A 53,534-nucleotide genomic window follows, 5' to 3' on the forward strand; every position below is an offset into this window, starting at 1 on the left:
GCCAGTTTCCGGACATGGCCGGGCCGGTGGGGGAGGGTGCCCCAGTGGCGGACCTCGCCGCCCCGCTCGTCCGCCGCAACGGCCACCGAGATCGTCGCCTTGCGGACATCCAGCCCGATGAAGATGCTGTCCTGCACTTGGTCTCTCCCCCATTCATGATGGCTCGGCGCCAGCCCGTCTGGCGCAACCCTCGAAGGAGAATGACGCGGGAGAGGCCACCGGCCCGGTCGGCTAACCTCGGGATCATGAGGTTTAAGATGCACAGTTGGAACGCGGGCGATGTCCGTGAGGAGATCGCCAATGTGCACAGCATGCGCGACAGGCTGGGCGCAGAGGCCAAGCTGATGCTCGACCCGGCCTGCGTCTTCGACAGCCTCAATGACGCGATCCGCGTCGGGCGCGCCTGCGCCGATGCCGCCTTCCGCTGGTACGAGGACCCGATCCGCCCGATCGGCCTCGGCGCCTTCCGGCACCGCAAGCTGCGCGAGGCGATCGGCATCCCGGTGCTGCAGACCGAGCATGTGCCCGGCCCCGAGGCCAAGGCGGATTTCCTGCTGGCGGGGGGGACGGACCTGCTGCGCGCCGACTGCCACTACGATCTGGGCATCACCGGCTGCCTGAAGACCCTGCGTTTCGGCGAGAGCCTCGGCGTCAGCACCGAGTTCCGCGCGCCCTCGCCGATCCACCGCCACCTGGCCGCCGCGCAGCAGTCCGAGACCATGTACGAGGTCGCCGATGTCTCGCCCGCGATGGACGACCCCTCGCCGCCGATCTATGCCTGCGGCTATTCCGACAACATTGCCGCGATCTCGGCCGCGGGCACGCTGCCGGTGCTGCCTACGACCAGGGCCGGATCGCCGCCGGGCTGCTGCAGGCCGAGGAACTGCGCCTGGAGGCCGCCCTGGCCGGGCCGGTGCTGGAGGAGGCCTGGGCGGAAAATGGGCGCGCCCCTTCCGGGGCGGGGCCTGCCCGCCTATACTCGGCCGTCACCCAGCCGGCCGGAGACGCCCTTGTTCCAGATCAGCCATCTACGCAGCTTCGTCGCGGTGGGAACCGAGCTGAACTTCCGCCGCGCGGCGGAGAAGCTCAACATGACCCAGCCGCCGCTGACCCGGCAGATCCAGCTGCTCGAGCATGTGCTGGGGCTGCAGCTCTTCATCCGCAGCGGCCGCAGCGTGCGCTTCACCGCCGCGGGAGAACGGTTCTTCCTCGAGGCGCAGGACATCCTGCGCCGGGCGGAGGCGGCGGCGCTCTCGACCCGGATGGTCAGCGAGGGGCGCAGCGGCACGGTGATCCTCGGCTGCATCCCGGTGGCGACGGTGACGCACATGCCCGGGGTGATCGGCGCCATCGGCCGCGACCTGCCGGGCCTGACGGTGACGCTGCGCGAGATGCTCAGCACCGACCAGGTCGAAGCGCTTGCGGCCAGGACCATCGACCTGGGCGTGCTGCGCTACCCGCCGCAGGATCGGGCGCTGCGCCTCGAACGCGTGCTCGACGACCGCTTCCGGCTGGCCGTGCACCGGGCGCATCCGCTGGCCGCGAAGGCGCAGCTGTCGCTTGCGGATCTGCATGGCGCGCCCTGCCTGATGCATTCGCCCTCGGTCGGCTGGTACGTGCACGGCATCCTCAACGGGCTTTTCCTGGGATCGAATGTGCGGCCGAGGATCGTGCAGTATCTCGACAACACGCCGACGATCCTGGCCATGGTCAATGCCGGGATCGGGCTGGCGCTGGTGCCGGGCTCGGCGCGGGTGATGGGCTTTGCCGATGTCGTCTGGCGCGAGATCGCGCTGCCCGCCGAGGCGCGGATCGAGGCCTATCTGGCCTGGAGCGACGGCGCGCTCGACACGCCCGCGGTGGCGCGGGTGCACGGCTATCTGCTCGAGGCCGAGGCGCTGGCCGCGGCGGGCGCCGGATAGATGCCCGCCGGGTATCGGTCCTGTCCCTTTCGGCATTGGACGGGCATCGGCCGCCGGGCCTAGCCTCCGGTGACCGGCGGCCGATGCCCCCGGCAGAGGGGGAGGACCCGGACTTGACCCAGATCGAGGCGGCGGACCGCGTGATCCGCATCCATCACGAGGACGATGTCGGCATCGCGCGGCAGCGGATCGAGGCGGGCACGCCGGTTGGCGGCATCGGCCCGGCGCTGGCGGCGATCCCGGCGGGCCACAAGATCGCGCTGCGCGCCCTGGAAGCGGGCAGCCCGGTGCGCCGCTACGGCCAGGTGATCGGCCATGCCACGGCGCCGATCGCGGCGGGGGCGCATGTCCATGTCCACAATCTCGACATTGCCGGGACCGCCCGCGCGGCCGAGATCGGCTCGGCCCGCAAGGGACGCCCGGCCCCGGCGCCCGCGCGGGTCTTCGACGGCATCCTGCGCCCCGACGGACGGGTGGCGACGCGCAACTACATCGGCATCCTGACGACGGTGAACTGTTCGGCCCATGTGGCCGAACTGGTCGCCTCGGTCTTCGCGCGCAATCCGCTGACCGGCGAGGACCCGCTGGCGGACTATCCCAATGTCGACGGGGTGGTGGCGCTGACCCACAAGAGCGGCTGCGGCATGAGCGCGGGCGCGCCGCTGCAGCTTCTGCGCCGCACGCTCGGCGGCTATGCCCGGCACCCCAATTTCAGCCATGTGCTGGTCTTCGGGCTCGGCTGCGAGGTCAACCAGATCGGCGGCTTCGTCGAGGCGGAGCGGCTGGCCGGGCGGCTGGCGAGCCTCGACATCCAGGGCGCGGGCGGCGCGCGCGCCGCGGTGGCGCGCGGCGTGGCGCTGGTCAGCGACTGCCTGGCCGAGAGCAACCGCGCCGCCCGCGTCCCGGTCCCCGCCTCGGCGCTGAAGCTGGCGCTGATCTGCGGCGGATCGGACAGCTATTCCGGCCTGACCGCCAACCCGGCGCTCGGCGCGGCGGCCGACCTGCTGGTCGCGCAGGGCGGCACCGCGATCCTGTCGGAGACGCCCGAGACCTGGGGGGCGGAGCATCTGCTGGCCGCCCGTGCCGCGCGGCCCGAGGTGGGCGAGGCGCTGCTCGAACGGATCCGCTGGTGGGAGGCCTATGCCCGCCGCCATGACGTGTCGCTGAACGCCAACCCGACCCCCGGCAACAAGGCCGGCGGGCTGACGACGATCCTCGAGAAATCCCTCGGCGCGCTGGCCAAGGGCGGCACCACCGACCTGGAGGAGGTCGTGGGCTATGCCGAGCCGGTGACGCGGCCGGGGCTCGTCTTCATGGACGGGCCGGGCTACGACCCGGTGCAGGTGACCGGCCAGATCGCCTCGGGCGCCAATCTCGTCGCCTTCACCACCGGCCGCGGCAGCGTCTTCGGCGCCAAGCCCGCGCCGACGCTGAAGCTGGCCTCGAACAGCGCCATGTACCGCCGCATGCAGGACGACATGGACATCGATTGCGGCACGGTCCTCGAAGGCCGCGAGAGCATTGCCGACTGCGGCGCGCGGATCTTCGAGGCGCTGCTGGCCACCGCCTCGGGCCGTCCGACCGCGAGCGAGACGATGGGCTTCGGCGGCCACGAATTCGCCCCCTGGCAGACCAGCGCGGCGATCTGAGGCGCAGACCGCGCGCCGGGGTGTCGTCCGCGCCCGAGCCTGCATCGTCCGCGCGCGGCGAAACCGGAGACGGGTCGGGAGGAGCGGCCCCCTGCCGCCAGACAGGACAAGGATCCGCATGGGGTCCGGGACGCGCCCCGCCGGACGGGCGCGATCGGGCGGGGCGCGGCCATTGCCGCGGGACCGCGCATGGAACCTGCCCGGCGGGAGGAGAGGCACGGGAACATCCTGGCCAGCCTTGCCGCAGCGATGGCCATGTCCGGCCTTGCCGGCTAGGCCGTGCCGCTGCATCCCGCGGATGCTGAAGAGATGCCGGCGACTGGCCCGGGCGGCCGGTCCAGGTGATCGTGCCCTGCAATCCCGGCGGCGACACCGATGTCAACGCGCGGCTCTGCGCCAGGTACCGGGAACCTCCCTGCCGGTGGTCAATGCCACCGGCGCGGGCGGCTCGATCGCCACGCGCCAGGTCGCGGCGGCGGCGCTGGACGGGCAGATGGTGCTTCTCTTCCACGCCGCCAGGTTCGCCAATGCGGCTTCGGGCATTCCGGATCCGGCCTTGCGCGATTTCAAGCTGGCCGCCGTGGCCGGGACCAAGCCCGCCATGATCGTCACCAAGCGCGCCGATGCGCCCTGGCAGACGCTTGAGGAGCTGGCCGAGGCCGGCAGGGCGGCACCTTCTGCTTGATCGCCAAGCTCTTCGAACTGGCGGGGGTGGAGGTCGACGCCGTCGCGCTCGGCGGCGCCGCGGACCGCCGTCCTTGGCGGCAATGCCGACGTCGCGCAGAACCCGGTCGGCCAGGTGAAGCCCTATCTCCACGCGGGCCGGCTGCGCGGGCTGGCGGCACTGCGCCCCGACCGCAACCCGTGCCGGCCGGACATGGCTTCCGGGGTCGAGCAGGGCTATGACGTCGCCTTCGTCTACGGCTACGTCTTCCCGGAGGCCACGCCGGAGGCGATGGCCGACCGCTTCGGCGCCGCGGCGACGGAGATCGCGACCGGCAGCGAGGCGGATGCAGAGGACGTCGCCCCGACCTATTTCCGGACCCAATCGCGCTGACCGGCGAGCAAGCCGCGGTGCGGCTCGAAACCGTCGAGGCCACGGTCGGCCGGGTGGATTTCCCCCGGCGCTGCAGGGAGTGGCGGGGCCGCCGCTCCCGATCCGGACCGGGAGGAGAGCGACCATGCATCCGGGATCCGGGGACATCATTTCCGGCGCGGGGCTGACCGCGGCTGCCGCCGCCATCTGGCGGACCGGCGGCGCCGTGCCGAAGGACTTCGACAGCGGAGTCGGTTCGGGCTTCATGCCGCGGGCCGCGGGGCCCGCGCTCGGGCTCGCGGCGCGGGCGGGTGCCTGCGGGCTCAACAACCGCGGCTTCGACGTGGCGACGCTCTTCGCGGCCGGGCCGCGCGGCCTCCTGATGCCGGGCTTCGGCTATCCGGTGCCGCGGCCGATCCTCGGCGCCGCGCTGGGGCCGATGGCCGAGAAGAACCTGCGCATCGCGACGATGCCGGGCCATGGCGACCTGACGGCGCTGCCGATCCGGCGGTTCTCGGCCGCGGCGCCGGCGCTGGCCGTGCTCTGTGCCGGCTGGATGCTCCTGGCGCAGCTGCGGCCGGTTCGATCCCGGCACGGCGGCCTCGGGCCCCGGCCCGCGCCTCACTGCAGCGCGCGGGCGATCTGCTGGGCGAATTTCGCCGAGGCGACGGGCAGGGTGCGGCCGCGCATCTGCCCGAGCAGCAGGAGCCCCGGATCGATGTCGCCCGGATGCAGCGGGCGCAGCACCAGCCCCGAGCGGGAGGTCGGCGGGATGCCGATCGGGATCTGGAAGCCGACCACCTCCTCGTAGAGCACGTATTGCCGCATCAGGTCGAAGCTGTCGGCCTCGAGCACCGGGCGCAGCGACATCGAGCGGCCGCGCGTCGCCTTCTCCAGCAGGTGGCGGACGCCGTATTCCTGCGAGGGCACGATATGGCGCTCGGCCAGGCAGTCGCGCAGCCGCAGCACCTCGCGGCGGGCCAGCGGATGGTCCCCGGACAGCACCGCGCAGACCGGCTGCTCGGTCGCCTGGATCACCTCGAAATCGACCAGGTGCACCGGCTCGAAGACCAGCGCGAGGTCGGAGGCGAAGGTGCTCAGCTCCTCCTCGGCGCGGGCGCGGTCGCGGATGCGGATCGAGAAGGTCACGCCGGGATGCTCCCTGCGGTAGAGCGCCACCTCGCGCGGCAGGAAGACCGGGTTCAGCGCCTGCGAGCAGGCGATCGAGACATGGCCGCGGCGCTCGCCGCCGAGATCGGCGATCAGGCTGCGCACCCGCGCGAGATCGCCGAGCTGCGCCTGGATGTGCTGCATCAGCAGCTCGCCCGCCGGGTTCAGCCGCACCCCGCGCGGCAGCCGCTCGAAGATCGGCGCGCCGAACTCCTCCTCGAAATTCTGGATGCGACGGTTCAGCGCGGAACTGGTGATGTTCATGTCCTCGGCGGCGCGGCGGATCGAGCCCGCGCGGGCGGTGTCGCGGATCATCGTCAGGGTCACGAGATGGCGCATGGGATCTCACTGCTGCAAAAAACGCATCGGAATGCTGAAATCATAGCAGTAGAATTCGGCGCTTCACAGCGGCACGATGACCCCGGAACGCGCCTCTGCCGCTGCCGGAGGCGTCGCCCGGCACCCTTCATCCCTTGCGGAGATCCCCTGTCCGATGCGCGACGACGACCCTGTCTGCAACGGCCGTCAACGGGCGGCAGAGGCCGCCCCCGCGATGCCGCGCAGGGCTGTCCGGACGGCCGCAGGCCGCCGCCGGTCCGGGTCAGGGATCGAGGCTGACATGCGCCGAGACGATGCGCCAGCCTTCCGGGCGGCGCATCCAGACCTGGCTCTGCCTGCCGCGGCGGCCGGAGCCGAGGCGCCGGTACTCGCAGGTGGCGGTGCCGAAATCGGCCGAGAAGGCGGTGATCCGCACCTCGCTGAGCTCGCGCGCGGTGTCCGGCACGTCGCGGTTGCGGCGGAAGGCGGCGATCTCGGCATGGCCGTAGAGCCCGCCGCCGGGCGCCAGCCGCACCGCGCGCGGGTCCTCCCAGAAGAACCCCGTCAGCCGCGCGACGTCATTGGCCGCCAGCGCCGCCTCGTAGGCGTCGAACTCGGCCCGGATCTCGGCCTCCGTGGATGCCCTGTCGACCTCTTCCATCCCCTCAGCCTCCGCCTGTGCCGGAGCCTCGCCGGGCCCCCGGTAGAAAGGAATGCAGCAAAATGAGCGATGTGCAACTGGCCGCAGAGCCCGGCCCCCTGGAATTCGACCCCGGGCGCGCCGCGCTGGTGGTGATCGACATGCAGCGCGACTTCCTGGAGCCGGGCGGCTTCGGCGAGACGCTGGGAAATGACGTGTCGCTGCTGCAGGCGGCGGTCGGGCCCTGCCGGGTCGCGCTGGAGGCGGCGCGACGGGCGGGCATGCTGGTGATCCACACCCGCGAGGGCCACCGGCCGGATCTCTCGGACGCGCCGCCCGCTAAGCTCGCGCGCGGCGCGCCGAGCCGGCGGATCGGCGATCCCGGCCCGATGGGGCGCATCCTGGTGCGCGGCGAGCCCGGCCATGACATCGTCGCGGCGCTCTATCCGGAGCCGGGCGAGGTGGTGCTCGACAAGCCCGGCAAGGGCGCCTTCCACCAGACCGACCTGGCGCAGATCCTCGCCAATGGCGGCATCGACACGCTGCTGGTCTGCGGCGTCACCACCGAGGTCTGCGTGCACACGACGATCCGCGAGGGCAATGACCGCGGCTACCGCTGCGTGGCGATCGGCGATGCCTGCGCCTCCTACTTCCCCGAATTCCACCGCGTCGGCCTGGAGATGATCAAGGCGCAGGGCGGGATCTTCGGCTGGGTCAGCGACGCGCAGAGCTTCGCCGCGGCCCTGTCCGCCGCCGAGGCGGCAGCCTGAGACGACCGGGCGGGGCAAGGGCCCTGCCGGGAACCTTCCGATTGGAGAGCGTGCAGATGGACAAGACGACAGTGAAGCTCTGGACACCGGGCGACTGGAATGCCCTGTTCGGGCTCGGAACGAACGTGCTGGTCAACCTCCTGGTGATGACCGGCCTGCTGAAATACGTGGTCGGCCTGCCCGACGAGCTGACCTTCGGGCGCATCCTGCCCGCGGTCGGCATGATGCTGTTCCTGGGCAACATGTACTATGCCTGGATGGGGCTGCGCCTGGCCCGGAAAGAGGGCCGCGCGGATGTCTGCGCGCTGCCCTCGGGCCCGTCGGTGCCGCACATGTTCATCGTGGTCTTCGTCATCATGCTGCCGATCCTCGGCCAGACCGGCGATCCGGTGAAGGCCTGGGAGGCGGGGCTGGCCTGGGTCTTCCTGCAGGGCTTCATCCTGATCGGCGGCTCCTTCCTGGCGCCGGTCATCCGCCGCATCACGCCGCGCGCGGCGCTGCTCGGGACGCTGGCCGGCGTGTCGCTGGCCTTCATCGCCATGCGCCCGGCAACCGAGATCTTCATGACCTCGATCATCGGCCTGACCTGCCTCGCGATCATCCTGGTCAGCTGGTTCGGCGGGGTGAAGTATCCCCGCGGCATCCCGGCGGGGCTCGTCGCCATCGTCGCCGGCATGGTGCTGGCCTGGGGCGCGGCGGCGCTCGGCATGCCCGAGATCGGCGGCATGGATGCCGGCGCCCTGGCGGCGAGCTTCGCGCATTTCGGCTTCTCGATCCCGCTTCCGGCCGTCGACCATGTCTTCTCGGGCTTCGAGTTCCTCGGCTTCATCCTGGTCACCGCCATCCCCTTCGGCGTCTACGACCTGGTCGAGGCGATGGACAACGTGGAATCCGCCGAGGCCGCGGGCGATGTCTATTCGACCACCGAGGCGATCTCGGCCGAGGGCGCGATCTCGCTGATCGGCACGCTTCTCGGCTCGCCCTTCGCCAATGCGGTCTATATCGGCCATCCCGGCTGGAAGGCCATGGGCGGGCGGATCGGCTATTCCGCGGCGACCGGGCTCTTCGTACTGGTGCTGGCCTGGTTCGGGGTGCTGGCGGTCTTCCTGAACCTCGTGCCGGTGGTCGCGATCTCGCCGATCCTGCTCTATATCGGCATGCTGATCGGCGCGCAGGCCTTCCAGACCTCGCCGATGAAGCACGCCCCGGCGGTGATCCTCGGCATCGTGCCGCATCTGGCGGCCTGGGCGAAGACGCTGATCGACGGCGCGCTCGGCGCGGCCGGGGCAGAGGTCACGCCGGATCTGGTCGCGGGCATGGCGCAGAACGGCGTGCTCTACCAGGGGCTCGGCGTGCTCGGCAGCGGCGCGATCCTGACCGGGCTGGTGCTGGCGGCGATCGGGGTCTTCGTGATCGAGCGCAACTTCCCCTGGGCGGCGGCCTTCGCCGCGGCGGGGGCGGTGCTGACCTTCTTCGGCTTCATGCACGGGCCCGAGGTCGGCTTCGGCGTGACGCCGGGCGTGGCGCTGGCCTATGCGGTGGTGGCGGTGTTCCTCTATCTCTGCCCGAAGCTCGCCGTGGCCGATCCCGCGCCCGAGAGCCTCGAACCCGCCGCCGGCGCGCAGCCCGCGGAATGACCGGGATGACCCACGAGGCCTATATCGACGCGATGTCGGAGATGATGCAGCTGCCCGTCGCGGCAGAGCACCGCCCCGGCACCGCCCGGTTCCTCGCGATCGCCGCCGAAATGGCGGCGATCCTCGACGGGGTCGTGCTCGACGATGGCGAGCTGGTGCTGGCGCCGGTCTTCTGCCCGCCGGCCACCGGGGAGGACGGCTATGCGTGACCTGCAATGGGCGATGGCCGCCGAGATCGCCGCGGGCGTCGGCGGGGGCGGTCTCTCCGCCAGGACGGTGGCGGAGGCGGCGCTTCAGCGGATCGCGCGGCTGAACGCCGACGTCAACGCCTTCACCGCCGTGACCGGCGAGCGCGCCCTGGCCGAGGCCGATGCGGTCGACGCCGCCATCGCCGCGGGTCAGGCGCCGGGGCCGCTGGCGGGCGTGCCCTTCGCGGTCAAGAACCTCTTCGATGTCGAGGGGCTGCCCACCCTGGCCGGGTCGCGGATCAACCGCGACCGGGCGCCGGCCCGGGCCGATGCCGCGCTGGTCCGGCGGATGCGCGCGGCCGGCGCCGTGCTGGTCGGCACGCTCGGCATGGGCGAATACGCCTATGACTTCACCGGCGAGAACAGCCATGAAGGCGCCTGCCGCAATCCGCATGACCTGGCGCGGATGACCGGCGGCTCGTCTTCGGGCTGCGGCGCGGCGACGGCGGCGGGGCTGGCGCCGATCTCGCTCGGCTCGGACACCAACGGCTCGCTCAGGGTGCCGGCCTCGCTCTGCGGGGTGTTCAGCCTGAAGCCGACCTACGGGCGGCTGACCCGGGCGGGAACATTCTCCTTTGTCGACAGCCTCGACCATCTCGGTCCCTTCGCGCGCTCGGCCAGGGATCTCGCGCTGGCCTATGATGCGCTGCAGGGGCCCGACCCGGCGGATCACGGCTGCGCCGCCCGCCCGGCAGAGCCCGCCCTGCCGGACATCGGCGCCGGGGCCGAGGGGCTGCGTTTCGCCTGTCCCGGCGGCTGGCTGGCGCGGCAGGCCGGGCCCGAGGCCCGCGCCGCGGCAGAGGCAGTGGCCGCGGCGCTCGAGGCCCTGGGCGGCAGCCTTCGTCCCGGTCTGGCGCTCGACGGGGCCGAGGCCGGGCGGGCGGCGGCCTATCTGATCACCAATTCCGAAAGCGCGGCCTTCCATCTCGACCGGCTGCGCCATCGCGCGGGCGAGTTCGATCCCGACACGCGCGACCGCTTCCTGGCCGGGGCGCTGCTGCCTGCGGCCTGGGTCAGCCGTGCCCAGCGGGTGCGCGCCTGGTGGCTGGCCCGCGCGATGGAGGCCTTTGCCGCGGTCGATGCGCTGATCGTGCCGGCCACCCCGGTGCAGGCGCCGCTCCGGGGCGACAAGGTGCTGACCATCGGCGGCGAGACGCGGCCGCTCCGGCCCAATCTCGGCCTGCTGGCGCAGCCCTTCTCCTGCATCGGCCTGCCGGTCGTGACGGTGCCGGTCTTCCGCCCCGGCACGCTGCCGATCGGGGTGCAGGTCATCGTGCCGCCCTGGAAGGAGGGGCTGGCGCTGCGGATCGCGCATGCGCTGGAAACCGCAGGCACCGCCCACGCCGGGATCCCGGCGCTCTGCCGGGCGGCGTGACCGCCCCGCGGGCGGGGCTGCGGGTGAAGGAGTCCGGGGCGTCATGTCCGGGGCGTCATGGAGAGAGCCGGTCCCGATCTGGTCAGGACCGCTCCCTGAATCGAGAGAGCGCTGCCGCCTCCGGGACCGCCTTCCCGGTTTGCCCCCGAGCGCCGTGGTCGAACGGGTTTCTTCAGCGCCGCGTCAGGCGGCGGGGGGCAGCATGGCGATGCCGTGGCGGTCCATCGCCGCGCCGATCCGGGCGATATCCGGCCGGGCCTCCGGCGCGGGCATGCCGATGTCGCGGAAGAAGGCGGTCATGCCGGGCTCCAGCAGCACCAGCATCCGCACCGGCGCGCCGCTTTCATTGGCATAGCCGTGCGGCTGCCAGGGCGCGATGCGCAGCGTGCAGCCGGGTCCAGCCTGAATCGTCACGGGGGGCTCGTCCCCGGCAGGAAACTGGCGCAGGGTCAGCGCGCCTTCGAGGATGTAGAAGAGTTCCGCCGAGGCGTGGCTGTGCGGTGGCGTGCCCGATCCCGGCGGCACCTCGACCTCGACCAGCTCGGCCCCGGTCCCCGGCAGGCCACCCAGAAAGCGGATGCGGTCCGCCGCGACCCAGACGGCTTCCCCGTCCTGCGGCGCAGTCATGTCAATCTCCATCGCCTGACTCCCTTGGCTGCGATGTTCCGTCCGCGGCAGTCGCGCCGGACGTGACCGCGGACAGGATCACCTCCAGCGCCCAGGAGGCGGTCTCCCCGGCCTGGGCACCGGACAGACCGCCGTAATCCTTCAGGACCTCCCATGCGGAGGCCGAATAGAGCAGATGCGCCAGCGCCTCGACCTTGCGGGCCTCCTCCGGGGGCAGCGCGGCCAGCGCCGGGGCCAGCGCCGCCGCGAAGCGCGCGCGGCGGGTGCCGACCGTCGCGGCGCGCATCTCGCGGCCGGTGCGGCTGTGCAGCGCGGCGCGCATCGCGCCCTCATGCGCGTCGAATTCCGGAAAGGCGCGCCGCGGCCCTTCGAGGATGTCGCCGGGCTCCCGCGGGTCAGGCGAGGTGCCCATCCGCGCGTTCAGCCAGGGCCAGAAGGCGGCCAGGAGGTCGTCCTTGCCGGCGAAATGGCGGAAGAGCGTCCGGCGCTGGATCCCGGCCGCGCGGGCGATCTCCTCCATCGGGATCTCGTCGGGGGCCGCGGCATCGGCCATCAGCCGGTAGAGCGCGTCGAGGATCGCCTCGCGCGTCGCGCGCGCCTTCTTCTCGCGCAGGGGGCTGTTATAGGCTCGCGTCTCGGTCACGCCGCTGCTCCGAATTTGATGGCACCATGAGTGACACGGATTTGCGGCGCCGTCAATTGGAGACACGTTAAGTGACATCATTTCGGCACCCCGGACGGAGCCGGGAAGCCGCAGAGGCTGCGCGCTCCTCAGGCGGCGCCGACCGGATGCTGTGTCAGGTGCCCGGAAAAGGCCTCCCTGGCGAAGGCGATGAACTGCGCCAGCCGCTGCGGCCGGTAGCGGTCCCGCGGATAGAGCAGCGACATCGGCTGCTGCGGCGCCTGCCAGTCCGGCATCATCTGCTCCAGCCGCCCGGCCGCGATGTCGCTGCCCGCAAGCACCTCGGGCAGCAGCGCGACGCCCATCCCCGCATTCGCCGCGACCCGCACGGCCTGGCCGGAATTCACGGAAATCGCAGAGCCGGGCATCCAGCTCCGGGTCTCGCCGCCCTTCGCGAACCGCCAGGGCCTGCGCCCGGTCTTCGAGAACAGCACCGCCCGGTGGCTGTCGAGCTGGGCGGGCGCGGCGGGGCGGCCATGCGCGGCGAGATAGCCGGGCGAGGCGCAGAGCACCATCCGGTAGGGCGCGAGCCGCGCCTGCAGGAGCGAGCTGTCCTCCAGCGTGCCGATGCGGAAGGCGGCGTCGAAGCCGCCCGCGACCAGATCCTCGTTTTGGTCGGAAAGCGCGAGCTCGATCTGCACCTGCGGCGCCGCGGCGGAGAAGCGTCCGAGCGCGGGCATCAGCGCCTCGGTGCCGAAGCTGACCGGCGCGGCGATGCGCAGCCGTCCCTGCGGCTCGCGCTGCTGGTCGCTGGCCCGGCCCTCGGACAGCGCGACCAGTTCCAGGATGTCCCGGCACTGCTCCAGATAGCTCTCGCCGAATTCCGTCAGGCTCTGCTGCCGCGTCGTGCGGTTGAGCAGCCGGACCTGCAGATGCTCCTCGAGCGCGGCGATGCGTTGCCCGACCAGTGCGCTGCTCACGCCCAGCCGCGGCGCGGCCGCGTTCATCGACCCGGCCTGGACGGTTTCGACGAAGCTGCGCATCGCGGTGAAGAGGTCCATTGCAAAGGATTCCTTTGTAAAGATCGAAGCCTGCGCCTGATTATCACGGTTTTCCTGGTCTTCTAAAGTGCTCTGCGAGAGACGGAGACAAGGAGCCATCATGGCGAGACGATTTGAGAACCGCGCAGTTCTGGTGACCGGCGCAGGCAGCGGCATGGGGCGCGCCGTGGCGCTGCGGCTCGCCGAGGAGGGCGCCAGGGTCGTGCTCTGGGGACGGCGCAGCGGCCCGCTCGAGGCGGTCGCCGCCGAGATCCGCGCGGGGGGCGGCACGGCGCTGGCCGAGGCGTGCGACATTGCCGATCCGCAGGCAGTGGTAAAGGGCCTCGACGCCGCCCGCGCGGCGTTCGGGCCGCTGCAGGCGGTCTTTGCCAATGCCGGGCATCTGGGCGCGTTCAAGCCGCTGCGCGACACGCAGGCGGCGGATTTCGACGATCTCGTCCGGATCAACCTGGCCGGGACGCAGCAGACCGTGGCGCAGTGCCTGCGGCAGATGGAGGGCGGCGCCGTGCTGATCAACGCCTCCTGGACGGCCGGGGCGGTGATGCCCGGCTCCGGCGCCTATGCCGCGACCAAGGCGGGGCTTCTGGCGATGATGCGGGTCCTCGCCGTCGAGGAGGGCCCGCGCGGCAACCGCGTCAACGCGATCAGCCCGGGGATCATCCTGACGCCGATGGCCGACGAGGTGCTCGACCCGGAGATCGCCCGCCGCCTCGCCGGCCACACGCCGCTGCGCCGCAACGGCCGGCCCGAGGATGTGGCGGGCACGGCCGCCTGGCTCCTGTCCGGCGACGCGGCCTTCGTGACCGGGCAGGACATTGTCGTCGATGGCGGCTTCACTCTGGGCGGGGCGCTGCGATGAGCCGCGCGGAGGGCGCCCGGCTGGCGGAGAAGGTGAATCCCGGCCTGCGGGACGTGCTGGAGGCGCGCTATGGCGCGCTGCTGCCGGGCATGGCCGACACGGTGATCGACATGGCCTATGGCCGGTTCTACGCGCGGGAGGGGCTCGACCTGAAGAGCCGCTACATCGCGACCATTGCCGCGCTTTCCGCCCAGGGCGGGCAGACCGGGCCGCAGCTGCGCATCAATATCGAGGCGGGGCTGGGGGCCGGGCTCGCCCCGCGGGAGATCGCCGAGACGATCTGGCAGATGGCGCTCTATGGCGGGCTTCCCGCCGCGGTCAACGCGCTCAACACGCTGAGGGCCGTCCTCGCGGAGCGCGCGCCGCAGCCGGACTGAGCATCGGGCGGGCCATTGCGCGGGCCCGCCCTTTTCGCTGCGCAGGGGCGGGGCCATGCCGGACTGGCCGGTCGGCGCTTTCCTCCGGGTCGCGTCGCGCGGTCCGCACCGCACGATGGCAGGCCGGGGAAGACGCGACGGGCCTGTCCTGCTTTCGCTGCCGCGGCCCTGCGCCGGGGCGGCGCATGCGCGGCGGCAGGGTGCGAGCGGGCGGGTGCGGCCGCACCCGGCAGGGACCGGATCTTCCCGTAACGGCAGGCTCGGAGGGGCGGATTGTGGCGAAAGGGTCACTGGACAGCAGGAACTGGCTGGAGGAGGTTGCAGCAGGTTCCGCGGCCCAGGCGGAGCCCGCGAATCCCGAAAGGAGCGCCCATGCGCCTGACCCGCCGTACCTTCCTCGCCTCTACGGGGGCCGCCATCGCGCTCCATCCTTTCGCGCTGCGCGCGCAGTCGAACCAGGCGCATCTGCGGCTGATGGAAACGACGGACATCCATGTCCATGTCTTCCCCTACGACTACTATGCCGACAAGCCGGTGGACACGGTCGGGCTGGCGCGCACTGCCTCGCTGATCGAGGATATCCGCGCCGAGGCGGCGAATGCGCTGCTGCTGGACAATGGCGATTTCCTGCAGGGCAATCCGATGGGCGACTATGTCGCCTACGAGCGCGGCATGGGCGAGGGCCAGACCCATCCGGTGATCGATGCGTTCAACACGCTGGGCGTGGATGCCTCGACGCTGGGAAATCACGAATTCAACTACGGCCTGCCCTTCCTCGAAGCCGCGCTGGCGGGCGCGGCCTGCCCGGTGGTCTCGGCCAACGTCGTGACGGCGAAGGGTGCGACGCCGGCAGAGGACGAGACGCTGGTGCCGCCCTACGTGATCCTCGACCACCAGGTCACCGATGGCGGCGGCGAGAGCCACCCGGTGAAGGTCGGCGTGATCGGCTTCGTGCCGCCGCAGATCCTGCAATGGGACCGCTCGCATCTGGAGGGCAAGGTCGAGACCCGCGACATCGTCGAGGCGGCCGAGGCCTGGGTGCCGGTGATGAAGGCCGAAGGCGCCGAGATCGTCGTCGCGCTCTGCCATTCGGGGATCGGGTCGGCCGTGCACGAGCCGGGGATGGAGAATGCCGCCGTGCCGCTCGCCGCGGTCGAGGGAATCGACGTGGTGATGACCGGGCACAATCACCTGGTCTTCCCGGGGCCGGATTTCGAGGGCTTCGAGGCGGTCGACGCGGCCAAGGGCACGATCCACGGCAAGCCCGCGGTGATGGCCGGGTTCTGGGGCTCGCACATGGGGCTCGTGGACCTGCTGCTGGAGCGCGGCGAGGACGGCTGGCACATCCTGGAGGCCGAGGTCGAGGCGCGGCCGATCTACCTGCGCGGCGAGGACCGCAAGGTCACGCCGACGGTCGAAAGCGTGCCCGCGGTGCTGGAGGCGGTCGAGGACGCCCATGCCGCGACCCTGGCCTATGTCCGCCGCGCGGTCGGCAAGACCGACGCGCCGCTCTATTCCTATTTCGCGCTGGTCGCCGACGACCCCTCGGTGCAGATCGTCTCGAACGCCCAGGCCTGGTACATCTCGCAGATGATGGCGGGCACCGAATGGGAGGGGCTGCCGATCCTCTCGGCGGCGGCGCCCTTCAAGGCGGGCGGCCGCGGCGGGCCCGACTACTATACCGACGTGGCGGCCGGCGATATCGCGATCAAGGACGTGGCCGATCTCTATCTCTATCCGAACACGGTGCGGGCGGTGCGGATCGACGGCGCGACGGTGCGCGAATGGCTGGAGCGCAGCGCGGGCATGTTCAACCAGGTGGCGCCGGGCGGGCGCGACCTGCCGCTGCTCGACCCGTCCTTCCCCAGCTACAATTTCGACGTGATGGACGGGGTCAGCTACCGCATCGACCTGAGCCAGCCGTCGAAATACGGGCCCAAGGGCGAGCTGGTCGCGCCGGAGGCGAACCGGATCAGGGATCTGTCCTTCAACGGCGCGCCGATCGACGACAGCCAGGAGTTCATCGTCGCCACCAACAACTACCGCGCGGGCGGCGGCGGCAGCTTCCCCGGTGCGGTGCCGGAGAATGTCGTCTTCGAGGCGCCCGACACCAATCGCGACGTGATCGTGCGCTACATCGTCGAAAAGGGCACGGTCAGCCCCGAGGCCGACGGCAACTGGGCCTTCATGCCGATGCCGGGAAGCACGGTGGTCTTCGATACCGGCCCGGCCGGGCAGCAATTTGCGGGCAAGGTGGCCGGGGTCAAGATCGCGCCGGTGGGCGAGGCCGAGGGCGGGTTCTACCGCTACCGCATCACGCTGTGAGCGGCATGCAAAACGCCCCCGGAGCGGTCTGCTCCGGGGGCGTTTTCTGTCCGGGGATCCGGCGGATCAGTCGGAGATCGCGCCTTCCTCGTCGCCGCGGGCATGCATCCGCGCCTTGACCCGCGCGCCGATGATCAGCGGCAGCACGAAGCCGATGATCGCGACCGCCCAGAGCGTGATGGACAGCGGGCTGTCGATCAGCGTCCACCAGTTGCCGTCGTCGATGGTGATGGCGCGGCGCAGGTTGTTCTCCATCGCGTTGCCGAGGAGCGTGCCGAGGATGATCGGCACCAGCGGCACGTCGAGCTTGCGCAGCACCCAGCCGCCGACCCCGAAGGCGATCATCACGTAGAGGTCGAAGGTCGAGCCCGAGATGCCGTAGATGCCGACGAAGCTGACCATGGCCACGATGGGCATCAGCACTTTCGGCGGGATCATCAGCACGCGGGTGAAGATGCCGACCATCGGGATGTTCATCGCCAGCAGCATGAAGTTGGCGATGAAGAGCGCCGCGATCAGGCCCCAGACCACGTCCGGATTGTTGGCGAAAAGGAGCGGGCCGGGGGTGATGTTCAGGCTCAGCAGCACGGCAAGCAGCACCGCTGTGGTGCCCGAGCCGGGAACGCCGAGCGCCAGCATCGGCACCAGCGCGCCGCCCGCGGCCGCGTTGTTGCCGGCCTCGGGGGCCGCGACGCCGCGCGGATCGCCGGTGCCGAAGGTGTTCTCCTTGTCGACCAGGCGCTTCTCCATCGAATAGCTGATGAAGGAGCCGAGCGACGCGCCCGCGCCGGGCAGCACGCCCGCGATGAAGCCCAGGACCGAGGTCCTCAGCATGGTCGGCGTGCAGGACTTGATCATCGACATCGGCGGGGTTAGCCGGCCGATGACCAGCTTGCTGGGGCCGGCATCGGCATTGCCGTGGCGCTCTTCGAGGAAGATGAAGACCTCGGAGAGGGCGAAGAGGCCGACGATGGCGACGAGGAAGTCGAGCCCGTCATAGAGATGCACCTCGCCGAAGGTGAAGCGCGGCACGCCGGTCTGGGTGTCGACGCCGATCATGGCGAGCCCGAGGCCCAGCATCGCGGCGAAGGCGGATTTCGCCTGGTTCGTCGAGCTGACGCCGCCCAGCGTCATGAAGGCCAGCGCGAAGAGCGCGAAATACTCTGCCGGGCCGAAGAGCAGCGCGATCTTCACCAGCTGCGGCGCCAGGAAGATCAGACCCCAGGTGGCGATGAAGGCGCCGACGAAGGAGGCCAGGCCCGAGAGGCTCAGCGCCTCGCCGGCCATGCCCTTCTTGGCCATCGGATGGCCGTCGAGCACTGTCATCATCGCCGGCTCGTCGCCGGGAATGCCGAGCAGGATCGAGGAGATCCGCCCGCCGTACATGGCGCCGTAATAGACCGAGGTCAGCAGGATCAGCGAGGGCGTCGGGCCGAGCCCGAGGGTGAAGGCCAGCGGGATCAGGATGGCGACGCCGTTCGACGGCCCGAGACCGGGCAGCGCGCCCATGATCGTGCCGAGGAAGCAGCCCAGAAGCGCCAGGCCGATATTCTGGAAGGTCAGCGCGACGCCGAAGCCGTCGGCGAGATTGGCTAGGGTATCCATGGCTTTGTCCTCAGAAACCGAGCGGGCCGCGCGCCAGCGACAGGCCGAGCACGAGGTGGAAGATCACGTAGATGCCGACCGAGGTGCCGATGCCCGTCGCGGCCGAGAGCAGCAGCGTGTTGCCCAGCCGCCAGGACAGGTAGGCGGCGGCGATGGCGGTGGCGAAGACGAAGCCGATCACCGGCAGGAAATGCGCATAGAGCGCCATCACGACGGTCGCGGCGGCAAGCTCGGCAAGGCGGGGCAGGGCGGGCCAGTGCGGCGCGGCATCGGGCTTCAGCGCGATGACGGCCGAGCTGATGCCCAGGATGGCGGCGATGATGAGCGGAAAGGCTTTCGGGCCGACGGCATCGGAGAGGAAGCTTTCCTCGATCTGCAGCGCTGCGAAGGCGAAGCCGATGGCCAGAAGGACGCCGAACACGCCGAAGATGCGATCACTCATAGGAGATCTCCCGTGCGTCGGTGGGGTCGATGGGAAATGGGGGGCGGCAGGGATGGTGCCGCCCCCCGGGGATCAAGCAAGCGGTGTCAGGGGAGGAAGGCGCTTACTTGATGATGCCGATCTCGCGGGAGATCGCCTGGATCTCCGCCACGGACTCGGCGACAAAGGCCTGGAATTCGTCGCCGGAGAGATCGAGCGGCGCCAGGCCATTGACTTTCATGGTTTCCTTCCACTGGTCGGAGGCATAGAGCTCGCCGATCTTCGACACCCAGGCGTCATAGGCCGCGTCGGACATGCCGCCCGGGGCGTAGAAGCCGCGCCAGTTGGCGCCGAGCGCGTCGACGCCCTGCTCCCTGGCGGTCGGGAACTCGGCGAATTCGCCGTCCAGCCGCTCGGGCGCCAGCACCGCGATGACGCGGATATCGCCCGACTCGACAAAGCCCTTGGCTTCGGAGAGGTCGCCCGTGAAGGCCTGGACGGAGCCCGCCAGCAGCTGCGTCACCGCCTCGCCGCCGCCGTCGAAGGCGACGTATTTCACCTTGCGGACATCCTCGATGCCGAAGGCATTGGCGGCGATCAGCACCTTCAGGTGGTCCCAGCCGCCCACGGCCGAGCCGCCGGCCACCGAGACCGAGCGCGGGTCTTCCTTGATCATCTCCAGCAGCTCGGGCAGCGTCTGCACCTTGCTGTCGGCGGCAACCGCGATCACGCCGTAATCGGCGCCGATCGAGCCCAGCCAGCGCACCTGGTCGATGCTGTTGCCTGGATAGGCGCCCTGGGCCAGCCGCGTCGCGGTCGAGGACGAGGCGGCCACGATCAGGTCATTGTCGTCGCTGCGCTTGTTGACCACCTCGGCGAAGGCGACGCCGCCGCCGCCACCGGCCAGGTTGACGACCTGCATGGTCTTCGAGATCAGGCCCAGATCCTGCATTTCCTTGCCGACCTGGCGGCAGGTGAAGTCCCAGCCGCCGCCGGGGTTGGCCGGGGCGATGCATTCGGGGTTCTCGGGCTGGAAATCCTGGGCCAGGGCCGGCAGCGCGGCAGCGCCGATCAGAAGGGCGGCCGCCGACAGGCGCAGTTTGGCGAAAGTCATGTTGTGTTCCTCCGACTTCATGTCCGGGGCGGGGTCCTCCTTCCGCACCGGATCCGGATGGCGCACGCTTTGCGGTTGCGCCGACCCGGGATAATCGGTGACTAGGGGATGAACCTGTCGCCAACCTGTCACGGGTGAAAAACCTGTTCAGGACTGGAATCGCCAGAGCTGCAGAGAGGACGCCATGCGTGTGCTGATGGTCGAGGATGCCGCCGATCTGGCGGAGGCGGTCGCCGCCCAGCTGGGGCGGTCGGGGGCGGCCTGCGACCTGGCGCAGGGCGTGGCGGAGGCCGAGGATTTCCTGGCGGTTCAGGGCTATGACGCACTGATCCTCGACGTGAACCTGCCCGACGGCACCGGCACGGCGCTCTTGCGCCGGATGCGCGCGCGGGGCGACCGGACGCCGGTTCTGATGCTGACCGCCAATAGCGCCGTAGAGGACCGGGTGGGAGCGCTCGACCTCGGCGCCGACGACTACCTGGTCAAGCCCTTCGACCAGCGCGAGCTGGAGGCGCGGCTGCGCGCCATCGTCCGCCGCGAGGCGGAGCAGAAATCCGACGAGCTGGTGCTCGGCCCGCTGCGCTATTCGCCCGCGACGCTCGGCGCCGAGCTCGACGGCCAGCGGCTGCAGCTCACCCGGCGCGAGGCGGTGCTGCTGGGCGCGCTGATGCGCCATGCCGGGCAGACCCAGAGCAAGGAGCGCCTCTACGGCAAGCTCTTCTCCTTCGAGGATGCCGATGTCGGGCTGAACGCGATCGAGCTCTATGTCGCGCGGCTGCGCAAGCGGCTGTCGGGATCTTCCGTGGCCATCGTCACGCAGCGCGGGCTGGGCTACCGGATCGAGCTCGATGGCTGAGCCGCAGAGCCTGCTGACGCGGGTCACGGGCGCGGTGCTGTCTCTGCTGCTGGTCGGCGGCATCCTGGTGGCGCTGGTCTCCTGGGCCAATGGCCGGGCGGCGGCGCGGGAATCCTACGACCGGCTGCTGCTCGGCGCGGCCAGCGACATCGCGGAGTCGATCACCATCCAGGAGGGCCGGCCGGTCGCTTCGCTGCCGGTCTCGGCCTTCCAGCTGCTGGCGCAGGCGCCCGATGACCGCGTCGCCTATGCGGTGCGCGGTCCCGGCCGCGAGCTTTTGACCGGCCATGCCGATGCGCCCGCGCCGCGCGCCCGCGCCCGCGGCGCCGACCCGGTCTTCTTCGACGCCCAGATGCAGGGCGATGCCGCGCGCTATGTCGAGCTGACCCGCCGCTTCGCGGAGCGCGACTTCTCCGGCGCGGTCACTGTGACGGTCGGCCAGACGCTGCGCGCGCGCAACGCGATGGCGCTGGGGCTGACGCAGGGCGCGCTGGCCACGGCGGCGGCGGCGGGGCTGGCGCTTCTGCTGATCTCGGTCTTCGTGATCCGCTCGGCGATGCGGCCGCTGGTGGCGATGGCCGGCGACCTGCTGGCGCGCGACCCCTACGACCTGACGCCGATCGCGACTTCGGGCGTGCCTGCCGAGGTGGCGGTGATGCTGAGCGCGGTCAACCGCTTCATGGCGCGGCTCGACCGGCAGTTCGGCGCGATGCGCGGACTGATCTCTGACACGGCGCACCAGCTGCGCACCCCGGTCGCCGCGATCCGCGCCCAGGCCGAGCTTGCCGCCGAGGAGCGCGACCCCGAACGGCAGCGCCTGGCGCTGTCGCGGCTCTCGGCGCGGACCCGCGGCCTGGGCGGGCTGCTCGACCAGATGCTGTCGCGCGCGCTGGTGATCCACCGCACGGAATCCGTCCCGCGCGAGCCGGTCGACCTGCGCGACGTGGCGCTCGACGTGATCGAGGCGGAGGACCACGCCCATATCGCCCCCGGCGCCGATGTCGGGCTGGTGATCGGCGAGACCCCGGTGACGGTGCTGGCCGATGCCTTCTCGCTGCAGGAGGCGGCCAAGAACCTGCTGGTCAATTCGCTGCGCCATGGCCGCGCCCCGGTCCGCATCGGGGTCGAGGCCGCGGGCGGCGAGGCGCGGCTCTGGGTCGGGGATGCGGGCGAGGGGCCGCCTGCCGACCTGCTGGAGCGGCTCGGCGGCCGGTTCGAGCGCGCCGCCGCCTCGGGCGGGCAGAGCGCCGGGCTCGGGCTGTCCATCGTCGTCTCGGTGGCCGAGGCCTTCGGCGGCCGGGTCGAGATGGCGCCGGGGCCGGACGGGTTCCGCGTCGCGCTGGTCCTGCCGCTGGCGCCGGAGGCGGCGGCATGATCCGGCTGGCGCTCCTGCTCCTGCTCCTGTGCCTCGCCGCGCCGCTGCGCGCGCAGGAGGCGGTGACCCGCTTCGGCACCGGCGCGACCGAGATGACCATCCGCTCCACCACCGATGCGGGCATCTTCCGCCCGGTGCTCGACGCCTTCCTCGAGGCGCATCCGGACCTGTCGATCCGCTACGAGCAATGGGGGTCGAACGCGCTCTATGCGCTCTCGCGCGAGGAATGCGATGCGGGCCGGGCGGGGGCGGATGCGGTGCTGTCCTCGGCGGTCCAGCACATGGTGGAGCTCGTCAACCATGCCTGCGGCTGGACCTGGCGCTCGGCCCGCACGGCGGAGCTGCCGCCGTCGCTGCGCTGGCGCGACCAGCTCTGGGGGCTGACGCGGGAACCGGCGGTGATGATCTACAACCGCGACCTGCTGGCGCCCGCGGACGTGCCGCAGAGCCGGTTCGCGCTGCTCGACCTGATGCGGCAGAAGCCCGGGCTGCTGCGCGGGCGGATCGCGACCTATGACATCGAGGCCTCGGGGCTGGGCTATCTCTTCGCCTTCTCCGACAGCCTGGAGGCGACGACCTACGGCGCGCTGCTCGAGGGCTTCGCGCGCGCGGGCGGGGTGGCGACCTGCTGCTCGGCCGAGCTGATCCGGGCGGTCTCGGACGGACGCTTCCTGATCGCCTACAATGTGCTGGGATCCTACGTGTCGGCGGTGGCGCCGCGCAATGTCGGCGTGGTGCTGCCCGGGGACTACACCCTGTTCCTGTCGCGGGGATACATGATCCCGGCGCGGGCGGCGCAACCGCAGGCGGCGGCGGCGCTGCTCGACTTCCTTCTAGGGGCGGAAGGGCGGGCGCTGATGGCCGCGGCGGGGATGATCGACATGTCGGGCCCCTCCGAGACCGGGCTGCAGCAGAGCGCGATGCGCCCGATCCAGCTGACGCCTGCGCTGCTCGTCGGGCTCGACCAGCAGCGCAGCGCGCAGTTCATCGCCCTGTGGCGGGCGGCCTTCGGCCCGGGCGAGGGCCTGCCGCCCGCGCCCTGAGCCTGCGCCTTAGATCAGGCCTTCGGCCTTCGCCTCTTCGGCGACGGTGTCGAGCGCCGAGCGCAGGCGGGCGAAGATCTGCGCGATGTCGTCCTCGGTGACGATCAGCGGCGGGCAGAGCGCGACGGTGTCATAGACGTTGCGGCAGATCAGCCCGGCATTCTGCGCGGCCTTCGCTACCCGCGCGGCCAGCGCGCCCGGGGTGCCGATCGGCTGGCGCGTCGCCTTGTCGGCCAGCTCCAGCCCGCCGATCAGCCCGGTGCCGCGCACCTCGCCCACCAGCGGGTGGTCGGCGAAGGACTGCAGCCCGGCCTGGAAGATGGGCTCCATCCGCGCGGCATTGCCCATCAGGTCGCGTTCCTCGATGATCTTGAGGTTCTCGATCCCGACGGCGCAGGAGACCGGATGGCCCGAGGCGGTGTAGCCGTGGCCGAAGGTGCCGAGCTTCGCCGAATTGTCGGCGATGGCGTTGTAGACCTTGTCGTTCACCATGATCGCGGCGAGCGGCATGTAGGAGGAGGTCAGCTGCTTCGAGGTCACCATGATGTCCGGGGTGAAGCCGTATTTCTGGCAGCCGAAGGGCGTGCCGAGCCGGCCGAAGCCGTTGATGACCTCGTCGGAGACCAGCAGGATGTCGTATTTCGCGCAGATCTCCGCGACGCCCGGCCAGTAGCCCGCGGGCGGGGTGATTACGCCGCCGGCGCCCATGCAGGGCTCGCCGATGAAGGCGGCAATGGTGTCCGGACCCTCGGCCAGGATCGTGTCCTCGAGCTCCTTGAGCAGGCGCGCGGTGAACTCGGCCTCGGTCTCGCCCTCCAGCCCGAATTTCCAGAAATGCGGGCAGGTCAGGTGGGTGACCGGGATCGCGGGCAGGTCGAAGTCGCGGTGGTTGGCCGGCAGGCCGGTGAGGCTGCCCGAGGCGACGGTGATGCCGTGATAGGCCTTGTTGCGGGCCAGGAACTTCTTCTTGGCCGGGCGGCCGAGCGCGTTGTTCATGAACCACACCATCTTGATGACGGTGTCGTTGGCCTCGGAGCCCGAGTTGGTGAAGAAGGCGCGGTTCAGACCCTCGGGGGTCATCTCGGCCAGCTTCTCGGCCAGGCGGATGGCCGGCTCGTTCCCCTTGTGGGCGAAGGTGTGGTAGTAGGGCAGGGCGTCCATCTGGCGGACGGCGGCCTCGCGCAGGCGCGGCTCGGAGAAGCCGACGGCGACGGACCAGAGCCCGGCCAGGCCCTCGATGTATTCCTTGCCTTCGCTGTCGTAGACGCGCACGCCGTCGCCCTTGGTCATGACCAGCGGCCCCTGCTCTTCATGCGCGCGCATGTTGGTATAGGGGTGCATCGAATGGGCGATGTCGGAAGCGTGGAGCGAGTTCGGGATCTGGTTCATGGGGACTCCAAGGGAAGCAGCGCCGGAGCGCGGAGGGCGCCCGGCGAAATCTGTCGACATCAGGTCAACCAGATCGCCGGGTGCAAGTATAGGGCCAGCGGCGACGGGCGATCAGGCCAGACGGTCCGGCCCCGCCGCCGGCGCGCTCAGCCGCGGCCGAGCGCGCCCGACAGGAAGCTTTCCAGCGAGGTGGTCAGGTCCTCGGAGAGGTAGCCGCCCTCCTGCACCAGCACGGTCGGATAGCCCGCCGCGGCGATCATCTTCCCGGCCTCGCGGAACCCGTCCCAGCTGATCTTCATGCCTGCCAGCGGGTCGTTCTCGTGCGCGTCGAGCCCGAGCGGCACGACCAGCGCGCCGGGGGCGAACGCCGCGATCCGCGCCAGCCCGGTCTCGATCGCCGCCAGCCAGGCGTCGTCGGTCGTGGTCCGGGGCAGCGGGATGTTGAGGTTGAAGCCCTCGCCCGCGCCCTCGCCGGTTTCATGGGCGTAGCCGACGAAGAACGGGTAGTAGCTCGCCGGATCGGCATGGATCGAGACGGTCTGCACATCGGCGCGGCCGTAGAAGACGCCCTGCGTGCCGTTGCCGTGATGGACGTCGATATCCAGCGTGGCGACCCGGGCATGGCGCGTCCTCAGCCGCTCGACCGCGATGGCGGAGACATTCATCAGGCAGTGCCCGGCGGCGGTGTCGGCGGTCGAGTGGTGCCCCGGCGGGCGGGTCAGCGCATAGGCCATGGGATCGCCGGCCAGAACGGCCCCGGCCGCGGCCACGGCGCAATCGGCGGCGCGGCGCGTCGCCTGCCAGGAACCCGGCCCGATCGGCGCCGAGGTATCGCCCATGTGCCAGCCCGCGCGGCCGACGATGCTGTCCCGCGGATAGGTCGAGCCTGCCTTCTGGGCGAAGACGTTCGGCACCACTTCGGGCCCGCAATTCGGCAGTTTCTGCCATTCGTCCCAGGCATGTTCGAGGAAATCGAGGAAATCGGCCGTGTGCACTGCCTCGAGCGCGGCGCGCGGCGCCTCGGGCGGGGTTTCGGTCGCCAGGCCCAGCCGGTCCAGCCCGGCCAGGAGCAGCCGCGCGCGCTCCGCCTGTTCGGCATTGTGCAGCAGCCTGCCATGGGTCAGGCGGAACTGCGGGTCATGGGCCTCTGTTTCGGGGGCGTAGAAGCACTTCATCTTGGTCACTCTTCAAGCAGGCGGAATTGCTGGGTGACGAGGCGGCGCGCCTCGCCGATATGGTATTCGATGGCCGAGCGCGTGGCGGTCTCGTCGCGGGCGCGCAGGGCGTCGAGGATCGGGACATGCGTGTCGGCAATCCATTGCGGGTCGCCGTAGAGCCGGCCGATCACCATGACGCAGAGCTCGGTCTCCTTGGCGAGCTGGTCGAAGATCGCCGAGAAGCGCGGATTGCCCGAGGCGGCGATCATCCGGCGGTGGAACTCCATGTCCGCCTCCATCTGGGTCAGCATGTCGACCTCGTCGGAAGACACCCGGCGCAGCTCGCCGATCTGGTCGTCGAGCGTCTCCAGCGCCGCATCGGGCGCCTCGCGCACCACGCGCAGCGCGGCCGAGACCTCGATCACGATGCGCAGCTCGTAGAGATCGTCGAGCTCGCGGGCCGAGATCTTGCGCACGAAGAAGCCGCGATTCGGCTGGTAGTCGACCAGTCCCGAGCTTTCCAGCAGCCGCGCCGCTTCGCGCACCGGCGCGCGGCTGACTCCCAGATCGCGGGCGATGACCGATTCGGAAAGCCGCGATCCCGGCTTCAGCTTGCCGCGGATGATCGCCTCGCCCAGCAGATTGGCAACGCGGTCGACCAGGCCGTCGCGGCCCAGAGGCGAGAAATGTGCAGGGGAATCGGGCTTGTCCATAGGCTCTTCTGTCCGGAAAGATCGGCAAGACGCTAACTGTCCTGATGTCGACTGTCGACAATTTCTTGACATAGATCAAGGAGCGGTTTCTGTTCAGGCTCGTGACAGAGGAGTTTCCGATGCCCGACGGCATGACCGACCCGATCGCCGCGCTGCGCCGCGACCTTGCCGCCGCCTACCGGCTGATTGCCCTGATGGGGATGGATGACGGCATCTACACCCATATCTCCGCCCGCCTGCCCGACGGGCCGGACGGGCAGAAGCGGTTCCTGCTGAACCCCTACGGGCTGCGCTTCGACGAGGTGACCGCCTCGAACCTGGTGACGATCGACGAGACCGGCGCGGTGATCGAGGATCCCTATGGCGCCGGGGTGAATGCCGCGGGCTTCACCATCCATTCCGCCGTGCACATGGCGCGCCATGACGCGGTCTGCGTGCTGCATACCCATACCGTGGCGGGCGTCGCCGTCAGCTCGGTGAAAGAGGGGCTTCTGTCCCTCAACCAGTGGTCCGCGCAGTTCCACGACCGCATCGCCTTCCACGACTACGAGGGCATCGCGCTGGATCTGGCCGAGCGCGAGCGCATCGTGGCCGACCTGGGCGACCGCTCGGTGATGCTGCTGCGCAACCACGGCACGCTGCTGCTGGGCCGCTCGGTCGCCGAGGCGGTGAAGTACGCGATCAATCTCGAACGCTCCTGCAAGGCGCAGGTGGCGGCGCTGTCGATGGGGCTGAGCCCCGTGGTGCTGCCCGGCGAGGTGGCCGAGCATACCGCCCGGCAATACGCCCGCATGTACGACAAGATGGAGCTGGAAGGCGTGGCCGATCCGGAATGGGCGGCCATCCTGCGCAAGGTCGAGGCCGAAGCGCCCGATTTCGCCGCGTGACACGATCCCGGGCCAACCGGGACGGCACTTGAACACGAAAACCGACAGGGAATCCCATGCAATATCTCAAAGCGACGACCTTTCTCATCGCCGCCGCCTTCGCCGGCCATGCCTTCGCCCAGGAGGCCGGCGGACGGCTCGACATCGTGGTGCAGCCCGAACCGCCGGGGCTGATGCTGGGGCTGGTGCAGAACGGCCCGACCCAGCTGGTGGCGGGCGACATCTACGAGGGGCTGCTGCGCTACACGACCGACCTGGAGCCGGAGCCGGGCCTGGCGGAAAGCTGGGAGATCTCCGAGGACGGGCTGACCTACACCTTCCATCTGCACGAGGGCGTCAAATGGCATGACGGCGAGCCCTTCACCGCCGAGGACGTGGTCTTCTCCGCCGATGTCTTCCTGCGCGAGACCCATGCCCGGCTGCGCGCCTCGCTGGCCTATGTCGACACGATCACCGCGCCGGACGACCTGACGGTGGTGTTCAAGCTGAAGGAGCCCTTCGGCCCCTTCATCTCGGTCTTCGAGGTCGGCACCATGCCGATGATCCCGAAGCACATCTACGAGGGCACCGACTACGCCACCAACGAGATGAACGCGACGCCGATCGGCACCGGCCCGTTCAAGTTCGAGGCCTGGGAGAAGGGCAGCTACATCCACCTGGTCAAGAACGAGGACTACTATGTCGACGGGCTGCCCTATCTCGACGAGGTCTACTACCGGGTGATCCCCGACGCGGCCTCGCGCGCGGTGGCCTTCGAGACCGGCGAGGTCGACGTGCTGCCCGGCGGCTCGGTCGAGAACTGGGATGTGGCGCGGCTGACGGAGATGGACGGGGTCTGCTCCACCGGCTCGGGCTGGGAATTCTTCGCGCCGCTGGCCTGGATGTGGCTGAACAACCGCGAGGGGCCGACCTCGGACGTGCGCTTCCGCCAGGCGATCATGTACGCGATGGACCGCGAATTCGTCCGCGACGTGGTCTGGAACGGCTTCGGCAAGATCCCGACCGGACCGGTGGCCTCGGCGACGAACTTCTACTCGGACGACGTCACGCAGTACGACTACGACCCGGACAAGGCCAAGGCGCTGCTCGAGGAGATGGGCTATGACGGCGAGACCGTCCGCGTGCTGCCCTTGCCCTATGGCGAGACTTGGCAACGCTGGGCCGAGGCGGTGCGCCAGAACCTCTCGGAGGTCGGCATCAATGTCGAGATCGACTCGACCGACGTGGCGGGCTGGAACGAGAAGACGTCCCAGTGGGACTACGACATGGCCTTCACCTATCTCTACCAGTATGGCGATCCGGCCCTGGGCGTGTCGCGCAACTACACCGCCGACCGCATCCAGAAGGGCAGCCCCTGGAACAATGTCGAGGGCTACGAGAACCCCGGGCTCGACGCGAAATGGGCTGCGGCCGCGACCATGACCGACGCGGCGGAGCGCCAGGCGGCCTATGACGAGATCCAGAAGGAGATCGTCGACGACGTGCCGGTGGCCTGGCTGCTGGAGCTGGAATTCCCGACCATCTACCGCTGCAATGTCCATGACCTGGTCACGACTGGCATCGGCCTGAATGACGGCATCCGCAACGCCTGGATCGAACAGTAACCTGTCCCGCCGGTCCCTCCGGGGACCGGCCCCCGACCGGAGGCCCCCATGGCCGTGCTCGCCCCCATCCTCGGGCGGCTGGTCAAGGCGCTGATCACGCTCCTTGCCATCGCCGTCCTGAATTTCTTCCTGATCCATGCCGCGCCGGGCGATCCGGCCGTTGTCCTGGCCGGCGAGGCCGGTGCCGCCGACGAGCAGATGATCGCCCAGCTGCGCGAGCGCTTCGGCCTCGACCAGCCGTTCCATGTCCAGCTCGGTTCCTATGTCTGGAACATCGTGCGGCTGGATTTCGGCTATTCCTTCCGCCAGGGCGCGCCTGTCCTGGACCTGATCCTGGAACGCTTGCCCGCCACGCTGATCCTGACGCTGACCGCCTTCGTCATCTCGCTGACGCTGGGCATCGCGCTCGGCGTCGCCGCCTCGGCGCGGGTCGGCAAGGCCTCGGACAGCGTCCTGACGACGCTGGCGCTGCTGTTCTACGCGACGCCGCTCTACTGGGCGGCGCTGATGGCGGTGCTGGTCTTCTCGGTGGAGCTCGGCTGGCTGCCCGGCTTCGGCTATGAAACCGTGGGGGCCGGCTATTCCGGGCTGGCGCGGATCTGGGACGTGATCAAGCACCTGATCCTGCCCGCCTCGACGCTCGGCCTCTTCTTCATGGCGGTCTACATGCGCATGACGCGCGCCTCGATGCTCGAAGTCGCGCAGATGGATTTCGTCAAGACCGCCCGCGCCAAGGGCCTCAGCGGTCCGGTGATCCGCCGCCGCCACATCCTGCGGAACGCGATCCTGCCCGTGGTGACGCTGGCGGGCCTCCAGGCGGGGCAGCTGGTCGGCGGTGCCGTGCTGACCGAGACGGTCTTTGCCTGGCCGGGCATCGGGCGGCTGATGTTCGAGAGCCTCGCCGCGCGCGACTACAACACCATTCTCGGCGTCTTCCTCGTCTCGGCCGCCATGGTCATCGTCTTCAACATCCTGACCGACCTTGTCTACCGGCTGGTCGATCCCCGCATCGGAGCCCGCGCATGATCCGCCGCTTCGCCTCCAACAAGGGCGCCGTGATCGGCGTCCTCATCCTCCTGATCGTCATCGGCCTCGCGCTCTCGGCGGACCTGCTCTTCCCGCGCGGTCCCTGGGCGATGGTGCAGCGGCCCTTCCTAGTGCCCTTCACGATGGACGGCTTTCCGCTGGGCACCGACACGCTGGGCCGCGACGTTGCCGCCGGCCTCGTCCATGGTGCGCGGGTTTCGCTGCTCGTCGGGCTCGTCTCCACCATCGTGGCGCTGGCCATCGGCGTGCCCTTGGGCGCCGTCGCGGGCTTCTACGGCGGCTGGGCGGACGAGGGCGCGATGCGCTTCACCGAGTTTTTCCAGACCATCCCCAACTTCGCGCTGGCCATCGTGCTGGTGGCGATCCTGGAGCCGACGCTGACCTCGATCACGCTGGCCATCGCGATCGTCTCCTGGCCGCCCGTCGCCCGTCTGGTCCGGGCCGAGGTCATGGCGGTGAAAAGCCGCGAATATGTCGATGCCGCGCGGCTGGCCGGGCTGTCGAATATCCGCATCCTGACCGGCGAGGTGCTGCCCAACACCGTCTCGCCGATCATCGTCATGGCGTCCCTGATGGTCGCCACCGCGATCCTGCTGGAAAGCTCGCTGTCCTTCCTCGGCCTCGGCGATCCGAACGCGATGAGCTGGGGCTACATGATCGGCGCGGCGCGCACCGTGATCCGTTCCGCCTGGTGGCTGTCCTTCTTCCCCGGCGTCGCGATCCTCGTCACCGTGCTGGCGCTGAACCTGATCGGCGAGGGGCTGAACGACGCGCTGAACCCGCATCTGAGCCGGAAGGGAACCGCATGAGGACCGTGCTGTCGATCCAGGACCTGTCCATCGCCCTGCCGAAGGGCGCGGACCGGCCCCATGCCGTCGCGGGCATCTCCATGACGATCGCCGAGGGCGAGATCCTGTGTGTCGTGGGCGAGAGCGGCTCCGGCAAGTCGATGACCGCCAATGCGCTGATGGGGCTCTTGCCGCCGGGCGTGACCGTCGACGGCGGCCGGGCGGTCTTCGACGGGCAGGACGTGCTGTCCCTGCCCGAGACCGAGCGGCAGAAGCTCCGCGGTTCGCGCATCGCGATGATCTTCCAGGAGCCGATGACCGCGCTCAACCCGCTGATGCGGATCGGCGAGCAGATCGCCGAGGTCTTCGCCGCCCATGGCATGTACGGCCCGACCGAGCGCGAGAAGCGCGCGCTGTCGCTGGTCACCGAGGTCGGCCTGCCCGACCCGGCCAAGATCATGCGCGCCTATCCGTTCCAGCTCTCCGGCGGGCAGCGGCAGCGGGCGATGATCGCCATGGCGCTGGCGCTGGAGCCGGAGCTGTTGATCGCCGACGAGCCGACCACCGCGCTCGACGTGACGACGCAGGCGCAGATCCTCGAGCTGATCCTGGACCTGCGCCGCCGCCGCGGCATGGGGGTGATGTTCATCACCCATGATTTCGGCGTGGTGGCCGAGATCGCCGACAAGGTGATCGTGATGGAGAAGGGCATCGCGGTGGAGCAGGGCACCGCGGCTGCAGTGCTGGAGCATCCGCAGCACGCCTATACCCGCCGCCTGCTCGACGCGATCCCCACCGGGCGGCTGCCGCAGGCGCGCAAGCTGGAGCACGCGCCGGTGCTGGAGCTGAAGGGCCTGCGCAAGGTCTACCGCACCGGCGGCGGCCTCTTCCGCGAGGCGCGCGAGGTGCGCGCGGTCGACGATGTCTCCCTGACCATCGCCCGCGGCGAGGTGCTGGGGCTGGTCGGCGAAAGCGGCTCGGGCAAGTCGACGCTGGGACGCACGGTGGTGCGGCTGGTCACGCCCGATGCCGGGCAGGTGCTGGTCGGCGGCACCGATCTGGCGGCGCTGTCCGAGGAAGAGCTGCGCCGGTCCCGCAACAAGGTGCAGATGGTCTTCCAGGACCCCTATGCCTCGCTGAACCCGCGCCACCGCATCCTGCGCGCGCTGACCGCCGGGCCTGTCGCAATGGGCAAGCCGAAGGCCGGGGCCGAGGCGAAGGCGCGCGAGCTGCTGGAAATCGTCGGTCTCGGCGCGGAGGCGGCCAACCGCTTCCCGCATGAATTCTCCGGCGGCCAGCGGCAGCGGATCGGCATCGCCCGGGCACTGGCCATGGAGCCCGAGCTGATCGTCGCGGACGAGGCGGTCTCGGCGCTCGACGTGTCGATCCAGGCGCAGGTGCTCGACCTCCTGCGCGACCTGCGCGCGCGGCTGGGGCTGTCGATCCTCTTCATCACCCATGACCTGCGCGTCGCCGCGCAGCTCTGCGACCGGATCGCGGTGATGCAGAAGGGCCGGCTGGTGGAGATCGGCGGCGTCCATGACATTTTCCTTTCGCCGCAAGAGGCTTATACCCGGGACTTGCTGGCGGCCGTGCCGGGCGCGGACTGGGCGGCGGAGAACAGGACAAGAGGGGTCTCATGATCGGCGTAGTGAATAGTCAGGGGTTCGACATCCTCGATTTCCACGGCAAGGCCTTCGCGGAGCACGCGCCGGAGCTGACGCTCCTGCGGCCCGAGGAGGTCACGGATCCGGCGGCAGTGGAATTCGTCATCACCTTCCGCCCGCCGGAGGACTGCTTTGCCCCCTATCCCAACTTGAAGGCGGCGATTTCCTCGGCTGCCGGGGTGGACGGCATCCTCGCCTGTCCTTCGCTGCCCGCGGGCATTCCCGTCCTCCGGGTCGAGGATCCGGACCAGGCCCGGCAGATGGCGGCCTTCGCGATCTTCCACGTGCTCTGGCACCACCGCCGGATGGATCTGCATCTGGAGGACCAGGCGGCGGAGCGCTGGAACCGTCCGGCCCATGGCCGCAGCCCCGAGACCCGCCGGGTCGGCATCATGGGCTACGGAAATATGGGCCGCGAAATCGCCAGGGCCTTGGCCGCGCTCGGCTATCCGGTCGCGGTGCTGGCGCGCCGCCCGGTCGCGGCCGAGCCGGGGGTGGAGGTCATGCTCGACCGCGCGGCCTTCCTGGCGCGGACCGACATCCTGATCAATGTCCTGCCGCTGACCGACGAGACCCGCGGCTGCATCGACGCCGCGATGCTGGCGGCGCTGCCCGAGGGCGCGGCGCTGGTGCAGATCGGCCGCGGCGAGCAGCTCGACGAGGCGGCGCTGCTGGCCGCGCTCGACAGCGGGCACCTGGCGGGGGCGTCGCTCGATGTCTTCGCGGTGGAGCCGCTGCCCCGGGGCCATCCGTTCTGGCAGCATCCCCGGGTGCTCGTCACCCCGCACACGGCCAGCGCGCCGGAATCGAAGAATGTCGCGCTTTCGATCAGTCGCAGCCTCGCGGCGCTGCGCGACAGCCTGAAGGACACCGCATGACCGATCCCAACGGGCTGTCGGCCCGCGCGCTTGCCGCCGCCGTGACGAGCGGCCGGATGACCGCCGAGGCGGTGACCGCCGCCACGCTGGAGCGTGTCGCCCGCGCCAATCCCGCCATCAACGCCATCGTGCAGGATTGCGGCGAAGAGGCGCTTGCCGCGGCGGCGGCGCTCGATGCGCGGATCGCGGGCGGGCAGGGCGGCGGGCTGCTGGCCGGCGTGCCGGTGACGATCAAGGTGATCTCCGACCAGAAGGGCCATGCGACGACCAACGGGCTGAAGGCGGCCGCGGAACTGGTGGCGGAGCAGGACGCGCCCTTCCTGCGGCGGATGCGCGGCGAGGGCGCGCTGGTGGTCGGACGGACGAACACCCCGGCCTTCTCCTATCGCTGGTTCACCTCGAACCTGCTGCACGGGCAGACGCTGAACCCGGTGAACCACGCGCTGACCCCGGGCGGCTCCTCGGGCGGGGCCGGGGCGGCGGTGGCCGCGGGGCTCGGCCATATCGGCCATGGCACCGACATCGCCGGTTCAATCAGGTATCCGGCTTATGCCTGCGGCGTTCAGGGGCTGCGCCCGACCGTCGGGCGGGTGCCGCAGTTCAACGCCACCGGGGCCGAGCGGTCGGCCGGGGCGCAGCTGATGGCGGTCTCGGGGCCGATCGCGCGGCGGATCGACGACCTGCGGCTCGCGCTCGAGGCGATGTCGGGCTACGATCCCGAGGATCCCTGGAGCGCGCCGGTGCCGCTCTCGGGGCCGGAGGTGCCGCGCCGCGTCGCGCTGGTGCCGCGGCCGGACGGGATGGCGGTCGATCCGCGCATTCTCGACGATCTCGACCGCGCCGCCGCGATGTTCCGCGCGGCGGGCTGGGAGGTGGACACCCCGGCCGCGCCGCCCTTGGCCGAAGCGGTCGAGCTGCAGACCGATCTGTGGCTCTGCGACGGCTATGACGGACTGGTGGCAGCAGCCGAGGCCGAGGGCGATCCCGGCGCGCTGACCGCGCTCGGCCAGTTCGCGGAACGGGCGAAGGCGCTCGACGGCGCGCGCTTCGGCGAGATCTTCCGCCGCCGCGCAACGCTGGTCCGCGCCTGGCGGCGCTTCCTGGCGGACTGGCCGGTGGTGCTGATGCCGGTCTCGGGCGAGCTGCCCTTCAAGGCCGAGGAGGATCTGGCGGGGCCGGTGGCGCTTGCGCGGATCTGGACCGCGCAGATGCCGCAGATCGCGCTGCCGGTGATCGGCGTTCCCGGTCTTTCGGTGGCCTCTGGCGTCGAGGCGGGCATTCCCTCGGGCGTGCAGCTGGTCTCTGCGCCCTGGCGCGAGGATGTCGCGCTGCGCGCGGGCGAGGTGCTGGAGGCAGGCTTCGGGATCCCGGAACTCGCGGGCTGAGCCCGCGCCGGAAAGGTCGTCTCCGCGGGCGGCCGGACCGCCCGCGGAGCGCGGTCAGGACTTGCGCTGCCGCAGCATGGTGATGACCGAGCGCAGCGGCTTGGTCGCGCGCCAGGAGGTGCTGTTCTCCATCGCCAGGATCCACTCCTCCAGCCGCAGGCGCTGCTCGTCCGACTGGCGGGACAGCTCTTCGACCAGCTTCTCGTGCTCGGCCTTCAGCGCTTCGGTGGCGCGGTCGTGATTGTCCTGCTCGTCGGCGATCTGAGAGCGGATGCGGGCGGCCTCATTGCGGGCTACGTCGAGTTCGCGGGTCAGCGCGCGGCGCTGCGCGATCTGCTCGACCAGCTCGGTCTCGCGGCGGCGCAGCGTCTCCTTCAGCTCGCTGCGGATGCGGCCGTCATGCTCGGCATTCGACTCCATCCGGCCGATCTCGGCGCGCAGCCCGTCCATCTCGGCGCGGGCCTCGTCCACCTGCCGGTCGCGCTGCTTCAGCATCTCCTCGAAGGAGATCCCGCCGGCCCCGTCCATCAGGTCCTGTGCCGCGCCGACCCGCTTCTGCACCTGGGCCGCGGCGCGGCGCGACAGGGCGGTGAGCTGGCGGGTGTTCTGGTCGAGCCGGGATTCAAGCTGGGCGATCCGCGCGGCGCTTTCCTCCTGGCGGCGTTCCAGCGCCTCGCGGGAGGCGATCGCGGCCATCAGCTCGCGATGCAGGTCGTCGCGCTCGTGCTCGCGCTGGGTCAGCGCGCTGCGCATCACCGCCAGCTCGTCGGTGGTCGCGGCATGGGCGGCCTTCTCGGCCTCCAGCCGCTCGCCCGCCTGCCGGAACTCCGCCTGCAGCGCCATCTGCAGGGAATTGCGCGCGGTCTCCTGCTCGGCCACGTCCTGCCTGAGCGCGCCAAGCTCGGCCGAGAGCGCCTCGGCACGGTCCCGGGCGTCGGCTTCGGCGCTGCGGCTTTCGGCCAGGGCGGCCTCCATCTCGGCCAGCTTGGCCTGGAGCGCGGCCAGATCCGTCGGTGCCGCGTCACCGGCCCCGCTCGGCGCGGGTTCGTCCGCGGGTGCGCCGCGCAGCGCGTCGAGCGCGGCGTGATCGGCCGGATCCTCGCCCGCGATCTGCCAGCGCGCGAAGATCTCCAGCGCCCCTTCAGCGGTGCCGGGCTCGGGCTGGCCCTCAAGCAGCGCGGCGATCTCGTCCTCGGCGCTGCGCGCGGAGCGCGGCCAGCTCAGGTCGAGGGCGCGCCCGGCGGCGGCAAGGCTCTCGACCGGCGTGCGCGCCAGCAGCGGCAGGCCGATGATGCAGCGCGACAGGCCGCGGGTCGCGGCCTCGGCGGCCAGCAGGTCGCCGGTCGGGGTGCCCGCGTCATGGACCAGCAGCAGCCGGAGCTGCCGCCCGGCCGTCGCGGCGGCGGTGCCGAAAAGGGGCAGCAGCGCCGCGATCTGCGGATCCTCGATCAGCGCCACCTGGGCCCTGCCGTAATCCGCCTCGAGGATCTCCGCCGCCCGCGCCGAGAGCGCCGCGGCGGCCTCGTCCCCGGTCCCGTCCTCGCCGGTGACGGCCAGCGCCTCGGCCGCCAGCGCCTGCAGCGCGGGCGAGATGGCATGGCCGCCACGGGCGGGGTCGAAGGCGCCCTCGGGCAGGGTGGCATTCAGTTTCGCCAGGATCCCGGCCATCAGCGCTGCCGCGCCCGGCGGGACCCCGATCACGGCAAGCGCAGCCTTCGGCTTTGCGCGGGGCCGGGATTTCGCGGTTCTCTTCCTGGAAGATGACGTAGCCATGTCGCGCGTCCTCAGCCGGTCCGTCCGACCTGCTGGCGGACCTGGGCAAGCTCCTGGCGCATGCCATGGACCGACTGCTCCAGCTCGGTGATCCGGCGGGCCTGGTCCATCGTCAGCAGCAGCAGGTGCTCCAGCGCGCGGTGGCGCAGCGCGTCGACATCCGGCTGGTGGTAGGTCTTGCGGGCATCCTTGCGGATGTCGATGCCGAAGATCTGCGTGATCTCGTCGAAGAGCGGCGCATGCGCGTCGACGATCTCCTGGGTCTTGGTGTAGTCGAACATGCCCGCGGCGAGCTCGGCCAGGTCCGGTGAGCTGACCAGATCGACATTGGCCGTGGCGCGGTCGAATTCGGTTGGCAGCACCTGGCCTTCGCGCATGCCGTTGAACACGGCGCGCAGCGCGTTCTCGGCCGGGTCCTTGCGTTCCAGCGTGTTCTTCTCGGGCATCGGCAGGAAGAGGTCGAGCAGGCCGGAGAAATCCTCGACCACGTCCATGCCGCTGCGGAAATGGCGCAGCGAGATAAGGTCGCGATGCTCCCGCGCCCAGGCACGCAGTCCGGAATAGGTCGAGACCATCGCCGTAGTCGCCTCGCCATAGGTCGGGATCCGTCCCGGCATCGTCTTGTGGTAGAGCGCCCACTGGTTGTAGGCGGAGGGCAGCCAGCTATAGGGATCGCGGGCGTAGATCACCACCTTGACGTCGCAAAGCTGCTTCAGCTGGGCGAGGAAGGGCGCGAATTGCAGCGGATAGCCGTAGATCGACTCGTTCGAGATGATGAAGCGGTCATTGCCGGTATTCTCGGCCAGCTCCTTCAGCGCCCGGTGGAAGTCGGCGGCATGCTGCGCCATCGCCTCGGGGCCGGAGGCGAAGAACCGGTCCTGGCCGCCATAGCCGACGAAATCCGGAGACAGGATCCGGAACCAGAGGCCCAGATACTGCACCCCCAGCTTTGCCAGGTGCTCTTCATTGGCGCCGAGGACCTGCTGGATCGACGAGGTCCCGGTCTTGCCCATCCCGACGTGAAAAATCGCTTCCATAGTCTTACACCCTCTGTTCGTCGGGCTTGCTGACGAAAATGGCGTCCAGCCCCTGCTGGACCGCCATGGCGGGCCAGAGCCGCTCGATCATGTGGAATTCGGTCCCGTCATTCGCAATCGGTTCGTTCGGCCAGGGATAGTCGGGGCCGAAAAGGTCGTTCATCGCGTCGATCACCGGGCGGCGGACCCAGAACATGTTGCCCACCGGGAAGACCAGCGGGTTCTGCGGCAGCGGTCCGGGCAGCTTCGGCTCGAATTTCCGCGCCAGCCGCCGCGAGGCGTTCCAGCCGACGAAATGCGGCTCGAACGGCGCCACCAGCCCGGCCTGCTCGTGGCCGATCTCGATCAGCGCGGAGGAAAGGCCGGTCGTGTCGCCAAGCAGGATCCGCATCAGGAAGCGCCGCCAGACATCTCCGCCGGAGGTGGAGGTCAGCGACTTCTTCTGGTGGATATGGCACCAGATCTCGTCTTCGGGATAGGCGCCGGGCTCCTGGAAGAGCTCCATGAAGGGCAGGATGTCACGGCCGCGATTGGGCACAAGCCGGATTTCCGGCTCCAGCCCCTGGGCGCGCATGATCCGGGTGATCTCGTCGCCCTTCTCTCCGGTGTCGGTGGTCACGACGATGCGCCTGGCGTCGCGATAGGCGGCGTGGCGCTGGATGTCCTCGGCCAGCTCGTCGGTGTAGAAGGCGTGGATATGCATCGAGAAGGCGGGGGCATCCGCCCGCGAGGCCTGGGCGTAGCCGGCGATCCGGCAGCCCTTGTGGATCCAGTTCTCCGAGCGCTCCAGGGCCTGGGCGGCCTCGCGCGGGTCGCGCCACAGCATCCGCCGTCCGTAGCGCAGGATCTTCTGGCGCTCGCGCTCGCGGAGCGGCGCATCCTCCTCGTCGCCGGAGAACAGGATGGGCAGGTCGATCTCGGTTGCGCCACTGACGAAATAGCTCTGGTCCGCCAGGCGGGCCTCCAGCGCGTCGCGGATCGCGGCGAAGAGCTTCGGCATGACCACTTCGGGCACCGGATCGGGCGAGGGCTCCTTGCGGGGCATCGAGGTCAGCGCGTCGACCGCGGCGGCGGGGTTGCCGTATTCGACCTCCTGGAAGTGCGGCGCCTCGCGATAGGCCGGATCCGAGAAGCCGGTGGCATCGGCGAAGCTCACCACCCGGCAGCCGCGCTGGGTCGCGTCGAAGACCACATTGGGCAGCGGATCGAGCCGCGAGGCCAGGAACATCGCGTCCGAGGCCTTGAGCACGTCGAAATAGTGCGGGCCCGCGGGCAGGAAGAAGAGGTTGCCCTCGGGATTGCCGGCCCCGGCCTGGCGCAGATGGTAGTCGAACCAGACGCCGAAGCCGATATCCTCGATGTTCTGGCCGTCGCCGATCCACAGGAAGACCGTGTCGGGATCGCGCATCGCGGCGATCTGCGAGGCCATGACGAAGATGTCGGTGCCCTTGCGCCACTGGATATGCCCGGCGCCGCAGACCAGCCGCACCTTGGAGAGGTCGCGGCCGAGCAGCTCGGAGAGGTTGCGCCGCGCGCGCTGGTAGTCGGCCTGGTCGACCGAGCCGAAGATATCGGGGCGCTGCGGCACGATCAGGGTGTCGCGCGCGATGTCGAACTCGATATCGGTCAGGCGTCCGGTCCAGGACTCGCGCACCAGTTCGGAGGAGTAGATCACCAGGTCGGCGAAGAGGCCGATCAGGGTCGAGGTCCAGACCGGGAAGGAATAGTCAGCGAATTCGTGCAGATAGGCGCAGAAGGGCATGTCCTGCGCGACCAGCGGCGCCACGAAGAGCGCGCATTCGACCGAGTTGAGGATCGCGAATTCGATGCTGTCGAAGGCGTCGCCGCTGAAATACGGGAAGTCGATCTGCGGATTGGCGGTGATGACCACCTCGCAGGCATGTTCTAGGAACTGCTCCTCCAGCTCGCCGCCGCGCAGCGCTGCGATGACGACATTGTAGTCCTTCGCCGCCTCGCGCAGCAGGTCGCGGCCGACGATCGGCGCGCCGGTGCGGGACATTTCATGCACCGCGATCATGCAGGTCGGCAGGTCCGGCCGGAACGGCTTGCGCCCCGCCTTCTGGTTCTTGCGGACATCGGCGAGGGTGCGGCGGCCCGTCTCGTAGAAGCCGTAGCGCAGGTAGTGGTGCAGCGGATCCATCCCGGCGGCGACGATGTCCGGGTGCCATTTGAGATAGCCGCGCATCGAGAAGTCGGACATCAGCCCGTCGACCGGATCGCCGAGCAGGATCAGCTCGCAGGCGAGCTTCGCGGCTTCGGGATCGCCTGCCGCCATGGCCGCGGCCAGGTCGGGGTCAATGACCAGCGAGGCCAGCGCCACGTCGATGGCGGGCTGCTGCTGGTGGTGGATGTCGTAGAAGGTCGCGACGCGTCCGGGCTCGCCCTCGCGGCCGCGGTAATGCGCCTCGAGCACTTGCGGATCGCCGCCGAGCTGGGGATGCAGCGCGCCGTAGATGACGGGGTCGAACCGGAAGTCCGGACGCGAGTCCAGGACTTTGGCGATTGCAGCATATTTGCGCCAGATATCGTCCAGCATGGCCCTACCCGTCGAATCCGGCTGTTAGAAGTTCGGCGAATTGCCGGTCGGAGAGCCCTTCGGGGCGCACCGCCCCGGCGAAGGCGGGCAGCAAGGGCCCGGAGGCCGTGACCGCGTCGATCTGCAGCCAGGACAGGCGGTCCCCGGCGCCGAAGCCGGTGCGGATCACGGCATTCGCCCCGGTGGCAGGCGCGGCGTCGCAGCCGAGGATTCCCTCGTTGAATGCCATCACCAGCGGCTCGGTCCGGCCCTTCAGCCGGTGGCGCAGGAAGCCGATCGCGGAGCAGAAGAGCTCTGCCGCGTTTTCAGGCACTTGCAGGTAGTCGATCACGGTCGTGTCGGGATCTTCGGCGGGTCCGTGCGGGTCCGGAGAGGCGTCGCAGAGCAGGCAGAGCGACAGCTCCGGCCACATCTTCCGGACGTTCTCGGCCACGTCCGGGGAGCCGGATATGTGAGGGGAAATTATCAACATTTCAACAGTTTACTACCTGGTGCAGAGCCGGTGGCGGATACTGTCCGCCGACCGTTTTGCCCATCTTTAATCAGCCTCCCGGGGGGGGTCCAACGATTTTAGTGGATGAATCAGCGCACCCCCGGGCAATCTCCCCGTGTCCCGGCCGGAATGGTCCGCGACGGGCCGGACTGCCGCGGAAACGGGCAGCCGGCCGGCCGTCTAGGGTGCCGGGACGACCAGCCTGGCCGCCGCCAGCTTGGCGTGCCACACCTCGTCCAGCGCGGCCTGCAGGGTGCGGCCGTCATCGGCCAGCCAGCGGTCGATCGCCGTGCCGATCCCCTGCAGCGACCAGTCGGCGAGCTCCTGGGTCATCGCCCGCGGCGTGCCGGGCAGGCGGGTGTCGAGGCAGTCGGCCAGGTCGTCGCGCAGGCTGTGCAGGTGCTGGTCGAGCAGCCAGCGCACGCGGCCGTTCTCGCGGATGATCGGGCCGAGGCTGCGGATGATCTCCTCGCTGCCGGCCAGGCTCGCGAGATGCGCGTCGAGGAAGCGCTTCAGGTCGTCGGCCAGCGGTGCGCTGCCGGTTCTCAGCGCCTCGCAGGAGTCCTCGGAAAAGAGCGGAGGATTGCCGACGGAAGCCGCTTCCTTGTTCGTATAGTAGTTGAAGAAGGTGCGCAGGCTGATTCCGGCTTCCGCCGCGATGGCCTCGGTGGTCACATGGTCGAGCCCGCGTTCCGCGGCGAGCCGCAGCGTGGCGCGCTGGATTTCATTCGCGGTTTCCAGGCGCCGCCGTTCCCTTAACGGAAGTGTCATAACGCAAACCTTGCACTGTCAGCATTTTTTGCATTATACGCATCTAGCGACAGGACTAGTCAAGGGTTCAGCTGATGCAGGTACGGAGACTGGCGGCCATGGCCGCCTTCGGGCTTTCGGCCATGACTGCGTGCGCGCAGGCGCAGGACGGGGGCGGCATGCCGCCGATGCAAGTGGGCGTGATCGAGATGCAGCGCCAGGACGTGCCGAGGGTCGTGACCCTGCCGGGGCGGGCGGTGGCCTACCAGTCCGTGGCGGTGCGCCCGCGGGTCGACGGGGTGATCGAGGAGATCCTCTACGATCCGGGCCGGCCGCTGAAGGTCGGCGATCCGCTCTTCCGCATCGACGACGCCTCCTACCGCGCGCAGGTCGCCTCGGACGAGGCGGATCTGGCCAAGGCCGAGGCCAACCTGCCGGTGGCGCAGTCCGAATACGACCGGGCCCAGCAGCTGGCCGGGCGCGGCTATACCGCCGCCGAGGTCGAGAGCGCGCGCGCGACGCTGGCCGAGGCCAAGGCGACGCTGGATGCCGCCCGCGCGGCGCTTGACTATTCCCGCACGCAGCTGGGCTGGACCACGGTGACGAGCCCGATCGAGGGACGTCCGGATATCGCCGAGGTCTCGGTCGGCGACCTGGTGACGGCGGCGCAGAGCGACGCGCTGACCACGATCGTGCGCTCGGACCCGATCTATGTCGACATGGTGGAGGCCTCGGCGCGGATGCTGTCGATGCGCCAGCAGATCGACGCCGGCCAGGTGACGCTGAATGACGACCTGGAGGCGACGCTGACGCTGGAGAACGGCACGGTCTTCCATGGCACCGGCACGCTGGTGACGCCGGGCAATACCGTCTCGACCACCACCGGCACCTTCACCCTGCGCTTCTCCTTCGACAATCCCGGCTATGTCATCCTGCCCGGCATGTTCCTGCGCGGCGAGATCACGGCCGGCACGACCCGGGCCTTCCTGGTGCCGCAGCGCGCGGCGACGCGGAACAATTCCGGCATGCTCACGGTCTACCTGGTCGGCGAGGACGGCAAGTCCCGGCAGATCACCCTGGAAGACCAGGGCAGCTACCAGAACAGCTGGATCGTGCTCGACGGCATCGAGGAGGGCGACAAGCTGATCGTCGACGGGCTGAAATCGATGCAGAACGGCGCCGCCGTGACCCCGGTCGCGGTGACGATCGACGAGGATGGCGTCACCCGCGACGCCGATCAGGCAGCGGGCGACTGAGGCCATGGCAACCTTCTTCATTCACCGCCCGGTCTTCGCCTGGGTGCTGGCCATCGTCGTCATGCTGGCCGGCGTCTTCGGCCTGATGAGCCTGCCGATCTCGCAGTATCCCGAGATCGCCCCCACCACCGTGAGGATCAGCGCCAGCTATACCGGCGCCTCCGCAGAGACGGTCGAGAACTCGGTGACCACCGTGATCGAGGACGGCATGACCGGCCTCGACGGGCTGATCTACATGACCTCCTCCTCCTCGGAGGGCTCGGCCAGCGTCTCGCTGACCTTCGACGACACGGTCGATCCCGACATGGCGCAGGTCCAGGTGCAGAACAAGCTGCAGCTGGTGCAGTCCTCGCTGCCGACCTCGGTCACGCAGCAGGGGGTCAGCGTCACCCGCTCCACCAGCTCGATCCTGCTCGTGGGCGCGCTGGTCTCCGAGGATGGCAGCTACACCTCGCTGCAGCTCGGGGACATCCTCGGCAGCACGATCGAGGACCCGGTGCAGCGCACCGAGGGGGTCGGCTCGATCAACTCCTTCGGCTCGCCCTACGCGATGCGGATCTGGCTGAATCCCGAGCGGCTCTACCAGTACCAGCTGACGCCGGAGGACGTGACCTCGGCGGTCAGCGAGCAGAACACCAATGTCACCGTCGGCAGCCTCGGCGACCAGCCGGTGGCGAAGGGGCAGCAATTCACCGTCTCGCTCTCGGCGCAGTCGCAGCTGACCTCGGTCGAGGATTTCCGCCGGATCATCCTGAAAACCAACGAGGACGGCTCGGTCGTCTATCTCGCGGATGTCGCGACGGTGGAGATCGGCGCCGAGGATTACGGCAGCTCGAGCCGCTACAACGGCAAGCCGGCCGCGGGCTTCGGCGTCAACCTGGCCACCGGCGCCAATGCGGTGGAAACTGCCGCGCGGGTGCGCAGCGTGCTCGACACCCTCGCGGGCTCGCTGCCCGACGGGGTGACGATCGAGTATCCCTACGACACCTCGCCCTTCGTCGAGCAGTCGATCGAGCAGGTCTACCACACGCTGGGCGAGGCGATCGTCCTGGTCTTCCTGGTGATCCTGCTCTTCCTGCAGAGTTGGCGGGCGACGATCATCCCGACCATCGCGGTGCCGGTCGTGCTTCTGGGCACGTTCGGCATCCTCGCGCTCTTCGGCATGTCGATCAACACGCTCTCGATGTTCGCCCTCGTGCTGGCGATCGGCCTCCTGGTCGACGACGCCATCGTCGTGGTGGAGAATGTCGAGCGGGTGATGGAGGAAGAGGGGCTCGACGCGGTCGCGGCCACCGAGAAGTCGATGGGCGAGATCTCCTCGGCCCTCGTGGGCATCGTGCTGGTCCTCTCGGCGGTGTTCCTGCCGATGGCCTTCATGTCGGGCTCGACCGGGATCATCTACCGGCAGTTCTCGGTGACGATCATCTCGGCGATGGTGCTGTCGCTCTTCGTGGCTCTGATCCTGACCCCGGCGATGTGCGCCTCGCTGCTGAAACCCTCGCACGGGGGGGCGAAATTCGCCCCGCTGCGGTGGTTCAACGGCGGGCTCGACCGGCTGACAGGCGGCTATGGCGGGCTGGTCGGGCGGCTGGCGCGGCGGCCCTTCCGGATGCTCGTGGTGCTGGCCGCGGTCGGCTACGGCGCCTGGTGGGTCTATGACCGCGTGCCGTCCTCCTTCCTGCCGACCGAGGACCAGGGCGTGCTGATGGCGATGATCACGCTGCCCGACGGCGCGACCACCCAGCAGACCGCGGATGCGGTGGCGCAGCTCGAGCAGTACATGCTGACCGAGCATTCCGATGCGGTCGATTCCGTCTTCGCGGCGGTCGGCTTCTCCTTCGGCGGCTCTGGCCAGAACGCGGCGATGATGTTCGTCAAGCTCAAGGACTACGAGGACCGTCCCGGCATCGACGCCGCCGACATCATGAACGCGGCCAATGCGCGGTTCTTCAACGGCCGGCTCGGCCAGGTCTTCTTCCTGCAGCCCCCGGCCATTCCCGGCATGGGCAACACCTCGGGCTTCAGCATGTATCTCGTCGATCAGCGGGGCAACGGCCAGGACGCGCTCAAGGCGGCCGCGGACGAGCTGGTGGCCAAGGCCACGGCGGACGGGCGGGTGACCTCGCTCAGGGGCAATGACGACAATGCCACCCCGTCGCTGAAGCTGACCATCGACCAGCAGAAGGCCGAGGCCTTCGGCGTGTCGCTGTCGGATATCAACACCATGCTGGCCACGGTCTTCGCCGGCAGCTATGTCAACGACTTCCCGCTGGGCAGCGACCTGCGCGAGGTGATCGTCCAGGGCGGCGCCGACTGGCGGATGCAGCCCGAGGACGTCGACAGCTGGTACATCCGCAACGGCGATGACGAGATGGTGCCGCTTTCCGCGATCATGACCCGCAGCTGGGACACGCAGATGCCGAAGCTCGCCCGCTACGGCGGCACGAGGGCGCTGGAGATCTCGGGCTCGGCCGCCGCGGGCATCAGCTCGGGCGACGCGATGAACGCCATGGAGGAGCTGACCGCGGATCTCGACGGCGGCTACGGGTCGGCCTGGACCGGGCTGAGCTACCAGGAGCGGCTCTCGGGCAACCAGGAACCGCTGCTCTACACGCTCTCGGCTCTGGTCGTGTTCCTCTGCCTGGCGGCGCTCTACGAAAGCTGGACGGTGCCCTTCGCGGTGATGCTCTCGGTGCCGGTCGGCATCCTCGGCGCGCTGGTCTTCACCTGGGCCTTCGGCCAGTCGAACGACGTCTACTTCAAGGTGGGCCTGCTGACGACGATCGGCCTGGCGGCGCGGAACGCGATCCTGATCGTCGAATTCGCCGAGACGCTGCGCAAGCAGGGCGTGACGCTGCTCGAGGCGACGGTCACCGCGGCACGGCTGCGGCTGCGGCCGATCCTGATGACCTCGCTGGCCTTCGGCTTCGGCATCCTGCCGCTGGTCCTGGCCTCGGGCGCGGGCGCCAATGCGCAGAAATCCATCGGGACCGGGATGCTCGGCGGGATCATCTTCTCGGCCATTATCGGCATCGTCATGGTTCCCGTCTTCTATGTTGCAGTGTTGAAGGCCGTGGACATGCTGCGCCGCCGGCCGCAGGAGGTTCCGCAGTGAGGTATGCATCCGTTCTCGTTCTCCTGGCCGTCGCGGGCTGCGCGGTCGGCCCGGACTACCAGCGTCCCGAAGTGCCGCTGACCACGCGCTTCGCCGAGGGCGACGCGCAGTCGATCGGCCGCGTCGCCGGGGAAACCTGGTGGCAGGACTACCGCGATCCGATGCTGACCGACCTCGTCGACCGCGGGCTGAAGCAGAACCTCGACGTGATGGCCGCCAATGAGCGGATCCGCCAGGCCGAGGCCAATCTGCGCGCCACCGGGGTCAATTCGGCGGCCTCGGGCTCGCTCGACGCGTCCCGCAGCTTCGAGGGGGGCGAGGGGATCGACGGCACCTCGGCCGTCAATTCCGCCGAGCTCGGCGCCTCCTTCGTGATCGACCTCTTCGGCGGCATCCGGCGCGAGCGCGAGAGCGCGGCCGCCTCGCTGACCTCCGCGCGGGCCGAGGTGGAGACGACCCGGCTGGCCTGGCTGGCCGAGCTGATCGCCGCCTATTCCAATGCCCGCTACTACCAGGAGGCGCTGGCGCTGGCGCGCGACACGATCAGCGCCCGCGAGGAGACGGTCGACATCACCCGCACCCAGTACCAGGCGGGCGCGGCGACCGAATACGAGGTCGCCGAGGCCGAGGCGCTCCTGTCGAATGCCCGCGCGGCGCTGCCGCAATACGCGGCGCTCTTCGACTCCAACGTCTACGCCATCGCCACGCTGCTGAACGAGCCGGCCGGGCCGATCATGTCGCGCATGCAACGCGGCGCGCCGCAGCTGCGGACGCCCGGCGGGACCCGCACCGGCGTGCCCGCCGACCTGCTGCGCAACCGGCCCGACGTGCGCAGCGCCGAGGCCGACCTGGCCGCGGCGGTGGCCGAGGTCGGCGTGGCCGAGGCGGACCTCTATCCCTCGCTGTCGCTCGGCGGCACGGTCGGGCGGCTCGACGGGACGGACAGCTGGACCTTCGGCCCGTCGCTGTCGCTGCCGGTCTTCAACCAGGGCGCGTTGCGCGCTAGCCGCGACGCTCAGGTCTCGGCGGCGAAGCAGGCCGAGATCGAATGGCGCGCCTCGGTGATGCAGGCGGTGGAGGACGTGCAGGTCGGCGAGTCGAACCTGCGGCGCTACCGCCAGCGGGCGACGGCGCTGCGCCAGGCGGCGGATGACTACGGCCGCGCGCTGGCGCTGGCGCAGGAGAACTACCGCAACGGCGCGATCACGCTTCTCGACCTGCTCGACACCGACCGCAACACCGCCAGCGCCCGGATCTCGGCCGCCTCGGCGGTCAATGACGCCGCCCAGGCCTGGGCGACGCTGAAGATTGCCACCGGCGCGGGCGCGGCCGCCGAGGGCGTCGCCGGCCCCGCCACCGGCGGCTGATCCGGCAGGGGGCGGTCCGCCGCCCCCGCTCCGGCCTCCTCTTGCCCTTCGCGCCACGGCGCAGTAGCGCTTGTGACTGGACAAGGAGGAAGTCGGACATGGCGCTTCTCAAGCCTCCCGGCCCGCGCAAGAGCGGCAACTTCGCAGTGCTGGGTCTCGGGCTCTTCGGTACCACCGTGGCCCGCGAACTGATGCGGTTCGGCAATTACGTGATCGGCGTCGACCATGACGAGGCCCGGGTGACCGACATGGCCGACGAGCTGAGCCGGGCGGTCATCATCGACGTGCGCGACGACGACGCGCTGCGAGAGGCGGGGATCGCGGATTGCGAGACCGCGCTGGTGGCGATGGGCGACGATCTGGAATCGAGCATCATCGCCGCGATCAACCTCAAGACCATGGGCGTGCCGACGGTCTGGGCGAAGGCTTCGTCGAAGACCCATCACCGCATCCTGTCGAAGCTGAAGGTCGACCGGATCATCCATCCCGAGGTCGAGGTCGGCCAGCATATCGCGCAGGTGCTGCACAACCCGATCGTGCGCGACTATGTCAGCCTCGGCAACGGCTTCCACGTGGTGAACTTCAAGGTCCCCGAGAAGCTCGACGGCGTCTCGCTCCGGGAGCTGAAGCATCCCGACTACGACCTGCGCTGCGTCGGCGCGATGCGCGGCACGGAGTATCTGGGCTTCGACGGCCAGGACTGCACGCTGAAAAAGGACGACCTGCTGATCCTGCTGGGGCGGCGGGCCGACCTGAGAACCTTCGCGGCGAGCCTGCCATGGCCCTGACACGGCACAGCGTTCCGGCGCTGTCGCGGGGGATCATGCATTCGCCCCCGGCCTCGCTGGCGCTGCTCTATCTCAGCTGCATCCTGATCGGCGCGGGGCTCCTGAAGCTGCCGCTGTGCCATGACGGCACGCTGAACTGGGCGGATGCGGTCTTCACCTCGGTCTCGGCAGTCACGGTGACGGGGCTTGCCGTGGTCGATACCGGCTCGGTCTTCACCTTCGCGGGCCAGGCGGTGATCCTGGTGCTGATCCAGCTCGGCGGGCTGGGGCTGATGGCCTTCGCCGTGCTGCTGCTCTTCCTTCTGGGCGTGCCGATCGGCATCCCGCACAAGCTGCTGCTGCGCGAGGAGCTGAACCAGTCGGGCTATGGCGAGCTGCGCACGATCGTCTGGCTGGTCTTCTGGGTCGCGGTGATCTCGGAGCTGGCGGGCACGATGGTCCTCAGCACGGTCTTCGTGCCGGAATTCGGCCCCGCAGAGGGGCTGTGGATGGCGCTTTTCCACAGCGTCTCGGCCTTCAACAATGCGGGCTTCGCGCTCTTCCCGGACAGCCTGTCGCGCTATGTCACCGATCCGGTGGTCAATCTCGCCATCCCGGCGCTGATCCTCGTCGGCGGGCTCGGCTTCATCGTGCTGGGCGACCTCGCCGAGGAGCGCCGCTGGCAGCGGCTGACGCTGCATTCCAAGCTGATGATCACCGGCACCGTGGCGCTGCTGGGACTGTCCTGGGTGCTCTTCGCGGCGCTGGAATGGCGCAATCCGGGCACGCTCGGTGCGCTCGGCGGGCCCTGGGCGAAGATCGGCGCCGCCTGGTTCCAGGCGGTCAGCCCGCGCACCGCGGGGTTCAACACGGTCGACACTTCGCAGCTGCATGACAGCACGGTGCTCCTGACGATGGCGCTGATGCTGATCGGCGGCGGCTCGACCTCGACGGCGGGCGGGATCAAGGTGACGACGCTCTGCGTGCTGCTGATCGCCACGGTCGCCTTCTTCCGCCGCGAGACGGTGATGCGCGCCTTCGGCCGCAGCTTCGGCCCCGAGGACGTGTTCAAGGTGATGGCGCTGGCCACGGTGTCGACGATCACGATCATGCTGGGCATGTTCCTGATCTCGATCTCGCATGACGGCGAATTCACCGACCTGGCCTTCGAGGTGGTCTCGGCCTTCGGCACGGTCGGCCTGTCGCGCGGGGCCACGGGCGAGCTCGACGGGCTCGGCCGGACGGTCATCATGCTGCTGATGTTCCTCGGCCGGGTCGGGCCGCTGACGCTGGGCTTCTTCCTGGCGACGCGCGCGCAGCCGCGGGTGCGCTATCCCAAGGGGCGGGTCTATCTCGGATGACCCAGGGCAGCCCCGCCGGCTCCGGCGGGGCAGGGGAGGCCGTCAGGCGGCCTCCTGGCCCTCGAGCGGCGCGACCACCGTGGCGCGGAACTGGTCCATCCGGCTGCGCACCTCGTCGAAGCCGATCTCCAGCAGGTCCAGCGTGCAGCAGGTCTCGGCCCATTCGCGCGCGATCAGCTCGGGCGCGTCGCGCAGGTCGCAGCCATAGGTCGGCACGATCTGGCGCAGCTTCTCCTGCCAGGCGGCGCTTTCGACGCGATCGGGGAAAATCCGCGCCAGCAGGTCCAGCATGATCGGCGCGGCGGTCGAGGCCCCCGGCGAGGCGCCGAGCAGCGCGGCAAGGCTGCGATCGGCATCGGTGACGATCTCGGTGCCGAGCTTCAGCTCGCCGCCATGGCCCGGATCCTTCTGGATCACCTGCACCCGCTGTCCCGCCTGCCACAGCCGCCAGTCCTCGTCGCGGGCTTCGGGGTAGTAGGCGCGCAGCGCCTTCATCCGGTCCTTCTCGGTCAGCAGCAGCTGCCCCGCGAGATACTCGACCAGCTCGAAATTGCGGTAGCCGACCTGCAGCATCGGCAGCAGGTTGCGCCCGGTGATCGAGCTGGGCAGGTCCCAGAGCGAGCCTTCCTTCAGGAACTTGGTCGAGAAGGTGGCGAAGGGCCCGAAAAGCAGCATCTCGCGGCCGTCGATGCAGCGGCGGTCGAGATGCGGCACGGACATCGGCGGGCTGCCGGCCGCGGCCTTGCCATAGACCTTGACCGCGTGCTGGCGGACGATCTCGGGATTGTCGCAGACGAGGAAGGAGCCGCCCACCGGGAAGCCCGCATACTGCCGGGCCTCGGGGATGCCCGACATCTGCAAAAGCGGCAGCGCCCCGCCGCCCGCGCCCAGGAAGACGAAGCGGGCATCGACGCATTCCGTGCCGCCTGCGCCGGTGCTGGTCACGCGCCAGCCGCCCGCGGGATTGCGGCGGATGCCGGTGACGGTGCGGCCGGTGCGCATGTCGAAATTCGGGTGCTGCTGCAGCGAGGCCAGGAACTGCCGGGTGATCTCGCCGAAATCGACATCGGTGCCCTGCGGCGCCCAGGTCGCGGCGACCGGCGTGTCGGGGTCGAGCCCGCGGGTCATCAGCGGCGCCCAGCCGGCGATCACCTCGCGGTCGGTGGAGAACTTCATCCCGGCGAAGAGCGGGCTCTTGACCAGCGCCTGGTAGCGCTTGCGCAGGTAGGCGACGTTCTGCTCGCCCCAGACGAAGCTCATGTGCGGGGCGGGGGTGATGAAGGATTTCGGCTCCTTCAGCACGCCGGCCTCGACCTGATGCGCCCAGAACTGGCGGGAAATCTGGAACTGCTCGTTGATCGAGAGCGCCTTGGAGATGTTGATCGAGCCGTCGGGGGTCTCGGGCGTATAGTTCAGCTCGCAGAGCGCGGAATGCCCGGTGCCGGCATTGTTCCAGCCATTGGAGCTCTCGGATGCGACCCGATCCAGCCTTTCGGTGAGTTCAATTGACCACTCGGGTTCGAGCTCGTGCAGAAGCACGCCCAGAGTCGCGCTCATGATGCCTCCGCCCACCAGAAGCACGTCTACCTGGCGGTCCGCCTGCCGTTTTCTGAATTCCATCTTGCCACCCCAAATTCCAGGGCCTCCCCGCGGCGAAGTTATTTTGTTGCGCGGGACATGCAAGTGCTGCGCCGCAGCGCGCCTGCAACCTGCGGGAGAGCACGTAAAAGTGAGAATTCATTGCGGAATTATAACGGGTTGATTTTGAGGGATTTTGAAGGATTTTTCTGACGGGTTTCCGGAAAACCGGGCGATTTCCCGTCCTTTGATGCAGATCAAATATGCATCTGGCGAATAGCTATCGCGCCAAAACTGTCTCATCTTGCGCCGAACCCGCGGAGCGATCCGGGATGAATTCGGATTTTGGTGATCCTGTTTTTCCAATTTCTCCGGCCGGGACGGCGCGGTCATGCCCCGGCCGGTGACTGCCTGCCGCCCCGGCGCGACTCTGCCCTGCGCCGAAGAGGCCCCGTGCCCCTGCCGGCGGTCCCGCCATCGGGGCCCGGATCAGAACTGGAAGGGCTGCCCGATCATCATCTGCACCCGGATGCCTTCGTCGGAGAAGGCGGTATCCGCCCGGACGACAAAACCCTGGACCCAGGCGCGCAGGCCGGCGCCCGCGTTCCATTTCATGTCGGAATGCAGCTCTCCGAGGTCGTAGCTGCCCGCGACGCGCCCGATCTCGACGAAGGGAACGATCTGGATCCATTCGACGCCCAGGTGGTCCTGCACGGCCGGCCAGTTGTCGAAGGGGTTGCGATGCGGGGTCAGGCGCATCTCGGCGGAATAGTAGATGGCCGAGCGGTCGTTGAACCGCTGCGCCGGATAGCCCCGCATCCGCCAGAGCCCGCCCAGCGTGGCACCGGTATAGGAGGGGGCGCGGTGGCGGATGACATCGCCGTCATCGTCCCAGGAGGGCGTGTCGGCGGTCCAGAGATCGAAGGCGAAGATCCGGTTCCGGAACCAACCGCTCCGGCCGAAATCGTGATAGGCATCGACCTCGGCCTGCACGACCGTCCAGGAATCCGAGCTGTCGAACAGGCCGAAATCCCGGGAATACTGCAGTCTCACGCCATTGCCCGCCGAGGGGTTGTAGGGAAAGTCGCGGTTGTCCCAGAAATAGGCGACATCGACGCCATTGGTGCGGATGTCGCCGTCGAAATCCTCGCCGTCTATGTCCAGGGCCCGCTGGAACGGCCGGATCTCGAAGAAGCTGCGGCCGCTCTCGAAGGGATCTAGCGACGCGGCGCCGGTGGCACCGGAATAGAGGGCGCCGTCGAGCACCTTGTAGTCGGGGATGATCTGGTCGCGCCCGTGGCCGATCGGCAGGAGGTACTTGAAGCGCACGCGCGAGAAGACGTCCGAGACATTGCCGGACAGGAAATTGTCCTGGTCGGAGTCGTTCGTGCCGGCGCGCTGGCCGGCGAAATCCGGATTGCCGTCGATATAGGTATCGGCATCGCCGTAATGGCCGAGCGACAGGACCGGATCGATGAACAGGCGGTCGATGCCGGGGATGCGCAGATCCTGCGCCATCGCGAAGGCGAGCTGCGAACCCTCGGAGCCCGCCATGACCGTTCCCAGCACCCGGGCGGTCGGCTGCGGATACCCGACCCGCCCCAGGACCCAGCCCGCGGTGAGCCCGAAGGTTTCGTTGTAGAAGCCGAAGGGCAGGCTCAGCCTCATGCCGGAATAGTCCTCCACCTCGCCGGCGTGCGCGTGCCCGGGCAAGAGGGCAGAGCAGAGAAGGGCGGAGGCGGCGAGGAAGCGGGTGGCCCCGGCTCTTGGCGACGCGTGCTGGGCCGGTACGGATGCGGAATGCGATCTCATGGACACCTCGTACATGTTCTTCCCGATGGCCCGCAGAGCGCGCATCTCATCTTCAATATGCAAATTGTACCAATGGCAGCTCCCGCCGCCAGACGTCAACTGCGCCTTGTTGCGCATATCGGGGAGTGGCGGCCAGTGCGGGCGTCCCGAATGCCGGATCGGCTGCATGCCGAAGCCTCATGCCCGCGGCGACCGACGGACGACTTGGTGCAGTTTCAACACTTGGCTGGGGCGGCGCGTCTCCCTTGCGGCCTGGTTCGATCCAGGGACAGGCCGGCACGCCCGCAGAGCCCGAGAGCGCGGTCATCCCGCGGCCTTCGCGGAAAGAGCAGGCTCGGACACGGTCCGGCGACCGTTTCCACGACGCATGCCGTCCGGTCCTGCCTGACGCAGAAGTGCTGTCCGGCCTGCCGCGCCGCCAGAGTCGGCCGTTCCGGCGCCGCTGGTCCGAGCCGCGCGGCCCGCTGCCAGAGAGCCGGACCAATCCGAGACGGACCCTTCCGGTTGCGATCCCGTGTGCGGGGCGAGGAGGAGTCCATGAAGAGGCCCAAGTTCACGGAGGCGCGGATTGCGTTTGCGCTGAAGCATGTAGTGGACGGCTCATCGGTGGCCGGGGTGTGCCGCAAGGCTCGGATTGCCAAGGCAACGGTCTGCCACTGGCGCAAGAAACACGAGGGTCGATGCCGTCGGCGAGTCGCCATGACGCGCCATTGGTCCAGGCGGCTGAAGATGCTCGAGGATCGGTACTCGAAGCTGAAGCGTCGAGTTGCCGGCCTCTCTCGGAAAAAGGTGACCTTGCACCCGGATCCTGGACTGGGAGTTATCTTGCTCCCGCTGTGAGGGACCCCAGATGAGCAGACAGCCCCGCCGCCCCTTCACTGCCGAGTTCACAGAACAGGCCGTCGCCCGCCTGTCCAAGCCGGGCACCACCCAAACCAGCGTTGCCCGGGAACTTGGCGTGACGGCGTCGCAGCGGAAAGGCTGGCGGCTCGAGCTCGCCGCCGCGGGTCCGGCTGAGGCAATCCGGCGCCAGCAGGCCGAGGCCGCCGAACTGGCCGAGCTGCGCTGCGGGAACCGTCGGCTCAAGGAAGAGGTGGAGGTGA

Annotated in this window: 44 protein-coding genes and 1 pseudogene; 27 read left to right on the forward strand and 18 right to left on the reverse strand. The window is 69.7% G+C overall.

Annotated elements, in window-relative coordinates; translation table 11 throughout:
• Positions 1-245 precede the first annotated feature (245 nt).
• The 3 genes and pseudogenes from FGX59_RS26045 (at position 246) to FGX59_RS38905 (ending at position 4,628) form a co-directional block, all read left to right on the forward strand.
• Positions 246-1,922: a LysR substrate-binding domain-containing protein gene (locus FGX59_RS26045; RefSeq protein ID WP_255471644.1), complete on the forward strand. Its 1,677-nt coding sequence runs from the start codon at positions 246-248 to the stop codon at positions 1,920-1,922.
• Positions 1,923-2,035: 113 nt separating this feature from the next.
• Positions 2,036-3,571 carry a UxaA family hydrolase gene (locus FGX59_RS26050; protein ID WP_240722719.1) on the forward strand — a complete coding sequence of 512 codons (1,536 nt, stop codon included), beginning with the start codon at positions 2,036-2,038 and terminating at the stop codon, positions 3,569-3,571.
• Between the two features lie 298 nt (positions 3,572-3,869).
• Positions 3,870-4,628 (forward strand): annotated as a pseudogene (locus FGX59_RS38905) (tripartite tricarboxylate transporter substrate-binding protein).
• A 600-nt stretch (positions 4,629-5,228) separates the two neighbouring features.
• Here the strand turns inward: FGX59_RS38905 and FGX59_RS26065 are convergent.
• Together FGX59_RS26065 and FGX59_RS26070 are read right to left on the reverse strand one after the other, a co-directional pair.
• A complete protein-coding gene (locus tag FGX59_RS26065; protein ID WP_138470058.1) occupies positions 5,229-6,116 on the reverse strand; it encodes a LysR family transcriptional regulator in 888 nt (295 codons plus the stop codon).
• Between the two features lie 262 nt (positions 6,117-6,378).
• Positions 6,379-6,756: an AtzH-like domain-containing protein gene (locus FGX59_RS26070; protein WP_138470059.1), complete on the reverse strand. Its 378-nt coding sequence runs from the start codon at positions 6,754-6,756 to the stop codon at positions 6,379-6,381.
• 62 nt (positions 6,757-6,818) lie between these two features.
• Here FGX59_RS26070 and FGX59_RS26075 point away from each other — a divergent pair, with 62 nt between their 5' ends.
• From FGX59_RS26075 to FGX59_RS26090, 4 genes are read left to right on the forward strand one after another with little or no spacing between them, the layout of a single operon-like run.
• On the forward strand, positions 6,819-7,505 hold the full coding sequence (locus FGX59_RS26075) for a cysteine hydrolase family protein (RefSeq protein ID WP_138470060.1): 687 nt from the start codon (positions 6,819-6,821) through the stop codon (positions 7,503-7,505).
• A 56-nt stretch (positions 7,506-7,561) separates the two neighbouring features.
• Positions 7,562-9,142: a regulator gene (locus FGX59_RS26080; RefSeq protein WP_138470061.1), complete on the forward strand. Its 1,581-nt coding sequence runs from the start codon at positions 7,562-7,564 to the stop codon at positions 9,140-9,142.
• A complete protein-coding gene (locus FGX59_RS26085; protein WP_138470062.1) occupies positions 9,139-9,351 on the forward strand; it encodes a DUF4089 domain-containing protein in 213 nt (70 codons plus the stop codon). Before FGX59_RS26080 ends, FGX59_RS26085 begins: the two co-directional genes overlap by 4 nt.
• On the forward strand, positions 9,344-10,765 hold the full coding sequence (locus tag FGX59_RS26090) for an AtzE family amidohydrolase (protein ID WP_138470063.1): 1,422 nt from the start codon (positions 9,344-9,346) through the stop codon (positions 10,763-10,765). The genes FGX59_RS26085 and FGX59_RS26090 overlap by 8 nt, the downstream gene beginning before the upstream one ends.
• A gap of 183 nt (positions 10,766-10,948) precedes the next feature.
• Here FGX59_RS26090 and FGX59_RS26095 read toward each other — a convergent pair whose 3' ends face one another.
• The 3 genes from FGX59_RS26095 to FGX59_RS26105 all read right to left on the reverse strand — a co-directional run bounded on the left by FGX59_RS26095 (position 10,949) and on the right by FGX59_RS26105 (position 13,075).
• Complete coding sequence (locus tag FGX59_RS26095; RefSeq protein ID WP_206078439.1) at positions 10,949-11,392, reverse strand: cupin domain-containing protein; 444 nt, start codon at positions 11,390-11,392, stop codon at positions 10,949-10,951.
• A 1-nt stretch (position 11,393) separates the two neighbouring features.
• Positions 11,394-12,035, reverse strand: a complete 642-nt coding sequence (locus tag FGX59_RS26100) for a TetR/AcrR family transcriptional regulator (RefSeq protein ID WP_138470065.1) — start codon at positions 12,033-12,035, stop codon at positions 11,394-11,396.
• A 128-nt stretch (positions 12,036-12,163) separates the two neighbouring features.
• Positions 12,164-13,075, reverse strand: coding sequence for a LysR family transcriptional regulator (locus FGX59_RS26105; RefSeq protein WP_138470066.1), 912 nt, complete (start codon positions 13,073-13,075; stop codon positions 12,164-12,166).
• Positions 13,076-13,175: 100 nt separating this feature from the next.
• Here FGX59_RS26105 and FGX59_RS26110 point away from each other — a divergent pair, with 100 nt between their 5' ends.
• The 3 genes from FGX59_RS26110 to FGX59_RS26120 all read left to right on the forward strand — a co-directional run bounded on the left by FGX59_RS26110 (position 13,176) and on the right by FGX59_RS26120 (position 16,636).
• Entirely contained in the window at positions 13,176-13,934 is a 759-nt protein-coding gene (locus FGX59_RS26110; RefSeq protein WP_138470067.1) for an SDR family NAD(P)-dependent oxidoreductase, read from the forward strand.
• The gene (locus FGX59_RS26115; protein WP_138470068.1) at positions 13,931-14,311 is read left to right on the forward strand and encodes a carboxymuconolactone decarboxylase family protein; all 381 of its coding nucleotides are present in this window, start codon (positions 13,931-13,933) and stop codon (positions 14,309-14,311) included. The genes FGX59_RS26110 and FGX59_RS26115 overlap by 4 nt, the downstream gene beginning before the upstream one ends.
• Positions 14,312-14,683: 372 nt before the next feature.
• Complete coding sequence (locus tag FGX59_RS26120; RefSeq protein WP_138470069.1) at positions 14,684-16,636, forward strand: bifunctional 2',3'-cyclic-nucleotide 2'-phosphodiesterase/3'-nucleotidase; 1,953 nt, start codon at positions 14,684-14,686, stop codon at positions 16,634-16,636.
• Between the two features lie 66 nt (positions 16,637-16,702).
• Here FGX59_RS26120 and FGX59_RS26125 read toward each other — a convergent pair whose 3' ends face one another.
• The 3 genes from FGX59_RS26125 to FGX59_RS26135 form a co-directional block, all read right to left on the reverse strand.
• Entirely contained in the window at positions 16,703-18,241 is a 1,539-nt protein-coding gene (locus FGX59_RS26125) for a tripartite tricarboxylate transporter permease (protein WP_138470070.1), read from the reverse strand.
• A 10-nt stretch (positions 18,242-18,251) separates the two neighbouring features.
• A complete protein-coding gene (locus FGX59_RS26130) occupies positions 18,252-18,683 on the reverse strand; it encodes a tripartite tricarboxylate transporter TctB family protein (protein WP_138470071.1) in 432 nt (143 codons plus the stop codon).
• Positions 18,684-18,786: 103 nt separating this feature from the next.
• Complete coding sequence (locus FGX59_RS26135) at positions 18,787-19,776, reverse strand: tripartite tricarboxylate transporter substrate binding protein (RefSeq protein WP_138470072.1); 990 nt, start codon at positions 19,774-19,776, stop codon at positions 18,787-18,789.
• A 184-nt stretch (positions 19,777-19,960) separates the two neighbouring features.
• On the opposite strand from FGX59_RS26135, the gene FGX59_RS26140 reads away from it, so the two are divergent.
• The 3 genes from FGX59_RS26140 to FGX59_RS26150 are packed head-to-tail and all read left to right on the forward strand — an operon-like array spanning position 19,961 to position 23,050.
• Positions 19,961-20,632, forward strand: coding sequence for a response regulator transcription factor (locus FGX59_RS26140; RefSeq protein ID WP_138470073.1), 672 nt, complete (start codon positions 19,961-19,963; stop codon positions 20,630-20,632).
• Complete coding sequence (locus FGX59_RS26145) at positions 20,625-22,007, forward strand: sensor histidine kinase (protein ID WP_138470074.1); 1,383 nt, start codon at positions 20,625-20,627, stop codon at positions 22,005-22,007. The genes FGX59_RS26140 and FGX59_RS26145 overlap by 8 nt, the downstream gene beginning before the upstream one ends.
• On the forward strand, positions 22,004-23,050 hold the full coding sequence (locus tag FGX59_RS26150; RefSeq protein ID WP_138470075.1) for an ABC transporter substrate-binding protein: 1,047 nt from the start codon (positions 22,004-22,006) through the stop codon (positions 23,048-23,050). The genes FGX59_RS26145 and FGX59_RS26150 overlap by 4 nt, the downstream gene beginning before the upstream one ends.
• Before the next feature lie 9 nt (positions 23,051-23,059).
• On the opposite strand, the gene FGX59_RS26155 is transcribed toward FGX59_RS26150, so the two are convergent.
• The 3 genes from FGX59_RS26155 to FGX59_RS26165 all read right to left on the reverse strand — a co-directional run bounded on the left by FGX59_RS26155 (position 23,060) and on the right by FGX59_RS26165 (position 26,309).
• Positions 23,060-24,439 (reverse strand): aspartate aminotransferase family protein, encoded by a 1,380-nt coding sequence (locus tag FGX59_RS26155; RefSeq protein WP_138470076.1) that lies wholly within the window; start codon positions 24,437-24,439, stop codon positions 23,060-23,062.
• A 146-nt stretch (positions 24,440-24,585) separates the two neighbouring features.
• The gene (locus FGX59_RS26160) at positions 24,586-25,614 is read right to left on the reverse strand and encodes a histone deacetylase family protein (RefSeq protein ID WP_138470077.1); all 1,029 of its coding nucleotides are present in this window, start codon (positions 25,612-25,614) and stop codon (positions 24,586-24,588) included.
• A gap of 5 nt (positions 25,615-25,619) precedes the next feature.
• On the reverse strand, positions 25,620-26,309 hold the full coding sequence (locus FGX59_RS26165) for a GntR family transcriptional regulator (protein WP_138470078.1): 690 nt from the start codon (positions 26,307-26,309) through the stop codon (positions 25,620-25,622).
• Positions 26,310-26,428: 119 nt separating this feature from the next.
• Here FGX59_RS26165 and FGX59_RS26170 point away from each other — a divergent pair, with 119 nt between their 5' ends.
• The 7 genes from FGX59_RS26170 to FGX59_RS26200 are packed head-to-tail and all read left to right on the forward strand — an operon-like array spanning position 26,429 to position 34,565.
• Positions 26,429-27,196: a class II aldolase/adducin family protein gene (locus tag FGX59_RS26170; protein WP_138470079.1), complete on the forward strand. Its 768-nt coding sequence runs from the start codon at positions 26,429-26,431 to the stop codon at positions 27,194-27,196.
• Positions 27,197-27,252: 56 nt separating this feature from the next.
• Positions 27,253-28,800: an ABC transporter substrate-binding protein gene (locus tag FGX59_RS26175; protein ID WP_138470080.1), complete on the forward strand. Its 1,548-nt coding sequence runs from the start codon at positions 27,253-27,255 to the stop codon at positions 28,798-28,800.
• A 48-nt stretch (positions 28,801-28,848) separates the two neighbouring features.
• Positions 28,849-29,826: an ABC transporter permease gene (locus tag FGX59_RS26180; protein WP_138470081.1), complete on the forward strand. Its 978-nt coding sequence runs from the start codon at positions 28,849-28,851 to the stop codon at positions 29,824-29,826.
• The gene (locus FGX59_RS26185) at positions 29,823-30,656 is read left to right on the forward strand and encodes an ABC transporter permease (protein ID WP_138470082.1); all 834 of its coding nucleotides are present in this window, start codon (positions 29,823-29,825) and stop codon (positions 30,654-30,656) included. Before FGX59_RS26180 ends, FGX59_RS26185 begins: the two co-directional genes overlap by 4 nt.
• Positions 30,653-32,278 carry an ABC transporter ATP-binding protein gene (locus FGX59_RS26190; RefSeq protein WP_138470083.1) on the forward strand — a complete coding sequence of 542 codons (1,626 nt, stop codon included), beginning with the start codon at positions 30,653-30,655 and terminating at the stop codon, positions 32,276-32,278. Before FGX59_RS26185 ends, FGX59_RS26190 begins: the two co-directional genes overlap by 4 nt.
• On the forward strand, positions 32,275-33,180 hold the full coding sequence (locus tag FGX59_RS26195) for an NAD(P)-dependent oxidoreductase (protein ID WP_138470084.1): 906 nt from the start codon (positions 32,275-32,277) through the stop codon (positions 33,178-33,180). The genes FGX59_RS26190 and FGX59_RS26195 overlap by 4 nt, the downstream gene beginning before the upstream one ends.
• A complete protein-coding gene (locus FGX59_RS26200; RefSeq protein WP_138470085.1) occupies positions 33,177-34,565 on the forward strand; it encodes an amidase in 1,389 nt (462 codons plus the stop codon). Before FGX59_RS26195 ends, FGX59_RS26200 begins: the two co-directional genes overlap by 4 nt.
• A gap of 54 nt (positions 34,566-34,619) precedes the next feature.
• Here the strand turns inward: FGX59_RS26200 and FGX59_RS26205 are convergent, their stop codons facing one another.
• The 5 genes from FGX59_RS26205 to FGX59_RS26225 form a co-directional block, all read right to left on the reverse strand.
• Positions 34,620-36,266 (reverse strand): hypothetical protein, encoded by a 1,647-nt coding sequence (locus FGX59_RS26205; protein ID WP_138470086.1) that lies wholly within the window; start codon positions 36,264-36,266, stop codon positions 34,620-34,622.
• Positions 36,267-36,349: 83 nt separating this feature from the next.
• Complete coding sequence (locus FGX59_RS26210; protein WP_138470087.1) at positions 36,350-37,375, reverse strand: polysaccharide biosynthesis protein; 1,026 nt, start codon at positions 37,373-37,375, stop codon at positions 36,350-36,352.
• A gap of 4 nt (positions 37,376-37,379) precedes the next feature.
• On the reverse strand, positions 37,380-39,932 hold the full coding sequence (locus FGX59_RS26215; protein ID WP_138470088.1) for a rhamnan synthesis F family protein: 2,553 nt from the start codon (positions 39,930-39,932) through the stop codon (positions 37,380-37,382).
• Positions 39,933-39,936: 4 nt separating this feature from the next.
• Complete coding sequence (locus tag FGX59_RS26220) at positions 39,937-40,365, reverse strand: hypothetical protein (protein ID WP_138470089.1); 429 nt, start codon at positions 40,363-40,365, stop codon at positions 39,937-39,939.
• A gap of 240 nt (positions 40,366-40,605) precedes the next feature.
• Entirely contained in the window at positions 40,606-41,196 is a 591-nt protein-coding gene (locus FGX59_RS26225) for a TetR/AcrR family transcriptional regulator (RefSeq protein ID WP_138470090.1), read from the reverse strand.
• A 158-nt stretch (positions 41,197-41,354) separates the two neighbouring features.
• Between FGX59_RS26225 and FGX59_RS26230 the strand changes: the two genes are divergently transcribed.
• From FGX59_RS26230 to FGX59_RS26250, 5 genes are all read left to right on the forward strand, one after another.
• On the forward strand, positions 41,355-42,431 hold the full coding sequence (locus FGX59_RS26230) for an efflux RND transporter periplasmic adaptor subunit (protein WP_240722720.1): 1,077 nt from the start codon (positions 41,355-41,357) through the stop codon (positions 42,429-42,431).
• A 4-nt stretch (positions 42,432-42,435) separates the two neighbouring features.
• The gene (locus FGX59_RS26235) at positions 42,436-45,546 is read left to right on the forward strand and encodes an efflux RND transporter permease subunit (protein ID WP_138470092.1); all 3,111 of its coding nucleotides are present in this window, start codon (positions 42,436-42,438) and stop codon (positions 45,544-45,546) included.
• A complete protein-coding gene (locus FGX59_RS26240; protein WP_138470093.1) occupies positions 45,543-46,913 on the forward strand; it encodes an efflux transporter outer membrane subunit in 1,371 nt (456 codons plus the stop codon). The genes FGX59_RS26235 and FGX59_RS26240 overlap by 4 nt, the downstream gene beginning before the upstream one ends.
• 98 nt (positions 46,914-47,011) lie before the next feature.
• Entirely contained in the window at positions 47,012-47,701 is a 690-nt protein-coding gene (locus FGX59_RS26245) for a TrkA family potassium uptake protein (RefSeq protein WP_138470094.1), read from the forward strand.
• Positions 47,692-49,041: a TrkH family potassium uptake protein gene (locus FGX59_RS26250; protein ID WP_138470095.1), complete on the forward strand. Its 1,350-nt coding sequence runs from the start codon at positions 47,692-47,694 to the stop codon at positions 49,039-49,041. The genes FGX59_RS26245 and FGX59_RS26250 overlap by 10 nt, the downstream gene beginning before the upstream one ends.
• Before the next feature lie 42 nt (positions 49,042-49,083).
• Here FGX59_RS26250 and mqo read toward each other — a convergent pair whose 3' ends face one another.
• Together mqo and FGX59_RS26260 are read right to left on the reverse strand one after the other, a co-directional pair.
• Complete coding sequence (mqo, locus tag FGX59_RS26255) at positions 49,084-50,661, reverse strand: malate dehydrogenase (quinone) (protein ID WP_138470096.1); 1,578 nt, start codon at positions 50,659-50,661, stop codon at positions 49,084-49,086.
• Positions 50,662-51,108: 447 nt separating this feature from the next.
• On the reverse strand, positions 51,109-52,287 hold the full coding sequence (locus tag FGX59_RS26260) for a hypothetical protein (RefSeq protein WP_171060838.1): 1,179 nt from the start codon (positions 52,285-52,287) through the stop codon (positions 51,109-51,111).
• A 681-nt stretch (positions 52,288-52,968) separates the two neighbouring features.
• On the opposite strand from FGX59_RS26260, the gene FGX59_RS39825 reads away from it, so the two are divergent.
• Positions 52,969-53,271, forward strand: a complete 303-nt coding sequence (locus FGX59_RS39825) for a transposase (RefSeq protein WP_171060839.1) — start codon at positions 52,969-52,971, stop codon at positions 53,269-53,271.
• 10 nt (positions 53,272-53,281) lie between these two features.
• Positions 53,282-53,534, forward strand: a 253-nt coding sequence (locus FGX59_RS26270; protein WP_171060840.1) for a transposase, incomplete at its 3' end; no start/stop codon positions are given.

The sequence above is a fragment of the Poseidonocella sp. HB161398 genome (assembly GCF_005870025.1).
Taxonomy (GTDB): Bacteria; Pseudomonadota; Alphaproteobacteria; order Rhodobacterales; family Rhodobacteraceae; genus Mangrovicoccus.

Excerpts from the sequence above, each read along its gene's own strand:
- mqo (WP_138470096.1), bottom strand. The coding sequence starts at position 50,661 with ATGGAATTCAGAAAACGGCAGGCGGACCGCCAGGTAGACGTGCTTCTG.
- FGX59_RS26080 (WP_138470061.1), top strand. The coding sequence starts at position 7,562 with ATGGACAAGACGACAGTGAAGCTCTGGACACCGGGCGACTGGAATGCC.
- FGX59_RS26235 (WP_138470092.1), top strand. The coding sequence starts at position 42,436 with ATGGCAACCTTCTTCATTCACCGCCCGGTCTTCGCCTGGGTGCTGGCC.
- FGX59_RS26250 (WP_138470095.1), top strand. The coding sequence starts at position 47,692 with ATGGCCCTGACACGGCACAGCGTTCCGGCGCTGTCGCGGGGGATCATG.
- FGX59_RS26180 (WP_138470081.1), top strand. The coding sequence starts at position 28,849 with ATGGCCGTGCTCGCCCCCATCCTCGGGCGGCTGGTCAAGGCGCTGATC.
- FGX59_RS26075 (WP_138470060.1), top strand. The coding sequence starts at position 6,819 with ATGAGCGATGTGCAACTGGCCGCAGAGCCCGGCCCCCTGGAATTCGAC.
- FGX59_RS26115 (WP_138470068.1), top strand. The coding sequence starts at position 13,931 with ATGAGCCGCGCGGAGGGCGCCCGGCTGGCGGAGAAGGTGAATCCCGGC.
- FGX59_RS26130 (WP_138470071.1), bottom strand. The coding sequence starts at position 18,683 with ATGAGTGATCGCATCTTCGGCGTGTTCGGCGTCCTTCTGGCCATCGGC.
- FGX59_RS26165 (WP_138470078.1), bottom strand. The coding sequence starts at position 26,309 with ATGGACAAGCCCGATTCCCCTGCACATTTCTCGCCTCTGGGCCGCGAC.
- FGX59_RS26170 (WP_138470079.1), top strand. The coding sequence starts at position 26,429 with ATGCCCGACGGCATGACCGACCCGATCGCCGCGCTGCGCCGCGACCTT.
- FGX59_RS26210 (WP_138470087.1), bottom strand. The coding sequence starts at position 37,375 with ATGGAAGCGATTTTTCACGTCGGGATGGGCAAGACCGGGACCTCGTCG.
- FGX59_RS26095 (WP_206078439.1), bottom strand. The coding sequence starts at position 11,392 with ATGACTGCGCCGCAGGACGGGGAAGCCGTCTGGGTCGCGGCGGACCGC.
- FGX59_RS26260 (WP_171060838.1), bottom strand. The coding sequence starts at position 52,287 with ATGAGGCTGAGCCTGCCCTTCGGCTTCTACAACGAAACCTTCGGGCTC.
- FGX59_RS26090 (WP_138470063.1), top strand. The coding sequence starts at position 9,344 with ATGCGTGACCTGCAATGGGCGATGGCCGCCGAGATCGCCGCGGGCGTC.
- FGX59_RS26120 (WP_138470069.1), top strand. The coding sequence starts at position 14,684 with ATGCGCCTGACCCGCCGTACCTTCCTCGCCTCTACGGGGGCCGCCATC.
- FGX59_RS26215 (WP_138470088.1), bottom strand. The coding sequence starts at position 39,932 with ATGCTGGACGATATCTGGCGCAAATATGCTGCAATCGCCAAAGTCCTG.
- FGX59_RS26195 (WP_138470084.1), top strand. The coding sequence starts at position 32,275 with ATGATCGGCGTAGTGAATAGTCAGGGGTTCGACATCCTCGATTTCCAC.
- FGX59_RS26190 (WP_138470083.1), top strand. The coding sequence starts at position 30,653 with ATGAGGACCGTGCTGTCGATCCAGGACCTGTCCATCGCCCTGCCGAAG.
- FGX59_RS26135 (WP_138470072.1), bottom strand. The coding sequence starts at position 19,776 with ATGACTTTCGCCAAACTGCGCCTGTCGGCGGCCGCCCTTCTGATCGGC.
- FGX59_RS26160 (WP_138470077.1), bottom strand. The coding sequence starts at position 25,614 with ATGAAGTGCTTCTACGCCCCCGAAACAGAGGCCCATGACCCGCAGTTC.
- FGX59_RS26185 (WP_138470082.1), top strand. The coding sequence starts at position 29,823 with ATGATCCGCCGCTTCGCCTCCAACAAGGGCGCCGTGATCGGCGTCCTC.
- FGX59_RS26155 (WP_138470076.1), bottom strand. The coding sequence starts at position 24,439 with ATGAACCAGATCCCGAACTCGCTCCACGCTTCCGACATCGCCCATTCG.
- FGX59_RS39825 (WP_171060839.1), top strand. The coding sequence starts at position 52,969 with ATGAAGAGGCCCAAGTTCACGGAGGCGCGGATTGCGTTTGCGCTGAAG.
- FGX59_RS26150 (WP_138470075.1), top strand. The coding sequence starts at position 22,004 with ATGATCCGGCTGGCGCTCCTGCTCCTGCTCCTGTGCCTCGCCGCGCCG.
- FGX59_RS26110 (WP_138470067.1), top strand. The coding sequence starts at position 13,176 with ATGGCGAGACGATTTGAGAACCGCGCAGTTCTGGTGACCGGCGCAGGC.
- FGX59_RS26145 (WP_138470074.1), top strand. The coding sequence starts at position 20,625 with ATGGCTGAGCCGCAGAGCCTGCTGACGCGGGTCACGGGCGCGGTGCTG.
- FGX59_RS26085 (WP_138470062.1), top strand. The coding sequence starts at position 9,139 with ATGACCGGGATGACCCACGAGGCCTATATCGACGCGATGTCGGAGATG.
- FGX59_RS26245 (WP_138470094.1), top strand. The coding sequence starts at position 47,012 with ATGGCGCTTCTCAAGCCTCCCGGCCCGCGCAAGAGCGGCAACTTCGCA.
- FGX59_RS26070 (WP_138470059.1), bottom strand. The coding sequence starts at position 6,756 with ATGGAAGAGGTCGACAGGGCATCCACGGAGGCCGAGATCCGGGCCGAG.
- FGX59_RS26125 (WP_138470070.1), bottom strand. The coding sequence starts at position 18,241 with ATGGATACCCTAGCCAATCTCGCCGACGGCTTCGGCGTCGCGCTGACC.
- FGX59_RS26045 (WP_255471644.1), top strand. The coding sequence starts at position 246 with ATGAGGTTTAAGATGCACAGTTGGAACGCGGGCGATGTCCGTGAGGAG.
- FGX59_RS26105 (WP_138470066.1), bottom strand. The coding sequence starts at position 13,075 with ATGGACCTCTTCACCGCGATGCGCAGCTTCGTCGAAACCGTCCAGGCC.
- FGX59_RS26065 (WP_138470058.1), bottom strand. The coding sequence starts at position 6,116 with ATGCGCCATCTCGTGACCCTGACGATGATCCGCGACACCGCCCGCGCG.
- FGX59_RS26175 (WP_138470080.1), top strand. The coding sequence starts at position 27,253 with ATGCAATATCTCAAAGCGACGACCTTTCTCATCGCCGCCGCCTTCGCC.
- FGX59_RS26230 (WP_240722720.1), top strand. The coding sequence starts at position 41,355 with ATGCCGCCGATGCAAGTGGGCGTGATCGAGATGCAGCGCCAGGACGTG.
- FGX59_RS26200 (WP_138470085.1), top strand. The coding sequence starts at position 33,177 with ATGACCGATCCCAACGGGCTGTCGGCCCGCGCGCTTGCCGCCGCCGTG.
- FGX59_RS26225 (WP_138470090.1), bottom strand. The coding sequence starts at position 41,196 with ATGACACTTCCGTTAAGGGAACGGCGGCGCCTGGAAACCGCGAATGAA.
- FGX59_RS26140 (WP_138470073.1), top strand. The coding sequence starts at position 19,961 with ATGCGTGTGCTGATGGTCGAGGATGCCGCCGATCTGGCGGAGGCGGTC.